35 protein-coding genes and 1 pseudogene (1 of these 36 cut by a window edge) are annotated in these 57,671 nt (G+C 72.6%); 17 read left to right on the forward strand and 19 right to left on the reverse strand.

All coding sequences use genetic code 11. The annotated features are described in order from the left end of the window. Positions 1-376 precede the first annotated feature (376 nt). From ACZ63E_RS17640 to ACZ63E_RS17665, 6 genes are all read left to right on the forward strand, one after another. The gene (locus ACZ63E_RS17640; RefSeq protein WP_465337043.1) at positions 377-3,247 is read left to right on the forward strand and encodes a type 2 lanthipeptide synthetase LanM family protein; all 2,871 of its coding nucleotides are present in this window, start codon (positions 377-379) and stop codon (positions 3,245-3,247) included. Positions 3,248-3,283: 36 nt separating this feature from the next. Then, entirely contained in the window at positions 3,284-3,463 is a 180-nt protein-coding gene (locus ACZ63E_RS17645) for a hypothetical protein (RefSeq protein ID WP_465312587.1), read from the forward strand. Positions 3,464-3,545: 82 nt separating this feature from the next. Beyond that, the gene (locus ACZ63E_RS17650) at positions 3,546-3,722 is read left to right on the forward strand and encodes a hypothetical protein (RefSeq protein WP_465312588.1); all 177 of its coding nucleotides are present in this window, start codon (positions 3,546-3,548) and stop codon (positions 3,720-3,722) included. 64 nt (positions 3,723-3,786) lie between these two features. Beyond that, on the forward strand, positions 3,787-6,678 hold the full coding sequence (locus ACZ63E_RS17655) for a helix-turn-helix transcriptional regulator (RefSeq protein ID WP_465337044.1): 2,892 nt from the start codon (positions 3,787-3,789) through the stop codon (positions 6,676-6,678). A 78-nt stretch (positions 6,679-6,756) separates the two neighbouring features. Further along, positions 6,757-7,080: a hypothetical protein gene (locus ACZ63E_RS17660; protein WP_465337045.1), complete on the forward strand. Its 324-nt coding sequence runs from the start codon at positions 6,757-6,759 to the stop codon at positions 7,078-7,080. 18 nt (positions 7,081-7,098) lie between these two features. Then, a complete protein-coding gene (locus ACZ63E_RS17665) occupies positions 7,099-7,959 on the forward strand; it encodes an alpha/beta hydrolase fold domain-containing protein (RefSeq protein ID WP_465337046.1) in 861 nt (286 codons plus the stop codon). A 50-nt stretch (positions 7,960-8,009) separates the two neighbouring features. Here the strand turns inward: ACZ63E_RS17665 and ACZ63E_RS17670 are convergent, their stop codons facing one another. Continuing rightward, positions 8,010-12,044: a CshA/CshB family fibrillar adhesin-related protein gene (locus ACZ63E_RS17670; protein WP_465337047.1), complete on the reverse strand. Its 4,035-nt coding sequence runs from the start codon at positions 12,042-12,044 to the stop codon at positions 8,010-8,012. A 196-nt stretch (positions 12,045-12,240) separates the two neighbouring features. Here ACZ63E_RS17670 and ACZ63E_RS17675 point away from each other — a divergent pair, with 196 nt between their 5' ends. Then, a complete protein-coding gene (locus ACZ63E_RS17675) occupies positions 12,241-13,965 on the forward strand; it encodes a diguanylate cyclase domain-containing protein (RefSeq protein WP_465337048.1) in 1,725 nt (574 codons plus the stop codon). A 15-nt stretch (positions 13,966-13,980) separates the two neighbouring features. Here ACZ63E_RS17675 and ACZ63E_RS17680 read toward each other — a convergent pair whose 3' ends face one another. The 3 genes from ACZ63E_RS17680 to ACZ63E_RS17690 are packed head-to-tail and all read right to left on the reverse strand — an operon-like array spanning position 13,981 to position 18,359. Continuing rightward, complete coding sequence (locus ACZ63E_RS17680; protein WP_465337050.1) at positions 13,981-14,712, reverse strand: SWIM zinc finger family protein; 732 nt, start codon at positions 14,710-14,712, stop codon at positions 13,981-13,983. Further along, positions 14,705-17,728: a DEAD/DEAH box helicase gene (locus ACZ63E_RS17685; RefSeq protein ID WP_465337051.1), complete on the reverse strand. Its 3,024-nt coding sequence runs from the start codon at positions 17,726-17,728 to the stop codon at positions 14,705-14,707. The genes ACZ63E_RS17680 and ACZ63E_RS17685 overlap by 8 nt, the downstream gene beginning before the upstream one ends. A gap of 55 nt (positions 17,729-17,783) precedes the next feature. After that, positions 17,784-18,359 (reverse strand): CGNR zinc finger domain-containing protein, encoded by a 576-nt coding sequence (locus ACZ63E_RS17690; RefSeq protein WP_465337052.1) that lies wholly within the window; start codon positions 18,357-18,359, stop codon positions 17,784-17,786. Between the two features lie 83 nt (positions 18,360-18,442). Here ACZ63E_RS17690 and ACZ63E_RS17695 point away from each other — a divergent pair, with 83 nt between their 5' ends. After that, positions 18,443-19,594: an epoxide hydrolase family protein gene (locus ACZ63E_RS17695; protein WP_465337054.1), complete on the forward strand. Its 1,152-nt coding sequence runs from the start codon at positions 18,443-18,445 to the stop codon at positions 19,592-19,594. Positions 19,595-19,598: 4 nt separating this feature from the next. On the opposite strand, the gene ACZ63E_RS17700 is transcribed toward ACZ63E_RS17695, so the two are convergent. Together ACZ63E_RS17700 and ACZ63E_RS17705 are read right to left on the reverse strand one after the other, a co-directional pair. Beyond that, entirely contained in the window at positions 19,599-20,804 is a 1,206-nt protein-coding gene (locus tag ACZ63E_RS17700) for an FAD-dependent monooxygenase (protein WP_465337055.1), read from the reverse strand. A gap of 158 nt (positions 20,805-20,962) precedes the next feature. Beyond that, positions 20,963-21,865 (reverse strand): SMP-30/gluconolactonase/LRE family protein, encoded by a 903-nt coding sequence (locus tag ACZ63E_RS17705; RefSeq protein ID WP_465337056.1) that lies wholly within the window; start codon positions 21,863-21,865, stop codon positions 20,963-20,965. Between the two features lie 75 nt (positions 21,866-21,940). On the opposite strand from ACZ63E_RS17705, the pseudogene ACZ63E_RS17710 reads away from it, so the two are divergent. The 7 genes and pseudogenes from ACZ63E_RS17710 to lepB all read left to right on the forward strand — a co-directional run. Beyond that, positions 21,941-22,611: pseudogene (locus ACZ63E_RS17710) on the forward strand (zinc-binding dehydrogenase); the annotation flags it as partial. A gap of 226 nt (positions 22,612-22,837) precedes the next feature. Beyond that, on the forward strand, positions 22,838-26,653 hold the full coding sequence (locus ACZ63E_RS17715) for a PKD domain-containing protein (protein ID WP_465337058.1): 3,816 nt from the start codon (positions 22,838-22,840) through the stop codon (positions 26,651-26,653). Positions 26,654-26,873: 220 nt separating this feature from the next. Beyond that, complete coding sequence (locus ACZ63E_RS17720; RefSeq protein ID WP_465337060.1) at positions 26,874-29,204, forward strand: CapA family protein; 2,331 nt, start codon at positions 26,874-26,876, stop codon at positions 29,202-29,204. A 29-nt stretch (positions 29,205-29,233) separates the two neighbouring features. Continuing rightward, complete coding sequence (locus ACZ63E_RS17725) at positions 29,234-30,157, forward strand: NlpC/P60 family protein (RefSeq protein WP_465337061.1); 924 nt, start codon at positions 29,234-29,236, stop codon at positions 30,155-30,157. A gap of 306 nt (positions 30,158-30,463) precedes the next feature. Continuing rightward, positions 30,464-31,489, forward strand: a complete 1,026-nt coding sequence (locus ACZ63E_RS17730; RefSeq protein WP_465337062.1) for a S1 family peptidase — start codon at positions 30,464-30,466, stop codon at positions 31,487-31,489. Between the two features lie 80 nt (positions 31,490-31,569). Then, positions 31,570-31,899 carry a nuclear transport factor 2 family protein gene (locus tag ACZ63E_RS17735; RefSeq protein WP_465337063.1) on the forward strand — a complete coding sequence of 110 codons (330 nt, stop codon included), beginning with the start codon at positions 31,570-31,572 and terminating at the stop codon, positions 31,897-31,899. A 34-nt stretch (positions 31,900-31,933) separates the two neighbouring features. After that, complete coding sequence (gene lepB, locus ACZ63E_RS17740; protein ID WP_465337064.1) at positions 31,934-32,683, forward strand: signal peptidase I; 750 nt, start codon at positions 31,934-31,936, stop codon at positions 32,681-32,683. A 3-nt stretch (positions 32,684-32,686) separates the two neighbouring features. Here the strand turns inward: lepB and ACZ63E_RS17745 are convergent, their stop codons facing one another. From ACZ63E_RS17745 to ACZ63E_RS17755, 3 genes are all read right to left on the reverse strand, one after another. Continuing rightward, complete coding sequence (locus ACZ63E_RS17745) at positions 32,687-34,540, reverse strand: glycoside hydrolase family 9 protein (protein ID WP_465337065.1); 1,854 nt, start codon at positions 34,538-34,540, stop codon at positions 32,687-32,689. A 209-nt stretch (positions 34,541-34,749) separates the two neighbouring features. Further along, the gene (locus ACZ63E_RS17750) at positions 34,750-39,360 is read right to left on the reverse strand and encodes an RHS repeat-associated core domain-containing protein (RefSeq protein ID WP_465337066.1); all 4,611 of its coding nucleotides are present in this window, start codon (positions 39,358-39,360) and stop codon (positions 34,750-34,752) included. 203 nt (positions 39,361-39,563) lie between these two features. Further along, positions 39,564-40,256 carry a M15 family metallopeptidase gene (locus tag ACZ63E_RS17755; protein WP_465337067.1) on the reverse strand — a complete coding sequence of 231 codons (693 nt, stop codon included), beginning with the start codon at positions 40,254-40,256 and terminating at the stop codon, positions 39,564-39,566. 97 nt (positions 40,257-40,353) lie between these two features. Here ACZ63E_RS17755 and ACZ63E_RS17760 point away from each other — a divergent pair, with 97 nt between their 5' ends. Next, the gene (locus ACZ63E_RS17760) at positions 40,354-41,175 is read left to right on the forward strand and encodes a HEAT repeat domain-containing protein (RefSeq protein WP_465337069.1); all 822 of its coding nucleotides are present in this window, start codon (positions 40,354-40,356) and stop codon (positions 41,173-41,175) included. On the opposite strand, the gene ACZ63E_RS17765 is transcribed toward ACZ63E_RS17760, so the two are convergent. From ACZ63E_RS17765 to ACZ63E_RS17790, 6 genes are all read right to left on the reverse strand, one after another. Further along, positions 41,161-45,492 (reverse strand): Hsp70 family protein, encoded by a 4,332-nt coding sequence (locus tag ACZ63E_RS17765; RefSeq protein ID WP_465337071.1) that lies wholly within the window; start codon positions 45,490-45,492, stop codon positions 41,161-41,163. The genes ACZ63E_RS17760 and ACZ63E_RS17765 overlap by 15 nt on opposite strands. After that, positions 45,489-46,283: an FHA domain-containing protein gene (locus ACZ63E_RS17770; RefSeq protein WP_465337073.1), complete on the reverse strand. Its 795-nt coding sequence runs from the start codon at positions 46,281-46,283 to the stop codon at positions 45,489-45,491. Before ACZ63E_RS17770 ends, ACZ63E_RS17765 begins: the two co-directional genes overlap by 4 nt. 2 nt (positions 46,284-46,285) lie before the next feature. Then, the gene (locus ACZ63E_RS17775; RefSeq protein WP_465337075.1) at positions 46,286-47,473 is read right to left on the reverse strand and encodes a right-handed parallel beta-helix repeat-containing protein; all 1,188 of its coding nucleotides are present in this window, start codon (positions 47,471-47,473) and stop codon (positions 46,286-46,288) included. A 66-nt stretch (positions 47,474-47,539) separates the two neighbouring features. After that, complete coding sequence (locus ACZ63E_RS17780; protein ID WP_465337076.1) at positions 47,540-49,315, reverse strand: serine/threonine-protein kinase; 1,776 nt, start codon at positions 49,313-49,315, stop codon at positions 47,540-47,542. A 42-nt stretch (positions 49,316-49,357) separates the two neighbouring features. Further along, entirely contained in the window at positions 49,358-49,738 is a 381-nt protein-coding gene (locus ACZ63E_RS17785) for a DUF805 domain-containing protein (protein WP_465337078.1), read from the reverse strand. 50 nt (positions 49,739-49,788) lie between these two features. Further along, positions 49,789-50,364 carry a TetR/AcrR family transcriptional regulator gene (locus ACZ63E_RS17790; RefSeq protein ID WP_465337080.1) on the reverse strand — a complete coding sequence of 192 codons (576 nt, stop codon included), beginning with the start codon at positions 50,362-50,364 and terminating at the stop codon, positions 49,789-49,791. 103 nt (positions 50,365-50,467) lie between these two features. Here ACZ63E_RS17790 and ACZ63E_RS17795 point away from each other — a divergent pair, with 103 nt between their 5' ends. Continuing rightward, positions 50,468-51,517 carry an aldo/keto reductase gene (locus ACZ63E_RS17795; protein ID WP_465337082.1) on the forward strand — a complete coding sequence of 350 codons (1,050 nt, stop codon included), beginning with the start codon at positions 50,468-50,470 and terminating at the stop codon, positions 51,515-51,517. Positions 51,518-51,535: 18 nt separating this feature from the next. Here the strand turns inward: ACZ63E_RS17795 and ACZ63E_RS17800 are convergent, their stop codons facing one another. The 4 genes from ACZ63E_RS17800 to ACZ63E_RS17815 form a co-directional block, all read right to left on the reverse strand. Beyond that, the gene (locus ACZ63E_RS17800) at positions 51,536-52,942 is read right to left on the reverse strand and encodes an SMP-30/gluconolactonase/LRE family protein (RefSeq protein WP_465337084.1); all 1,407 of its coding nucleotides are present in this window, start codon (positions 52,940-52,942) and stop codon (positions 51,536-51,538) included. Continuing rightward, positions 52,939-54,717 carry an RICIN domain-containing protein gene (locus ACZ63E_RS17805; protein WP_465337086.1) on the reverse strand — a complete coding sequence of 593 codons (1,779 nt, stop codon included), beginning with the start codon at positions 54,715-54,717 and terminating at the stop codon, positions 52,939-52,941. The genes ACZ63E_RS17800 and ACZ63E_RS17805 overlap by 4 nt, the downstream gene beginning before the upstream one ends. A gap of 221 nt (positions 54,718-54,938) precedes the next feature. Then, complete coding sequence (locus tag ACZ63E_RS17810) at positions 54,939-55,946, reverse strand: right-handed parallel beta-helix repeat-containing protein (RefSeq protein WP_465337087.1); 1,008 nt, start codon at positions 55,944-55,946, stop codon at positions 54,939-54,941. A gap of 13 nt (positions 55,947-55,959) precedes the next feature. Further along, a protein-coding gene (locus ACZ63E_RS17815) for a pectate lyase family protein (protein ID WP_465337089.1) crosses the window boundary here: on the reverse strand, positions 55,960-57,671 show its 3' portion. 184 nt of this gene lie beyond the right edge of the window; the window shows 1,712 of its 1,896 coding nt (coding positions 185-1,896); its start codon lies off the right edge, out of view; it ends in the stop codon at positions 55,960-55,962.

Consider the following 57,671-nt stretch of genomic DNA (forward strand, 5'->3'; position numbering starts at 1 on the left):
GGAGCGGGGGGGGTTTGAGTTCGCTCGTGTTGTCACCTTTCTTTCGCCCTTCGCCGTATATCCCTCCCCCCCCCCCCCCCCCCCTTCTCCCCTCCCCCCCCCCCCCCCCCCCCCCCCCCCCCCCCCCCCCCCCCCGCGGCCGCGGAGTCGGGTGTGCCGGCGCTGCCCCGCATGGGGGATCAGGGCCGCGCAGGCCTTCGCCGGGCCCGGTGCCACCCGCCCGCCGAACGGAGCAGCCACCGCATCCATTCGGCGCAGCCGCGTAGATGGCGACCAGGCGTTTCGCCGCCGACGCCCCCATGCGCCCCCAGGACGCCCCCATGCCGCGCGGGAATGCGGGCGTAGCACCCCCATGTAACCCACGTCACCCGCTGGCATGCTCGATCCCGTGATTCCCCCGCAGCCGAACCCGGCGACCACGACGCTCCCGCCCACCTGGTGGGCGGCGGCGCTGACCGCGCGGGAACGCCGTCCCGGCGCCCCGCTCCCCGAGTGGGCCGCCTTCGCCGAAGCGTCGCTTTCACGTGAAAGCGACGACCTGCAGGCGGAGCTTTCACGTGAAAGCTCCGCGCACTGGCGTACCGCGTTCGCCGCGGTGTTCCACCCCTTCACCGACGCGGCCCGCGCCGCGATCGCCGGTGCCGCAGCGGCTTCGCCCGCCGTCGACGCCGACGCGGTCGCTGACGGGTGCGCCGCCCGGCTGGGTCACCAGCTCGCCGGGCTCGCCGCCCGGACCCTGGTGCTGGAGCTGGGCCGGGCGCGCCGCGCGGAGGACCTGGCGGGGGAAACGCCGGAAGAGCGCTTTGCCGGCTTCGTGCGGCGGACCGGCACGCAGGCGGGGCTCACCGACCTGCTGCACCGCTACCCGGTGCTCGCCCGGCTGGCCGCGCAGACGGCGCTGCACACGATCGCGGCGGTCACCGAGCTGCTCGACCGCTTCACCGCCGACCGCCCCGCCCTGACCGCGTTCCTCGGGTCCGACCCCGGTCTCCTCACCGAGATCAGCGGCGGCACGGGCGACGCCCACCAGCGCGGCCGTTCGGTCCGCGAGCTGCGGTTCGCCGGCGGCGCGCGCGTCATCTACAAGCCCCGTCCGCTCGACCTGCACGCGGCGTTCACCGGCCTGGTGGACTGGCTCAACCCGCGGGTGCCCGGCCTGGAGCTGCGCACCGTCGACGTCCTGGTGCGCCCCGGCTACGGCTGGCTCCGCTTCGTCGAGCACCGGCCGTGCGCCGACCTCACCGAGGTGGACCGGTTCTACCGTCGCCAGGGCGTCCTGCTCGCCCTGCTGCACGCCCTCGACGGCACCGACGTGCACTTCGAGAACATCATCGCCGCCGGCGACCAGCCCGTGTTGATCGACATCGAGACGCTCTTCCAGCCGGTGCTGCCGGCCGAAGAAGCCGAAGCCGACCCCGCGACCGAGCTGCTCGCGCGGTCGGTGCACCGGACCATGCTGCTGCCGCAGATGATCGTCGGCGAGCACGGCGCGGTCGACATCTCCGGCCTCGGCGGCGGCCGCGCGGCGGCCCCGGCGCTGACCCGCGTCGACTGGCTCGACGCCGGCACCGACCGGATGCGGCTGACCCGGGTGCCCGGCGGCGTCGGCACCGGCGTCAACCGGCCCACCCTCGGCGGCGTCGACGTCGAGCCGGCCGAGCACGGCGCCGCGCTGCTGGCCGGGTTCCGCGCGGGCTACGACACGATCGTCGCCGGCGCGGCGGAGTTCACCGCGCTGCTGGACCGCTGCGCCGGCGCGGGGATCCGCGTCCTGGTCCGCCCGACCAGCTTCTACACACGGCTGCTCGACGAGACCACCCACCCGTCACTGCTGGCCGAAGCCGACGAACGCGACGCGGCCTTCGGGCTGCTGGACGACGACAGCACCGACGACGTCCGCCGCGGGCTCGTCGCCGCCGAGCTCACCGACCTGTGGGCGGGCGACGTCCCGATGTTCACCGGCCGGCCCGGGTCCACGGACCTCTGGGACGCCGACGGCAACCGCCTGCCCGGACTGCTCGGCGAAGCGCCGCTGACGACGGTCCGCACGAAGGTCGCCGGGATGACCACGATCGACCGCCGCGACCAGGAGTGGCTGATCTCCGCCGCGCTGGCCACCCGGCCGGCCGCCGAGACCCACGCCGGCACCGGCGTCACCGATACCGTGCTGCCGAGCAAGAGCCCCGAACCCGCGCACCTGCTCTCGGCCGCGTGCGGGGTCGCCGACGCGATCATCGCGCGCGCGTCGTCGGCCGGTGGCCGCGTGAACTGGGTCGGCCTCGAGCTCGTCGACGAAAAGTACTGGACCGTGCTGCCGATGGGCGCCGGGCTCGGTGAGGGGTACACCGGCGTGGCGCTGTTCCTGGCGCAGCTGGCCGAGCTGACCGGCATCGACCGCTACCGCGACCTGGCCGCGAAGGCCGTCTCCGGGCTGCCGTGGCTGGTGTCGGCGCTGGAGGACGACCCGGAGCTCGCCGCCGCGGCCGGTCCCGGCGGGCTGCTCGGGCTCGGCGGCGTCGCCTACGCGGCGGCCCGGCTGTCCCGGCTGCTCGACCGGCCGGAGCTGCTCGAGCTGACCGCCCGCACGGTCGCCGTCATGCCGGCGCCGACCCCCGAGACCTCGCCGCGGTACACCACCGGCCTGGCCGGCGGCCTGGTGGCGCTGCGCTCGGTGGCCACCCAGACCGGATTCGCCGAAGCCACGCTGCTGGCCGACGCCTACGCGGCCGAGCTCGCCGTCCGCTCGCTCGACCCCGACCTCGCCGACCCCGGCTTCGCGCACGGCGCGGCCGGCGTCGACTGGGCGCTGGCCGGGTACCCGCGGGAGACCCCGACCCTGCCGCCCGCCGAGGCCGCCACCGGGCACGGCTGGTGCTCCGGCCTGGCCGGGCAGGTGCTGGCCTACGCCGGGCAGCCCGCGGTGCTCGGCCTCGACGAGCAGGTCGCGGCGCTCGCCGCCCAGGACCCGCTGCGCGACCTGAGCCTCTGCCACGGCGAAACCGGCATCACCGACGTGCTCGGCGTCCTCGCCGAAGCCGGGCACGAGGGTGCGGCCGCCGCGGTCGCCACCCGCACCGGGCAGCTGCTCACCGCCGTCGAGCAGGACGGCGCGCGCTGCGGCACCCCGGACGCCGTCCCGTCCCCCGGCCTGCTGACCGGCCTGGCCGGCATCGGCTACGGCCTGCTGCGCCTCGGCTTCGGCCGCCGTGTCCCGTCCGCCCTGCTCCTGCAACCCCCGACCCGCTGAGCACAACCGTCCCCACTCACGAGGAGAGAACGCACGATGCCCGAACCCACCGCCGAGACCGTCGAAGCCACCATCGGTGCCCTGGCGCTCCCCCGCGCGAACCGCTGCGGGGCCCGCAACCAGGCGCTGGCCGGCGCCCGGCCCCGGTTGTCCGGGATCACCCTGGAGACGCTCGGCGACCCGACCGTCGTCACCAACGGCACCTTCGCCCTCTGACGTCACCTTGAGTGTCGGCTTCGCCGATCAGCCCGTTTTCCGCCCAGCACGACCGAGAACTACCGAGAGTGGAGCCACCCGCATGACCGAGCACGACTTCGCCGCCACGGACAACCCGATCGGCGACTTGACCCTCCCCCGCACCTCCCGCACCGGCGCCCGCAACCACGCGCTGTCCGGCAAGGCGGCACGGGTGAGCCAGAACTCCTTGACCACGATGGACATCACGGTCGTCACGGGCGGTTTCGCCGAACAGTGAGACACCTGGACGTCGGCAATTCGACCTACGTCCGGAGGGCGCGCATCCGGTTATAGTGACCGCGATGGGCATCCGGTCGACGCGTCTCATCGGACGCGACAGGGAGCTCGGCGCACTGTCGGAGGCTCTGGAGAAGGCCCGCACCGACCACGGTGGGGCCTTCTTCCTTGTCGGCGAAGGCGGGATCGGGAAGTCCCGGCTCGCCGCCGACATCGCCTCGCGGGCACTGGCGACCGGGCTCCCGGTGCTACGCGGACGAGCCAGCTCGATCGGCCCGATGGTGCCGTTCCGGCCCTTGGCCGAAGCGCTGCTTTCGCACTTCCGCGGCGGCCTGCCGCCCGCCGCGCCCGAGCTCGACCCGCTCGTGCCGGTGCTCGCCCGGCTCGTGCCCGACTGGTACCGCGGCGACCGGCCGCACGACAACGGCAACCTGCTGGTGCTGGCCGAAGCCGTGTTCCGGCTGCTGTCGGTGGCCGGCCGCGACGGCGGCTGCCTGATCGTGCTGGAGGACCTGCACAACGCCGACGCCGAGACGCTGTTCATCGTCGAGTACCTCGTCGACAACCTGGCCTCCAGCCAGGTCATGCTGATCGGCACCCTGCGCGGCGAGCCGGGCGAGGCGCTGCGGCTGGCGACCGCGGCGGCACAGCGCTCGTCCAGCCACACCTTCGAGCTGGCCCGGCTCGACGCCGAACGCACCCGCGAGTTCGCGGCCGCCTGCCTGGAGACCGAACCGGCCGCCGTCCCCGCCGCGGTCGCGAACCTATTGTGGCAGAACAGCGAGGGCGTGCCGTTCGTCGTCGAGGAGCTGCTGCACGGCATGCTCGGCGACGGCCTGCTCGTCGGCGGGGCGAACGGCTGGCAGGTCGTCGGCGAGCTGCAGGCCCGCGTGCCCGAGGCGCTGATCAGCAGCATCGCCGCCCGCGTCGACGCACTCGGCCCGGACGGCGAGACGCTGCTTTCGGTGGCCGCCGTGCTGGGCCGGCGGTTCCCGCTTTCGGTGGTGCAGGCGGTCACCGACATGGACGACCGCATGCTGCACAACCACATCAGCGCGAGTGTCGCCGCGCACCTGGTCACCACCGACGAGACCACGCCCGGCTGGTACGCCTTCCGGCACCCGCTCACCGCCGAGGCCCTGCTGGCCCGGCTCGTGCCGTCGACGAAGGCGAACCTGGCGCGCCGGGCCGCCGACGCCGTCGAGCTGCTGCACCCCGGCCTGCCGGGCGAGCTGTGCGCGCTGGCCGCGGCGCTGCGGCTGACGGCGATGGACCACCCCGGCGCCGGCCGGCTGTTCGCCGAGGCCGGCCGCCGCGCCCTGGACGGCGGCGCGGCCGACACGGCGGTGACCATGCTGACCCGCGCCGTCGAGCTGCTGGCCACCGCGAGCCCCGACGACCGGGCCGACGCGCTGGAGACCCTGCTGCACGCGCTCGGGCAGACCGGGCAGTTCGACCGGGCCGTCGGGTTCTCCGCCCGCTTCGCCGAGATCGGCCGCCTGGAACGGGCGGTCGACCTGCACATTCAGCTGGCGTGGGCGGCCTACATCGGCGGGCGCCACGACGAGTGCCTCAACCAGATCGAGCAGGCTCGCGCGCCGCTCGGCGGCGAGATCACCGAAGAGCAGAAGGCGGGCCTGGACGCCGTCGAGGCGACGCTCTGGCTGGACATCCCCGGCCCGTCCCACACCGAGCGGGCGCGCAAGCTCGCCGAGCAGGCGTGGGACGTCGCCGAGCGCGCGGGTGTGCCGTTCGTGTCGTGCCAGGCGCTGCAGGTCCTCGGCATGGTGGCGCTGGAGACCGACCTCGCCGAGGCCGAGCGCTTCCTGCAGCTGGCGCGGCGGCTGGCCGAGCAGCACCAGCTGACCCACCTGCGCACCCAGGTGCTGGTCCGCCTGGGCGGGCACCGGATGCTGGCCGAGGGCGACGTCCGCACGTTCGACCTGGCCCGCGCGGAAGCCCAGCGCACCGGCGCGATCACGCTGACCTGCGCCGTCGACGCGAGCCGCGCGGTGCACGCGGCGATGCGCGGCGAGTTCGCGCAGGCCGACACGATCCTCGAGGAGAACCTCGCGGTGCTCGGCCGGCTCGGCTTGGTCGCGTTGCTGCAGTACACGCACATGACCCGCGCGATGGTGGCCGCGCACCAGGCGGACCGCCCGCGGATGGAACGCGCGCTCGAGGACTTCCGCGAGGCGGGCGGCGCGAGCGCGCAGGAGCTCGTGCTGAGCGTCGGGCTGGCGCAGGTGTTCTGCTCCCTGCTCGAAGAGGACGCCGAACGGGCCCGCCGCGAGCTGGACCAGGTCCTGGCACTGGAGGAACGGCAGCCGAGCCGGTTCCACCTGGCCGGCCAGCACGGCCTGCGGCTGCTGGTCGAAGCGCTCGACGGGACCGAGCCGGACCCGGCCCGGCCCCCGGCGGCGGTGAGCGGGATGCGCTGGAACCGCCAGTTCGTCCTACTGGGTGACGCGGTCCGTCACGGCCGCGCGGGCGCGCCGGAGCTGGCCGACGCCGCCGTGGCCGAGGCGATCGAGGCGGCCGCGCCGTTCCCGATGAGCCGCCACCTGGGCCTGCGCATGGTGGCCGAGTCCGCGTCGGCCGACGGCTGGGGCGACCCGGTGACCTGGCTCAAGGAGGCCGAGGAGTACTTCCACCAGGCCGAGGTGAGCGCGGTGGCGAGCGCGTGCCGCGGCCTGCTGCGCAAGATCGGCGCCCCGGTGGGCCAGCGCCGCACCGGCTCCGAGCGCCTCCCGGCCATCCTCCGGACCGTGGGTGTGACGGTCCGCGAGTACGAGGTGCTGCAGCTGCTGGCGGACAACATGGGCAACAAGGACATCGCCCGCCGGCTCCACATCTCCCCGCGCACGGTGGAAAAGCACGTGGCGAGCCTGCTGGCGAAGGCGAACCTGCAGAACCGGGGCGAGCTGACGGAGTACGCCCGCAACACACCCCACTGACGCCGGGCGGGAAGGGGCACCCATCCGGCCGCCGTCCCGCTCCGAACCACCGGGACGACCGACACAAAGGGCTGCCCGATGGACGACCTGGAAGACCTCGCCCGCACCAGGGCCTGGTTGACGCGGTTCCTCGCCGAGCACGCGCCCCACGCGCCGCGGCACCGGGTCGTGGACGTCGTCATGGTGCTGGACGAGCTCCTCTCCCAGGCCCTCGCCGATGGCGGCGCGGCGGAGGACGTCGCGCTGACCCTGCAGCCGGGAAGCGTCCGGCTCGAAGTGACCGATCCCCGGCCCTCCCCGCACGACCACGTCCTGCCCGTGCTGTCCTTCGCCTGCTCGCGCTGGGGTCGCCGGGCACGCTCCCGCGGCACGACGGTCTGGGCCGAGATACCGCTGACCTGAGGAGGCGGAACCCGCGTCATGAAGCTCCGGGACCGGATCACGGCGATGGTGATGCACGGCTCGGCGCGGTGGACCGTGCGCTACGGCGAGGGGCTGCGCTTCGCCGGCAGTGAGCTGCCCGGCCCCGCGGTCGTCCGCGTCCGGACCCGGCACGGGCCGGTCCGGGTCCACGTCTACCGGCCGCCGGGCGCGGTCCGCGGCGGCGCGTACGTGCACTTCCACGGCGGAGCCTGGCTGATGCGGCACCCGGCGATGGACGACTGGTGGTGCCGCTACGTCGCCGCCGAGGCCCGGGTGACGGTGTACAACGTCGACTTCCGGTGCGGCCCCTACGTCGCGTTCCCGGTGGCGCAGCACCAGTGTTCCGACGTCGCCACCTGGGTGGCCACCGGCGACGCGGCCGCCGAGCGGGTGGTGGTGGGCGGCTTCTCCTCCGGCGGCGGGCTCGCCGCCGCGGTCTGCCTGCAGGCCCGGGACGCGGGAACGTGGCGGCCGGTGCTGCAGGTGCTCGGGGTGCCCGCGCTGGACCTGGCGGCCGACCCCGCCCCGGCGGCGGCCGGGATGATCTCGCCCGGCCTGCGCGAGCTGGTCCGCCGGGTCTACTTCCCCGACCCGGCGACCCGGTCGCACCCGTACGCGTCACCGTTGCTGGCGCCCGACCTGACCGGACTGCCGAGGGCCGTGGTCCTCACCGCCGAGCACGACGTCCTGCGCGAGGACGGCGAACGGTACGCGGCCCGGCTGCGCGCGGCGGGCGTCGACGTCGTGCACGACCGGACGCCCGGTGTGGACCACTACTTCCTCACCGAGGACCCGGTCCGGGCGCGCACCACGATGGCGCTGGTGGCCGCCGAGATCCGCCGGGCCGTCTCGGCGTGACGCGGTGGCCCGCACCGGCCTCTGGCGAACCACCGCCCACAGCGGCCGGCTCACGCGGACCGGCGCCGGACGGCCGCGCACAGCGCCACTCCGACCAGGAGCAGCACGCTCGACTCGGCGAGCAGCCTGCCGACGTCCACGCCGGTTTCGGCCAGCTGGGGCGGACGGCCGGGCGTCGGCCGCGCGGCGACGACCGGAACCTCGGCGACCGCGGGCCCGGCGGCGACCGGCGATCCGCCGGGTCCGGCGCCGGTCGCCGTGGCGACGTTGCGCACCCGGCCGGCGGCCACGTCCGCGGCGGTGACCGCGTGCGCCGGCACCGTGCACGTCATCGCCTGCCCCGGCGCCAGCGCGGACGCCGGGCAGGTCACGGTGCCCGCGGCGGGGTCGTCGACCCGGATCTCTCCGACACTGACCGCACCGGTGTTGGTGACCGTGACGGTCCACTCGATCCGGTCGCCGGCGCCGATCGAGCCGTCGCCGTCCACGTCGACCGGGTGGGCCGCCTTGGTGATCGCGAGCGCCGCGGCGGCGGTGACCCGCACGGTCGCGCTCGCGGGCGCCGAGTCCACCGGTGGCCCGCCCGCCGGCGGAGTTCCCGACACGACGGCGGTGTTGCCGATCCGCCCGGAGTCCACATCGGACTGGGTGACGCGGTAGGCCGCGGTGCACGTCACATGGTGACCCGGCGCGAGCGAACCGGCCGGGCACACCGGAGCCGGTGGCTCCCCGCTGCCGGTGAAGCGCGTTTCGCGCACCGACAGCGCGGTGAGCGTGACGTTGCCGGTGTTGGTGACCACGAACGAATAGGTGACCTCCTGCCCGGCGGCGGAAACCGTTCCCGGCGAGACCGTCTTCGCCAGGGTGAGCGCGGCGTCCGGCGGGGCCGGCACCACGACCGTCGACGGATCCGAGACCGGCGGCTCGCCCTGGGGCGGGGTACCGGTGGCGACGGCTGTGTTGACCACCTTCCCGGCGTCCACATCGGACTGCGTGAGCACGTAGGTGGCGGTGCAGACCACCTGCTCCCGCGGCGCCAGCGTGGCCACCGTCGAGCCGCCGCCCGGACACGACGGCTCGGGCAGCCGGCCAGTGCCCGAGAACGCCGTCTCGCGCACCGTCACCGCGGTCAGCGTCCGGTTGCCGGTGTTGGTGACCACGAAGGAGTAGGTGACCGTCTGCCCGGCACGGAAGTGCCCGCCGTCGGCCGGGTCCGCCGACTTGACCAGCGACAGCCCCGGGTTCCCGGGCACGGTCACCTTCGCCCGCGACGGCCCGGAGGTGACCGGCTCACCGCCGGGACCGGCGCCGGTCGCCTCGGCGGTGTTGGTCACGGCCCCGGCGTCGGCGTCCGCCTGGGTCAGGGTGTAGGTGGCGGTGCAGGTCTGCGCCTGCCCCGGCGCCAACGTCCGCGCCGGGCACTCGACGACCGGCGCCGGGCCGGTGCCGCTGAACGCCGTTTCGCGCACGGACACGGCGGTCAGCGTGCGGTTGCCGGTGTTGGTCACGGCGAAGCGGTAGGTCACGGTCTCCCCCGCGCCGCCCACGCTCGCCGGTTCGACGGACTTGACCAGCGAGAGCGCGGCGCCCCCACCGGCGGTGACGACCGCCGTCGCCGGTGGAGTGGTCACCTTCGGCAGGTTCGCGGGCGGGGTGCCCTCCGCGGTCGCGCTGTTGGTGATCCGGCCCGCGTCGAGGTCGGCCTGGGTCACGGCGTAGTCCGCCGTGCAGGTGACGACCTGGCCGGGAACCAGCGTCCCGCTCCCGGCGGGACAGTCGAGGGCCGACAGCCGCCCGCTGCCGCTGAACGCGCCCTCGGTGATCGCCACCCCCGTCAGCGTCACGGTGCCGGTGTTCTTCATCGCGAACGAGTACCGGACCCGCTCCCCCACGGCCGTGACGGTGGCCGGGTCGGCGGACTTCGCCAGGGTCAGCGCGGCCGAGCGGGTGGTGGTCACCTTCGCCGACGACGGCGCCGACGTGGTCGGTTCCGTCGCGCGAGGCGCCGTGCCGTGCGCGACGGCGGTGTTCTCGACCGCGCCCGCGTCGATGTCGGCCTGCGTGACCGGGTAGGTCGCACGGCACGTCTGCGCGGCGCCGGGGGCGAGCACGGTGTCCGGACAGGTGATGACGGGCGCCGGCCCGGAGCCGGTGAAGCGGGTCTCCGCGACCCCGACGTCACGCACCGTCACGTCACCGGTGTTGGTGACCACGAACGTGTAGGCGACGGACTGACCGGCGTGGTCCACGGTCGTCGGATCCGCGGTCTTGACCAGGGTGATCGCCGGGTGCGCGGGCGTCGGGACCGAGACGCTCGACGGGTTCGACGTCGTCGGGTCCGGCGAGCCGGGCTGCTTGCCGTGCGCGGTGGCGGTGTTGTCCAGCCGGCCGGAATCGACGTCGGCCTGGGTCAGCACGTAGGTGGTGGTGCAGGTCGTGCTCGCGCCGGGGGCGAGCGTGGCGACCGGGCACGTCGCGGCGGGCAGGACACCGCTGCCGGAGAACGCGGTCTCGGCGACGCCGATCTCGGTCAGCGGCACGTTCCCGGTGTTGGTGACCCGGAAGGAGTAGGTGATCGGCCGGCCGGCCGTGTAGGCGTCGGGGTTGTCGGGTGAAGCCGACTTCTTCAGCGTCAGGGCCGGGGCCGCCTTCTCGGTCGGCGTGCGGGTCGACGACGGGTCCGACGTCACGCGCGTCGTGCCGCCCGGCGGGAGCGCCGAGGCCGTGGCGGTGTTGACCGCCGCTCCGGCGTTCTCGTCGGCCGGGGTGATGACGTACGGGGTCCGCGCGGTGCAGGTCTGCGACTCCCCCGGCGCGAGGCTCGGCCGGGGGCAGGTGACCGGTCCGGCCTTGGCGTCGGTCACGGTGATGTCGTGCAGCGCCAGCGCGCCGGTGTTGGTGACGGTGAAGGTGTACGCGACGGTGTCGCCCGCGTCGGTGATCCCGTTGCCGTTCACGTCGACCGGCACGGCGGCGTGCTTTTCGAGCTTCAGCGTCGCGGGTTTCGCCGTGTTCGTGACCGTGCAGGACACGAAGTCGCCGATGTCGACGTGCACCCGCGCCGAGCCGCCGGCGTCGCCGTCGGGCAGCTCCGCGTCCGGTTTTCCGTTGCGGGTGCAGGACCACGCTCTGTCGTAATTGGACTCCAGGCCCGAGGTCGCCGTCTCACGCAGGGTGTAGTCACCACCCCGGGCGCCGGCCAGCACGGTGACCTCGCCGGTGCTCGCCGAGGTGCCGCCGCCGGTGTCGGCGGCGCTGAGCACGCTCCCACCCGGCGCCGCGACCGAAACCGCGAAGGAGTCGCCGGGGAAGCCCCGCACGACCTTCTTCGTCAGCTGCAGGCTGGAGACCAGCACGCCGAACCCGACCGCCTGCCGGCCACCGCCCACCATGCGCTGGCTGAACGACGTGGGGTCGTCGGCGGAGATGATCGCGGTGCCCGTCTTGTTCGCGCCCGTCCGCCCGGCGCACCGCACCGTCCGGGTGCCGACGCCGGTGTACCCACCGCCGCAGGCGTTCCCGATCCCGGGGTCGGACCCGGTCGCGGTCAGCGATTCCAGCGGCGAGGACGAGGTCCACTCGATCGACTCGCCGGCGTCGGTCGACTCGGCGTCGGCGCCCACCAGCCCGTACCCCCGCACCACGGCCCCGGCGCTGTCGGTGGCCACGATGTCGCTCAGCGCGGCGACGGTCGTCGTGCCGAAGGCCGTCTGGTAGAGCGCCGGGCGACCCGGCACTCCGGTGTAGTGCCCGGAGTTGCCCAGGTAGGCCGCCGAGTACGTCGGCAGCGGGTTCGCGGCGACCGGACCGCCGGACACCTTGAGCGTGACCGCGAGCCGGTAACCCCCGGGCAGCGCGAAGGTCAGCCGCTGGCCCGCCGCGGAGCCGGCCGCCGCGGCGTCGTACCCGGAGAGGTCGAACCAGCACAGCGTCCGCGCGTAGGTGCCGGTGCCCGCCGAGGCGAACCCGCAGCCTTCGGTCGCCGCGGTGGCGCGGGCGACCGGTCCGAAGGCGGCCACGCACAGCGCGAGCAGCGTCGCCACCACCAGGAGCGCCGGCCCCTTCCGCCCCGACACGCGACTCATCGACCGGCACCTCCGCCTCGGCTGCTGTTCCGGCCATCGTGCGCGAAAGGCCGGGAAACAGCTGACGGAAAGATGATCATTCAATCGATCGTGGCGGCCGAGACGGATGCGTCCGTTCGGGGGACTTCACATTCGACGCCGGACCGTGGTGATATTTTCCGGTTCGAAGTGCCGCACCCGCCGAAAGGAAACCACTGTGCCGGAGCCCGACCCGGCACCGGACGCCGAGGAGATCGGGAACCGGCTCGCCGTCGCCGATGAACGGTTCGCGCTGTTCTACCAGCATTGCCCGATCGGCGTTGTGCTCGCCGCGCCCGACGGGGTGGTCGGAGCCGCCAACCCGGCATTTCTGCGGCTGCTCCGAATCGACGAGGAAACCGAACTGGTCGGCACCCGGGTCGAGGACCTGGGAGCCGGTGAGCACGACCGATCCACGCTGGCGAAGGCGATCGCGGACAGCGAAGTGGTGGCCGGCGAGGTCGTGATCCGGTCCGGGGCGGACGTCACCCGGCTCGTCCGGCTGACCGTCACGACCCTGCCGGGCAACCGCGGCCGCTACCCGATCCTCATGGTCGAGGACGTCGACGAGCTGCGTCAGCTGCAGGAGACGTTCCAGCACCAAGGCCTGCACGATCCGCTGACCGGCCTGCCGAACGCGGCTCACTTCCGCGCGCGGCTGGAGGCGCTGTGCGCCGGGGAAGACCCGATCACCCTGTTCTACGTGGACATCGACGGGTTCAAGGTCGTCGACGACGCGCTCGGCCCCGAGGTCGCGGACCTCGTGCTGCGCGGCGCGGCGGGCACCCTGCGCACGGTGTTCGTAAGCCGGGGAACGTTCATCGCGCGGCTGTTCGGCGACAGCTTCGCCGTCGTGATGCCCGGCGAGCCGGACCGGGCCGCCCTCGCCGAGCTGGCCGAGCAGGCGATCCGCGAACTGGCCAAACCGGTTTACGCGGCCGACATCGGCATCGGCGTGAGCGCCAGCCTCGGCATCGCCACCGCCGGTGCGGGCAGCGCTGCCCACGAGAAGCTGATGCGCTCGGCCCAGATCGCCCTGCACCAGGCGAAGTCGCTGGGCAAGGCGCGCTGGGTGCTGTTCGACCCCGAGACCGGGGACGCCGACCGTGAGCGTTACCGGCTGGCGGCCGCCATCGCCGGGGCGATCGAGCTCGGCGAGATCACCGTGGCCTACCAGCCGCACGTCGTCCTGCCCGACGCGCACATCGTGACGTCGCTCAACGCCGCACTGGTGTGGAACCACCCGGCCCGCGGCCGGCTCCGGTCGGCGGAGTTCCTCCCGCTCGCGGAGCTGACCGGGATGTCGGTGCCGCTGGGCCGGCACCTGCTGGCGCAGGCGCTGCGGACCAAAGCGGAGTGGCAGCTGCGTTTCGGCGACGGCGCGCCGGTCGTCTGCCTCACCCTGCCGCGCCGGATGGCCATCGACGCCGACCTGGTCGGCATCGTGCGCGCGGAGCTGGCCGAGAACGGCTTGGAGCCGCGGCACCTGATGCTGTGCGCGGAGGCGGAGTCCCTCGTCGACCCCCGGGGCGACCTGCTCGACTCCCTCGGCCGGCTCGCCCGGCTCGGGGTGATCTTCGTCGTCACCATCACCGGCCTGCCGGACCTGGAGCTGCTGGCGGCCCACGAGGTCCCGGCGCCGGGCGTGATGCTGACCGGGCCGGTTGTCGAAGCCGTCGCGGCCGAAGACGCGCCGGCCTGGACCCGCCGCAACGTCCGCCAGCTCGTCGAGCGGGCGGAGGAGCTGGGCATCAAGGTCGGGGCGTACGGCGTGGCGTCGCAGGAGCAGGCGGAGCTGCTCTACGGCCTGGGAGTCGTCGTGGCGGCGGGGAGCTACCAGCCCGAGTACCTGACCCGCACCGAGGCGGAGGTCTGGGCGGGCCGGACCTTTCCGATGGGCTGACCGCCGTCGCGGAGGTCAGCTGCCGGGCTCTCCGGCGAGCGCCTCGTACACCGGCCGGAGCAGCTCGGTGACGTCTTCGCCGCCCGCCGTGACCGCGAACGGCGGGGCCTGGTCCAGGAGCGCGTCGGACGGCGTCCGCGGCACGTGCAGCGGCGCCGCGCCGCCCAGGCCCGGGGCCGGACCGCAGTCGAAGAAGGTGTCCATGACCTCGGTCAGGGCCGGCGACCGGTCGTCCGGGTCGAGCGGCTCGGCGGAGATGAGCCGGTTCTTCAGCTCCTCCAGCAGCGTTTCGCGGTCCCGGCCGCGCAGCGCGAGAAGAGTGAACGGATCCTCGCCCACCCGCGCCACGAGCGCCGAGAACACGGCGTTCAGGTGGCCGCACGGCACCTCGGCGTCGGGGCAGGTGCAGTCGAGCGACACCTCCCGCGCCGAAGACGGGAACAACGGCAGCCGGACCGCTTTGAAGGTCTGTTCGACCTCCTGGGGCAGCTCGCCCCTGAGCAGCTGGACCGTGACCGACGCTTTTGCCGCCAGGGCATGGGTGATCGCCGCCCAGTCCGCCTTGCCGAACGCCGTCAGGCCGATGCGGACCCGGTAAGGGACGCCGTCCGCCACTTCGGCGTCGACGCGCCCGGCGCCGGCCGCCAAGGACACGACGCGCCCGCGGCCGGGCGCCGGGAGGAGGACGCCGAGCGCGGTCAACGCCCGGATGAACCGGGTCGCCCACCACGGGAGTGGCTCAGTCATCGATCGCCTCCTCCCCCAGGGTGAACGTCTCGCGCAGCGCGTCGGTGGACAGTTCGGTGAGCCAGCTTTCGCCCTCGCCGACGACCATTCCGGCGAGCGCGCGTTTTTTCGTGATCAGGGTGTCGATGCGCTCCTCGATCGTGCCCGGGCAGACGAACTTCCGGACCTGGACGGTCCGTCCCTGCCCGATCCGGAACGCCCGGTCGGTGGCCTGGTTCTCCACGGCCGGGTTCCACCAGCGGTCCAGGTGCAAAACCTGACCGGCGGCGGTCAGCGTGAGCCCGGAGCCGCCCGCTTTGAGCGAGAGCAACAGGATCCGCGGTCCGTCGCCGGACTGGAAGCGTTCGACGATCGTGTCTCGCGCCCCTTTGGCCAAGCCGCCGTGGAGAAACGCGACTTCGGCGCCGAGCCGGTCCGACAAATGGGGCACCAGCAGGTGCCCGAACTCCGTGTACTGCGTGAAGCACAGGACCCGATCACCCGACGCCAGGATTTCGGCCAGGATCTCTTCGAGACGGCTGACCTTGCCGGACCGCTGCCCGATCGGGGAACCGTCGTGCAGCAGGTGCGCGGGGTGGTTGCAGACCTGCTTGAGTTTGGTGATCGCGGCGAGGACGTTGCCGCGGCGTTTGATGCCGTGGCTGTCTTCGATCTTCTTCATCATTTCGTCGACGATCGCGCTGTACAGCGTGCCCTGTTCGCGGGTGAGCCGGTATTCCTGCCGGATTTCGATCTTTTCCGGGAGCTCGGGGACGATTGCGGGGTCCGTCTTCACCCGGCGCAGCAGGTACGGCTGCGTGAGCCGGCGCAGCTCGGCGGCCACGGCGGTGTCGCCGCCGCGTTCGATCGGGGCCGCGAACCGTTGCCGGAACTCGAACCTGGTGCCGAGCAGCCCCGGGTTGAGCAGGTCCAACACGGACCAGAGGTCCGCCAGCCGGTTCTCCACCGGGGTGCCGGTCAGCGCGAGCCGGTGCCCGGCGGGGAACCGCCGGACCGCCTTGGCCGTCGCGGTGTCGGCGTTCTTGATCGCGTGCGCTTCATCGAGCACCAGACGCCGCCAAGCGAACGTCTCGAGCTCGTCGGCGTCACGGGCGGCGGTGGGGTAGGTCGTGACGACGAGGTCCGCCGCGGCGACCTGCTCGGCGAGCGCGTCCCCGTGGGCGCGTTCGCTGCCGTGGTGGGCGAGGACACGCAAGCCGGGGGCGAAGTTCGCCGCCTCCCGCTGCCACATGCCGACCAGCGACATCGGGCACAGCACCAGCGTCGGCCCGCGATCGTCTCCGGCACGCTCGATCGCCTCGAGCGCCAGCGTCTGAACGGTCTTGCCGAGGCCCATGTCGTCGGCCAGGCACGCACCGAGCCCCAGCTCCGCCATGAACACCAGCCAGGCGACGCCCCGCTGCTGGTAAGGGCGCAGCGTGGCGCGGAACGACGGCGGCAGCTCGACCGGCCGCAGGCGCTGGTGGACCCGGTCGGCCAGGATGTCGCCGACCCAGCCGTCGGCGCTGACGTAGACGACCGGCAGCGGCGCCGCCGACCCGAGGTGGACGAGCTCCAGCAGCTCGGCCGCGGTGGGACGAAGGCTCTGCCGGTGCGGGTCGCGGCGCAGGTATTCGAGACCGGCGCGCAGGCGATCGGCGTCGACGCTGATCCACCGGCCCCGCAGCCGCACCAGCGGCGACTTCGCGGCGACGAGCCGGGCCAGCTCTTCCTCGCCGATCTCGTCGTCGCCGACCGCGATCGACCAGCGGAACGCGCCCAGCTCGTCGCGGCCCACCCGGCTGCGGGCCAGGACCTGCTCGGACGGCGTGCTGTGGACGGAGAGCCGCAGCCCGAGCCGGCGCCGGCCGTCCCAGGTGGCCGGCAACTGCACTTCGAAACCGGCCTCGACCAGCCGCGTCGCGCCCTCGGTCAGGAACTGTTCGGCTTCCTCGACGCTCAGGTCGTACTCGGACGGCTGCGTGCGGCGCAGGGCCGGCGCCAGCATCGGCTCCACCAGCGCGGCCCGGCCCAGTTCGGCGACGAACAGCCCTTTCGGGTCCCGGACCAGCCCGGTCGCCTCGCCCGACCAGATCTGCCCGGCCGACAGCAGCAGGCTGGCATCGGCGGTGGCCCGCAGGAGGAACTGCAGCTGCCACTTGGTGCTGTCGCCGGTCTGGTCGTCGGGGTCGTCCGCGTCCTGCTGCCGCAGGGTGCCGACCTCGGCCAGCCGGAAGCACGCCCGGCCGTCGACGACGTCGGTGTCGGCGACCTCGTCCCACTTCGCGACGGCGTCGGCCAGCACGCGGAGCTCGTCCAGCGGCAGCTCGACGCGGGCAGCGCCGCCCTGCAAGGCGGATAGCCAAGCCCCGGCCGGGCCCCGGCTCGTGTGCAGGTCGACGGGCGGATCCGCGCGTCCCAGCCGGTCCCGGACCGCCGTGTCGACCAGCGTGTGGAGGGCATCGGTGACCAGCGCACGCGGCGAGCCCCCGGTGAGCGGCGCCACCTGCTCGGCCCGCCCGACCGGCGGCATGGCCGCGACCAGGGCGTCGAACGCGACGAAGTCGACACCCTGCAGCACCGGGCGCCACCGCGCCTCGGCCGCGTCACCCTGGCGGACCAGCGTGGGCAGCACCCGCCCGCGCCGCACGAGATCCGCGGCCAGGCGGGCCACCGCCCGCAGGTAGGTGACCGAGGCGCCGTAGGTGGCCGAGTCGTCGAGGTCGTCCAGCTCGGCCGCGTCCACGACCAGCGCGGGCACCGACCACGGCCGCAGCACCGGCGCCGGGCCACGCCGCTTGCCGCCCGCCGTCGCCTCGGCGGAGGCGAGCGGCCGGTTCGCCCGCGACGGCAGCAGCAGGGTCGCCGAAGTGGGCTTGCCGGGGTGCAGGGCGGTCAGGTTCGCGCTGGAGACGGCGAACGGATGCGGCAGCGCGATGTGCGCCGACCGGCTCGACGTCCCGGCCGGGCCCCGGTCGTGTTCCGCCCAGAGCAGCAGACCCCGGCCCGGGGACCACAGAGCGTGCACCAAGGGCAAGGTCAGGCGCTCCTTCGTCCGGTCCGGGTTCCCCCCGATCGTCGCACGGGGCGGCTCACTCGGGTGACTTGGCGTTCTTGCGCTGGTTGGCGGTGAAGCGGGCTTTCTTCTGCCGGTTCCCGCACGTGTTCATGTCGCACCACCGGCGGGTGCGGCTCTGGCTGGTGTCGAAGAACGCGGCCCGGCAGGTCGGTGACGCGCACAGGGCCAGCTTCCCGTCCCGTTCGCCCGAGACGATGCTGATCGCGTCCGCGGCGATCACGCCGAGGGCGTCCTCCACACAGGACGCCGAGCTGAGCCGCCAGCGCCGCTCGCCTTCGGGCGTCAGGATCGCCGCGGCGCGGCCCTGCACGCTGCGGTCGTTGACGACCTGCACGGCGGACGCGGGAAGCGGGTCCTGGGTCGCGGCCGCGGTCGCGACGGCGTGCACCGCCTCCCGCAGCTCCCGGGCGAGGGCGAACTGGGCGTCGGTGCAGGAGTCCACCGCGAGACCGCTCACCGCCAGCCAGTCGACCAGCCGCTGCGGCACGGGAATGCGCTCGACGGCGTCGCCACACCGCTCCGTCAACGTCGCCGTGAAGCTGGTCGCCAGCACGCTGCCGAGGCGAAAGTCGGGGAACCCACCACGCATGGAACCACCTTAGCCGGTTGCGTCACGCCGTGTCGGCCTGCTAGAACCGTCTAAGCCGGTTCACCGATGGCCGAGGAGGTCTCATGCCCAGCAACGTCGAAGTTTTCGCAGCCCACACCCCCGAAGCCGACCTCGAGGATCTGCGCGCACGGCTGGCCGCCGCGCGGCTGCCGGAAGCCGAGACGGTCCGCGGCCCCGGCCGGTGGGACCAGGGCGTCCCGCTCGCCGACCTCGCCGAGGTCGTGGACTACTGGCGCACCGGGTACGACTGGCGCTCGTTCGAAGAGCGTCTCGACCGGATCGGCCAGTTCCGCACGACGATCGACGGCCTGGGAATCCACTTCCTGCACCGCCGGTCGCCGCGGGCGGACGCCACTCCCCTGCTCATGACGCACGGCTGGCCGGGCAGTGTCGCCGAGTTCGTCGACGTCGTGGAGGACCTGGCGGATCCGCGAGACGCCGGCGCGCCCGCGTTCCACGTCGTGGCGCCGTCGCTCCCCGGCTTCGGCTACAGCGACAAGCCGGCCACCACCGGGTGGGGAACCGAAAAGATCGCGGCCGCCTGGGTGGAGCTGATGCGGCGGCTCGGCTACGACCGGTTCGCGGCCCACGGCGGTGACTGGGGCGGCAACATCACCACCGTGCTCGGCGGCCGGTTCCCGGACCACGTCCTCGGCATCCACACCACGTTCGCGGAAGGACCGCCCGGGCTGAGCACGGACGGGCTGACCGCGACCGAGCGCCGGTGGACCGAGGAGACGCACGACTTCTGGCACCACCGTGCGGCCTACGCGAAGCAGCAGGCGACCCGGCCGCAGACCATCGGCTACTCGCTCGTCGACTCACCGGTCGGGCTGCTCGCCTGGATCCTCGACAAGTTCGCCGAGTGGTCCGACACCCGGGACAGCCCGTTCGAGACGATCTCCCGGGACCGCGTCCTCGACGACGTCACCCTCTACTGGCTGACGCGGACCGGCGCGTCGGCGGCCCGCATCTACTACGAAAGCCACAACTCGCTCGACCCCGAGCTCCGCGTCGACGTCCCGGCGGCGATCACCGTGTACCCCCGCGACATCGAGAAGTACCCGCGCCCCTGGGCGCGGGAACGGTACCGGCAGATCGTCCGGTGGCGGGCACCCGAAGCCGGCGGGCACTTCCCGTCGCTGGAAGTTCCCGGGTACTTCGTCGACGACCTGCGAGAAGGCCTCGCGGCCGTGCTGGCCGCCCAGCGGTGAACCGCTACGAGGTGACCCGCGCCCCGGAGTCCGGCACATCGGCGTAGTCGGGCAGCTCGACGCCGTTGATCGCGCGTTCGGCGAGCGCCATCATCGCCTCCATGTCGGGTTCCGCGGCCGGCTCGGCCGCCGGGTCCGAACCGGGGGCACCGCGCATGGCCGCGTGCAGCCGCCCGATCTCCTGGTTGGCTTCGACGAACGGGCGCATCCGCGCCTCGAACGCGGCGAACGCGGGCTCGGGGTCCCACCCGGCGGCGGCCAGCTCGCCGGCCAGCAGGTAGGCGCCGACCAGGGCCAGGCCGGTGCCCTGCCCGGACAGCGGCGACGAGCTGAACGCCGCGTCCCCGAACAGGCCCACCCGGCCGCTCGACCAGCGGTCCATCAGCACCTGGGCGACCTGGTCGAGGTAGAAGTCCGGGGTGTCGTCCAGGTGCTCGAGGATGCGCGGGGTCAGCCAGCCGAGGCCGGCCACCCGCTCGCGCAGCAGAGTCTTCTGGCCCTCGATGTCGCGGTAGTCGACGGCGAAGTCGGGTGAGACGAACGAGAACATGGCCATCGCCCGCGTCGCGTCGCCGATGGGCCGCAGCATGGCGGAGCGCCCGGGCTCCTGGTGCTCGAGCAGCCAGCGGTCCAGCCCGAACTCGTTGGGCACGCTGTAGAAGGCCAGCACGTGCCCGAGGTGGCGGACGAACTGCTCGTGCGGCCCGAAGACCATCGCCCGCAGCGCCGAGTGCAGGCCGTCCGCGCCGAACACGAGGTCGAAGCGGCGCCGGTCGCCGCTCGCGAAGACCACGTCGACGCCGTCCGCGTCCTGGGTGAGCTCGGTGATCCGGTCGCCGAAGACGTACTCGACACCGTCGCGGGTGTCGTCGTAGAGGACCTGGGACAGGTCGCCGCGCAGGATCTCGATTTCGGAGATGTAGCCGTCGCCGCCGTCGTCCTCGGCGCTGAAGGTCTCCAGCACGTTCCCGTCCGCGTCGACGTTGTGCGCGCCGGCGGTTTCGGTCCGGGCCGCGCGGATCGGCGCGTCCAGGCCCATCCGCCGGATGACCTCCCTGGTCACGCCGCGCGCGTCCACCGCCTGCCCGCCGGGACGCAGCTCGGGCGCCCGCTCCACCACGGTCACCTCGGCCCCGCGCCGGCGCAGCCAGTGGGCCAACGCGGGCCCCGCGATGCTCGCGCCCGCCACCAACACCTTGACTTCGCTCACTGCGCCCCCAGGTCACCCGGTCCGGATCTCGGTCGGATTCTAGGATGACTTCCCCGGTTCAGGGGGTCGCCGCGTCGAGAAACCGCTCCAATTCGGACCGGACGCCGGGCCCGCACGGCTGTCCGGAGTGGACCGTGAGGTGCCGCCGCTCGGTCGGTTCAGGGCAGGCCAGTGTGCGGGACCTCGACGTCGACCGCGAGCAGCTGGGCCTCCCGGACCGGACGGCGTTCGTGCTCCGGAAAGGACGGTGCCGCGCAGAGGAACAGCTTGCGGCCGTCGTCACCGCCGAGCATGCAGGCGAAAACCCCGGTGCCGGCGTTGATCTCGTCGAGGATCCGGCCGCCCTCCTCGACCCGGAGGACTCGGTTGTGGACGGCGTCGGCGACCCAGATCGCGCCCTCGGCGTCGGCGCAGATGCCGTCGGGGGCCACTTCGAGCTGCTGCACCGCTTCCTCGACGTTGTCGGTCCGCGGAGTCTCGCCGAACTGCGCCCAGACGCGGCGCCCGATCAGCTCGCCGTCCTCGCCGATGTCGAAGGCGGTCAGCCGGCCGGCGAAGGTCTCGGCGACGACCAGCACCCCGCCGGGCAGGATCACCATGCCGTTGGGGAACCCGAGGTCTTCGGCGGCGACACTGACGCTTCCGTCGGCGTCGACGCGGGTCAGCGTGGTGTAGCGCAAGGGTGCGCCGCCCATCAGGTCGAAGCCGAAGTTGCCGACCCAGGCGCGGCCCCGGTCGTCGACGACCATGTCGTTGAGCGCGCCGGTCACCACACCCGAGAGGTCGGCGTGCTCGTCCAGCCGGCCCGACGCGTCACGCACGAGGAGGCGGTGGTCCCGCATCGACACGATGAGCAGACGCCCGTCGGGCAGGAAGCCGAGGCCCGACGGCTGTCCGGGGACTTCCGCGATGACCTCGGTGCCACCGGCGCTGTCGACCGCGACGACCTTTTCGGTGTAGAAGTCCGAAACCCACAACCGGCCGTCGTGCCATCTCGGGCACTCGAGGTAGGAGAAGCCTCCGACCACCACGGCCGGCTGCCTGGTCGCGGGCTGTCCCATCGCGACCCTCCTCACGTCCTCGTCGACAGGTTCGCAGGGTTCCCGGGAGAGCGTACTTCGAGTGCCTCCAGCACCGCCGGCGAGTTCCCGCTGCTCGGCACCCCGCCGTTCGTCCTCGGCTGGGACATCAGCGGGGTGGTCGAGGACGCGCCGCGGACGTGGCGGTTCCGGCCCCGCGACGAGGTTTTCGGGATGCCGTTGTTCCCGCGGGTGGCGAACGCGTACGCCGAAGTCGTCGCGGCTCCGGCGTTGCACCTGGCCCGCAAGCCGGCGTCGCTCTCGCACTCCGAGGCGGCGGCGCTGCCGATCGCCGGGCTGACGGCCTGGCAGGGCCTCGTCGACCTCGGCGGCGTGACCGAGGTCGACCGCGTCCTGGTCCACGGCGGCGGTGGCGGGGTCGGCCACGTCGCGATCCAGATCGCGAAAGCGCTGGGCGCGTACGTGATCACGACCGCCGGGCCGGGCAAACGGGAGTTCGTCGAGAGTCTCGGCGCGGACGACGTGGTCGAGCGGTCGCTCGGGGTGCTCCGGCCGGGCGGGCACCTGGTGACGGCGGTCGCCGAGGAGGAGACCGAGCTGGCCGCCGAGTTCGAGGCAGCCGGGAAGCGCTTCAGCGGCATCGCGGTCGACCCGGACCCGGTCGCCCTGCGCGGTCTCGCCGACCTGGCCGCGCAGGGCCGGTTGCGGGTCCACGTGCAGGAGACGACGGCGGTCACCTCCAGGGCAAGCTCGTCCTCACCGTCTGATCCGGAATCGGCCGGGAAACAGCGTGCACTCAATGCATTTCTATACCGAGGAAACCCATGTCTGTGTAGCTCTTCCGGTTGCTGAAGCGGCCAGACCGGTGAACTAGTCATCGCCTGCTTTCCGTGACCATTTCACAGCGTGACTCACTGAATCAGCCCAGTAACCGCCTGTCTCTTTCACGCGATTTTCACACTGCATCATCCCCAGTGAAAGAGTGGAAAACACATGAAACCCAGACTATGGGCGGCCGCCGGGCTGACGGGAATCGCGGGTTTGCTCGCGAGCACCGTTCCGGCGAACGCCGTTGACGGAAACCTCCCGGGCGGGACGAGCATCTCGGTGGACGTCACCGGGCCCGCCGAAAACACCGTTCTCCCGCCCGGCCCGGCGACGGTCACCGGAACGGCGGCGATCGGGACCGGCGTCGCGGTCAAGGACACCGCGCTGACCTACGTGCTGGACGTCTCCGGCAGCACGGCGTCGAGCTGCTCGACCACCACTGTGCTCGGCTGCGAAATCATCGCGGGCAAGAACCTCAACACCAATGCCGCGGGCCCGAACACGGTCGTCGGGCACGTCGGCGCCGCCGTGTTCGGCTCGAACGCGGCCGCCGCGGACGTCGGTCCCGCCGCCGGTGAGCAGCTGCTCACCGGCCCGGCCACCGACGCCAACACCAACGGCACCCGGGACGTCGACGAGGTGCTGAACTCGGCGGCCATCGGCGGTGTCGGGCAGTTCACCCCGAAGAGCGTCGGCACCGGCACGAACTACATCGCGGGCATCGGCTCCGCGACCACCGTCACCAACGCCCAGACCGAAGCCCGCAAGATCGTGGTGTTCATGTCGGACGGCGTCGCCACCGGCGACGTGCGGCCGGCCGCGGGCGCGGTCCCGGCGGACGTCACCTACTACACCTTCGCCGTGGGCGCGGGTTCGAGCTGTGCCGGCACCAGCTACAACGCCAGCCTGCAGGCGATCGCCGACCTCACCCACGGCACCTGCACCGAGGTGCCCGACCCGGCGAACCTGCCCAACGTGGTGCCCGGCCTGATCAGCGCGAAGCTGACCGGCCTGACCCTGAAGGTCGACGGCGGCGGCGCGATCCCGGTCACCAACGTGACACCGGGCCTGCCGCAGACCGGCCCCGCGTCGGTGAACTTCACCGTCGCCACCCCGGCGCTCGGCGCGGGACGGCACGAGCTGTGCGTCACCGCGGCCGGCACCGACGGCGGCGGCGCGGGCGCGGTCACCGACTGCACCCACGTGGTCATCAACGGACCGCCGGTGGTCTCCGCGGGCGGCCCGTACACCGGCAACGAGGGCTCGGCCGTGCCGATCACGGGCACCGCGACCGACCCGGACACCCCCGGCGTCGCCACGACCTGGACCATCGCGCCGTCCTCCGGCGTCGACCCGGGCACCGTGTGCGCCTTCGGCAACGCGAACGCGCTGTCCACCACGGTGACCTGCAACGACGACGGCGTCTTCACCCTGACGCTGACGGCGGACGACGGCGTCAACCCGCCGGTCGTGAAGACGACTACGGTGACAGTGGCCAACGTCGCCCCGGCCGTCACGATCACCGCGCCGGCCGATGGCGCCAAGGTGAGCCCCGGGACCCCGGTCGCGGTCACCGCGCCGTTCTCGGACGCGGGCGCCCACGACACGCACACCTGCGCCGTCGACTTCGGTGACGGCGGCCCGCCGGTGCCCGGCACGATCACCGGCGCCACCTGCCAGGCGAGCCACAGCTACCCGGCTTCGGGCACCCGCACCATCACCGCGCGGGTCACCGACGACGACGGCGCTACCGGCACGGCCGTGACCCACGTAGTGGTCAACGCCGCGCCGGTGGTCACCGCGGGCGGCCCGTACTCCGGCCAGGAGGGCACCGCGGTCGAGATCGCGGGCACCGTCACCGACCCCGACGGGCCGAGCCTGACGACGCACTGGACGATCGCGCCCGACTCGGGCGTCGATCCGGGCGCGGCCTGCACGCTCGGCAACGCCGACGCGCTGTCCACCACCGTCACCTGCGACGACGACGGCGTCTGGACGCTCACCCTGACGGCGTCCGACGGCATCGCCGCGCCGGTCGTCAAGACGACGACGCTCACGCTGAGCAACGTCGCCCCGCACGTGACGATCTCCGCGCCGGCGGACAACACGGTCTTCGCCCACAACGCTCCGGTGGGCGTCACCGCGCCGTTCACGGACGTCTCGACGCACGACACGCACACCTGCACGGTGGACTACGCCGACGGCAGCCCGATCGTCACCGGCACGGTCGCGCAGGGCCCGGGTTCGGGCACCTGCACCGCTTCGCACGGCTACCCGGTTTCCGGCACGTACAACGTGCTGGTGAAGGTCACCGACGATGATGGCGGTTCCGCGACCGCCGTGGCCAAGATCATCGTCAACGACCCGCCCGTGGTGGTGCCCGGCGGTCCGTACACCGGCAACGAAGGCGCCGCTGTGGCGATCAGCGGGACGATCGTCGATCCCGACGGCCCGCCGTCCACGACGCACTGGAGCATCACGCCACAGTCCGGAGTGGACAGTGGGACGGCGTGCGTCTTCGGCAACGCCGACGCGCTCGCCACCACCGTGACGTGTGACGACGACGGCGTCTTCACGCTCACCCTGAGCGGGAACGACGGCCTGCACCCGGCGGTCCTCCAGACGACCACGCTCACGTTGGGCAACGTCGCGCCGGTCGTGGGCATCACCGCGCCCACGACCGACAAGGTGTTCGGGCACGACGCTCCGGTGGCCGTCACCGCGCCGTTCACTGACGCGGGCAAGCACGACACGCACACCTGCACAGTGGACTACGCGGACGGCAGCCCGGTTGTCACCGGCACGATCGCGCAGGGCGCCTGCACGGCGTCGCACGCGTACACCGTCTCGGGGACGTACACGATCACGGTCAAGGTGACCGACGACGACGGCGGCGTGGGCACCGCGACCGTGCGGATCATCGTCAACGACCCGCCGGTCGTCGGCACCGGCGGTCCGTACACCGGGAACGAGGGCAGCGCGGTGGCGCTCACCGGCGTGGTCACCGACCCCGACGGCCCGCCGTCCACGACGCACTGGAGCGTCGCCCCACAGTCCGGAGTGGACAGTGGGACGACGTGCGCGTTCGGCAACCCGGCCGCGCTGACGACAACGGTCACCTGTGACGACGACGGGGTCTTCACGCTCACCCTGAGCGCGAACGACGGCCTCCACCCGGACGTCGTCAAGACCACAACGCTCACCTTGGCCAACGTCGCGCCGGTCGTGACGATCACCGCGCCGGCCGACGGGGCGAACGTCACCCGGGGCACGCCGGTGACCTTCACGGCGCCGTTCACCGACGCCGGGAAGCACGACACGCACACCTGCACGGTCGACTTCGGTGACGGCAGCCCCGTCGCCGCGGGGACGGTCGCGCAGGGCGCGGGTTCGGGCACCTGCACCGCGTCGCACGCCTACACCGGCATCGGCGCGCACCCGGTCACGGTGAAGGTCACCGATGACGACGGCGGGATCGGGACGGCCACGGTCAAGGTCGTCACGTTCGTCAACGCGGAGGCGTGGGCGCTCAGCGCGTCCGGGCTGGTCACCGTCGCGAAGACACCGCTGGCCGGCTGCCCGCCGAGCTCGGACAAGACCACGGCGTCGGTGAACGTGCTCGGCCTCGCGAGCGTGGACGCGCTGCACGCGCAGTGCTCGCTGGACGTGAACACCGGGCGCACCAACGCTTCGGCGACGGTGTCCGGGGCCAGCCTGCTCGGCGGGCTGATCAGCGTCACGGACGTCGAGACGAGCTGCGTCGCGAACGAGCAGGGCCTGTCCGGCTCGTCGCGGGTCGGCAAGATCAACGGCCAGATCATCGGCACCGCGCCGATCACCATCGGGATCCCCGGGGTGGCCACGGTCTACGCCAACCAGACGGTCGTGGGTCCGAACGGCCAGCTCGCGCAGTACTCGGTCCGCGTGGTGACGCTGCTGGGCCAGGAGATCATCCTGTCCGGGTGCCGCATGGGCTTCTGACGCAAGCCTGAGCCCGGACCTGCCGGCGGGACACCCCCGCCGGCAGGTCCGGGGTTTTGTTCGTAAAGTTCTTTAACTAACTCGGCCCGAGAGCTGGACAAGCATCTCGTGAATGAGTTACAACAGAGGCATCGAGTGCTCGCCTGCCGCAGCGCACTGGACTCAGTGGAGTTGTCCCCTCATCAACGTCGAGCGGGTGGAGCGCAGCGGTGGGAATCACGTGAAGACGTTTGGCGCCTTCTTATTGGCTGTGGTCGTTTCGGCGGCCGTCCTGTACTTGAGCTTCGAGGACACGGGCCAGTCCAGCACTCCCGACGCTCCGACCGCGACAGTCTCCGTCACCGACGAGGCCGGTGCGCCGGTCGCGGCCACCGTCGCCGCCGACGGCGCTACCGGACGGGCTTCGAGTACGGGTCTCGCCCGGGTGCCACTCGGCAGCGGCCCCGCGCTCGCCGTGGTGTCCGCCCCCGGGTTCCTCGCCGAACCCGTCCCGCTCGGACTGGCGGACGTCGGCCGCACCGTGCCCGTGCGGCTGCTGTCCGACCACGGCGGAAAGCGCTTCGCCGTGCACTCCGCGGGTGACGTCATGTTCGGCCGCCGTTACCAGGACGCCCCCGGCACCCCGCTGATCCCCGGCGCCGACGCCGCCCGGGGCGCGGCGGACGTCGTCGCGGCCGTGGCGCCCGCGTTCCGGCTCGGCGACCTGCGCACGGTCAACCTGGAGACGGTCGTCAGCGCCGCCCCGCCGGAAGCTTCGTACCCGGGCAAGCGGTTCATCCTCCAGTCACCGCCCGCCACGACCGAAGGGCTCAAACGGCTCGGCGTCGACGTCCCGTCGCTGGCCAACAACCACACCCGCGACCTGCAGGACACCGGGGTGGCCGACACCACGAAGACCCTGACCTCGGCGGGTTTCCCGATCGTCGGGCTCGCCGACGGCGACCGGCCGCAACCGGCGTACCACACGCAGGTGCGCGGCACGGACGTGACGATGCTGTCCTACACCAGTGTGGACGGCAGCTTCGTCAACAACAGCTATCCTCACGCCGGTGCCGACGCCGAGGCCTGGCAGCACGAGCTCCGCCACTGGCGGTTCGGCTCGCGGGTGCCCGACGCCGCCCGGACCATCGGCGACGCCTGGCGCCTGTACCAAAAACTCGAGCCGAAGCTGACGGCGGCCGAATCCGGTCCGATGTGGACTTCGCTCACCCGCGTCTACCCCGAGCTGCAGGACTGGGTGGCCGGACGCGGGCACAGCGGCCCGGCGCCCTGGGACCCGGCGACGTCCCCCGGCGAGATCACCGCCGCGAAACGCGGGCTCACGATCGTCCAGCTGCACTCCGGGTTCCAGTTCCAGACCGCCTCGGCGAAACCGGCGCGGGACATGGCCCGCGCCGCGATCGACGCGGGCGCGGACATCGTCATCTGCCACCACCCGCACGTCCTGCAGGGAATGGAGTGGTACAAGGGGCACCTGATCGCCTACAGCATGGGCAACTTCGTCTTCGACCAGGACTTCCTCGCCACCTTCTCCAGCGCTTTCCTGCGCACGGTCTGGGAAGGCAGCCAGCTCGTCGAAGCGCGGCTCGTGCCGGTCGAGATCGACGGCTACCGGCCCGCGGTCGCCACCGGCGCCGCGGCCCGGCGCACGGTGAACGGCGTCTGGGCCGCCGGCCTGCGGGACGCGCAGACCCAGCGCGCGAAGGACCGGAGCGTCGTGACCACGCCGATGACACGGGACGCGGACTCCCGCCCGGCGCAGTTCCGGTTCGACCACGGCACCGCGCGGATCACCGCCGACCCGCCCCCCGAACAGCGGGTCGCGGTCACGGTTCCGGCGCACGGCGACGCGTCCGTCCCGGGCGGCGGGCTCGTGCGCCCGGACCCCGGCGGACCGCCGGGCCTGGCGGTCGGGCGCGACCTGTTCGGCTGGGGGCACTTCGAAGACAACACCGCCGACGGGGTCGCGAGCGGGGCGACGCACTGGCCCGCGAGCGCCGGGCCGGTCGTCGGGGCTGGCGCCCTCGGCGCGACCGGCTACCTGCGGGCCGGCGGCCGGCCGGCGCACCCGGTCGCGCGGGTCACCCTGCCCCGGCACCGGGAGCAGGCGCCGGACGGCGCCCCGCTGGACCCCGAGCCCACCTACGGCGTCCGCGCCCGGGTGCGGATGCCGGCCGGGACCACGGCGTTGCTGCGGGTCGCGGCCTACCACTTCGACGACAGCGATCCGACCGAAGCCCCGGACTCCCGGCTCCTGCGCACGGTGGACCGCACCTTCGCGGTTCCGGCCGACGGCGCCTGGCACGAGATCTCCGCCGACCTCTCCCCCGCCGACCTCGACCGCGACGGCGTCCAGGCGAACATGGCCCTGCTCTATGCCGGGGCGGGCCCCGGAACCGGGCTCGTCGACGTCGACGACCTGGAGCTCGTCGAATGGCGGGCGGTCGCCGGGCTGCCGCCCGAATGGGCTCCCTACGACTACGTCCGCAACCCGGGTGACACTCCCGCGAACGCCGTCTTCAGTGGACTGAAAGCCGAGCCGCAACCATGAAACCCTTGCTGTCACTGACCGTCGCCGCGATGACCATCCTGATCGGACTGCCGGCTCAGGCGGCTCCGCCCGCGTACCACTACGAGCGTGCCGCGGACCCGGCACGCACCCTCGTCGTGAACAGCGCCGGCGACACCGTCGCGACCCTGACCGACGGCGCCCGGACGGCCGTCTTCCGCGGCCCCGCCCGGACGTTCGCCGAGCCGGCGGCCACCACCGCCACCGTGTCCACTCAGGACCGGGTCCGCCTCGCGCCGCGGGCCTGGCACCTCGGCGGGGAAACCGACGGCGAGCTGGGCGCGTGGCTCGCGAACACCCTGGCGGGCAGCCTGCCCGACGACGGTCCCGACGTCCTCGACCTCGCGATGCAGTACCGCCGGGACACCCCGGACCTGGTCACCGGCGCCGGGGTCCGCTATGCCGGCCGCGCCTTCTTCGGGCCGATGGTCGGCGGCAAGCGGGTCACCGGCTCGGACTTCGTCGACTACCTCGGGGTGCCCTGGACCTACGACGACGGTGTGGTGCAGGAGCCGGACCCCGTGCACAAGGACGCCTTGGACTGCAGCGGGTTCCTGAGGATGGTGTTCGGCTACCGGGCCGGCTACCCGCTCGGGCGGGAGCCGGCGCCCGGGCGTCTGCCCCGGCAGGTCGGGGACATCGCGACCGCCGGGCCGGGCACGGTCGTCGTCCCCGACACCGGCGCCGCGCCGCCGGCGGCCGAGCTCGCCCGGCTGCTGCCCGGCGACCTGCTGCTGTTCGACCTGGACCCCGAAGACGGCCCGGTGCTCGACCACTCCGGCATCTACCTCGGCCTGGATTCGGCCGGGCAGCCGCGGTTCGTCTCCAGCCGCAAGTTCCACAACGGCCCGACGATGGGCGACACCAACGGCGCGTCGGTGCTCACCGGGACCGGGGTGTTCGCCCGCGTCTTCCGGCTGGCCCGGCGGCTCTGACCGCGGTCGTCACCAACGGCCCACGCGTGATCGCCGGGCTGGCCTCGAGCGGGAACCCGTGCTGCGGCAGGCCAAGCGGCTCACCCCGAGCGTGACCCGGCGCGGGCCTGGCCGACTTTCGTCGGACGTTTCCGTGCGGTTTTTACCCACCATGTCCTGTTTGGGGGATTTACCACTGACCGTTCGGTGGGAAACAAACCTTCGTCGGTGGTGCGGCCCTCGCGGAAGCTGGATCGTCTCGCGGTGTCCCACCGTGGCACTCCCCTCTCGCCAGTCTTCTCCCCCAAGACGTCCCGGAGGATTTTGATGACTTCCCGGAAGAAACTCGCCGGCTTCACCGCGTTCGCCTCGGCCGCGCTGGCGTGCGCGCTGTGCGTGCCGGCCGCCCACGCCGCGCCGCTGTCGGCCGAAGCCGCGTTCACGCTCGCGCAGAGCAACGCCATGGCGCAGGCCGACCAGGTGACCGACGCGCTGGGCGCCGCGTCGGGCGGTTACTACCTCGACAACGGCAAGGCGATCGTCAACGTGACGACCGACGCCGACGCCAAGAAGGTCGAAGCGGCCGGGCTCACCGCCAAGAAGGTCGCGCACACCTTCGCCGCCCTGACCGGCGTCAAGGAGGCCCTGGACAACGTCCGCAACGTGCCGCAGACCGCCTGGGGCATCGACACTTCCACCAACCAGGTCGTGGTGACCATCTTCTCGGCCGCCACGAAGGCCACCGCGGACAAGGTCACCACCGCCGCGAAGCAGTACGGCGACAGCGCCCGCGTCGAGTACCAGACGGGCAAGCTGGAGCTGTACATCGCCGACGGCGACGCGATCCAGAACAGCCAGGGCCGGTGCTCGCTCGGCTTCAACGTCAAGCGCGGCAGCACCCCGTACCTGCTGACCGCCGGGCACTGCACCAACCTCGGCGGCACCTGGAGCGGCGGCGACGTCAGCGGCGCCCGGGTCGTCGAAAGCGACTGCCCGGGCGCGGACTCCGGTCTGCTGACCCGCCCGAACGGCACCGGCCCCGGCCGCATCAACACCGGCCAGGCCATCACCAGCGCGGCCGCGCCGAAGGTCGGCGAGCGCATCTCGAAGCAGGGCTCGACCACCGGCGGCGGCACCGGCCAGGTGACGTCGGTCGACCAGTCGGTCAACTTCGACGTCGGGGTCCTCAACCACGAGTTCGGCACCACCGCCCACACCGACCACGGTGACTCCGGCGGCCCGGCGTACGACGGCTCCAAGGGTCTCGGCACCCTGTCCGGCGGGAACACCACGGTCAGCTACTTCTACCCGCTGACCCGGGAGCTCTCCGCCTACGGCCTCACCCTGGCCTGACGCGCCACCCGTGGCGCCGCTCCCGGTGGGGGCGGCGCCACGGTTCGCGCGCACCCGCGGATCGGGGAAGGATGGGCGACATGACCGACACCGCCGTGCCGCCCGCCGTCCAGCGGATGATCGACGCCACCAACCGCGGGGACGACGCCGCGTTCGTCGACACCTTCGGCGAGGACGCCTACCTCAACGACTGGGGCCGCGAGTTCCGCGGGAAGGACGGCGCCGCGAGCTGGAACTCCACCGACAACATCGGTGTCGGCGCGCAGTTCGAGCTCCGCGGCGTCCGCCCGGGTGCGGCCGAGGGTGACTACCTGGTCGACCTCACCGTGACCAGCCGGCGGTTCAACGGCGACGGGACGTTCGAGATCCGGATCAGCGACGGCCTGATCACTCGCCTGGTCATCAGCTGAGGCGACCCGGCACCATGATCAGTAGCCTGGTGCCGTGGCCGACTCCGATTCTCCCGACCCCGCCGCCGATGCACCTGGAGAGCACGGGGACCACCCGGCCCCGGCCGGGCGGCGCCGCGCGCGCAAGAAGCGGCCGTTCTGGCAGGAGCTGCCGATCCTGCTCGTGGTCGCGCTGGTGCTGACCATCCTCATCCAGCAGTTCGTCGCCAAGGTCTTCCTGATCCCGTCGGAGTCGATGGAGACCACGTTGCACGGCTGCACCGGCTGCTTCGGCGACCGGGTGCTGGTCGACCGCGTCACCTACGACTTCACCGGCCCCTCCCTCGGCGACGTCATCGTGTTCCGGGGCCCGCAGTCGTGGACCGAGAACGAGATCGCCCCGCCGGAACCGGCGAACTTCGTCACCAAGGCGCTGCGCGAAGCCGGGTCGCTGGTCGGCTTCGCCCCGCCGGACGAGCGCGACTTCGTCAAGCGGGTTATCGCCGTCGGCGGGCAGACCGTGCAGTGCTGTGATCCCCAGGGCCACGTCCTGGTGGACGGCAAGCCGCTCGACGAGCCGTACGTCCGCCCGCTCCCCGCCGACAGCCCAGGGCAGACGTTCGGCCCGGTCACCGTCCCCGCGGGCCGGCTCTGGGTGATGGGCGACAACCGCGGGAACTCGTGCGATTCGCGCTGCCAAGGTGGTGGCGGTGTCAACGGCACCGTGCCCGTCTCGGACGTCATCGGCAAGGTGCGCCTGATCGTGCTGCCGCCGTCGCGCTGGAACACCGTGACCGCGCGCTGATCCTCAGCCGGCCGCGGTCAGGCTGAGGGCGAGCGTGCCGGTCGCGGTGTAGTCGTCAGCCGGCTCGTTGGTCGCCCACGTCAGGATGTTGTCCAGGTAGCGCGACGTCGTCGAGTCGTACGTCTTGTACGACGGGTCGCTGCAGTCCCGGTAGCCGTCGGGCAGCGGGTCGATCGTGTCGAACTGGCCGGCGCCGGTCGGGCCGTTGGCCACGCCGCCGACCGCGACCGTGCCGGAGCCGGTGAGGCTGCCCGCGAGGTTGGCGACCTGGTTGTGCACGCACTTCGGCCAGGTGCTGCCTTCGCCGATCATCATCGAGATGCCCCACGCGTTCGAGCCCAGGAGGTACCCGCGTTGCTGGGTGGCGAAGGCGTCGTAGTCGTGCTTGCCGGTCAGCCGGCCGTACAGCAGCGCCGTGGTCAGCAGGCCGAACGCGTGGGTGGCGCCGTCGCCCTGCGAAACCGGGACGCCGGTGCGGAACGGGCTCTTGGCCGCCTGCGCCGTGCCGCCGGCCAGCTGGCGGGCCAGGTCGGCGGTCAGCTGGGCCTCGGTCACGGCCAGTTTCGGCGTCCCCGCCTGCCGCAGCAGGCCGACCAGGTCGGCGTGGGCGAGGGCACTGACGTCGTAGAGGTTGAGCGAGTCCTGGTCACCACTGGCGAGGTAGGACTTGGCGTATTTCCCGGCATCGGTCGCCCAGCCGGCGGCGCGGCTGTCGCCGAGTGCCTTGGCCGCCAGGGACAGTTCGGTCGCGCCCAGCTCCAGGTCGTCGAGGTACGACGACTCCGGGTAGTACCCGTGCGGGAAGACCGAGACGATGCTGCCGCCGCCGGTGTTGGCGCGCGCGTAGATCGCCGCCGCCGTCGTCAGGTACTGCGTGGCCTTCGCCCGGTCCGTGGCCGCCAGGTTCTGGGCCGCCATTGCGAACGTCGCGGCGACGCGCCCGGCCAGGTTCGGGCTGATCTTCGCGCCGGGCTTGTTCGCCGCGAACACCGGACGGTACTTGATGAAGTAGTCCGGGTCGCCGGCCTTGACGTCGAGCGCGTCGTCGGCTTCCGGCAGCCGCCACACTTCGTGGTCGCCGACAAAACCGTCCTTCGCGCTGCCGACGCCGATACCGACCTGCGCGTAGAGGACACCGTGTTCGGCGTCCCACATCTTGTCGAGGTAGTCGAGGCCGAACCGCGCCTCCGCGGCGAGCGACGCGCTCGGGTGGGACCGCTGGGACAGCAGCAGGTTGGCCACCGTGTAGGAGGTGGTCGCGGTGAACTTCAGGAAGTCACCCGCGTCGAACCAGCCGCCCGAGACGTCGACGGTGGCGCCCGTCTTCGTCAGCTTGCCCGTGATGGTCTCGTCGTCGAACTTCGGCACGTCGTAGACCGCGGCCGTCCGGTCGGTGAGGTGGCTCGCCTTGCGGTTCATGGGGCCGGGGACGACGTCCGAGCCGTCCCGCTGCAGCTGGAAGAACTTCACCGTGTCCTCGACGAGCGGGGCGAAAAGGGCGCTCGCGGTGTCGACCTTGAAGCTCGGCGAGACAGTGTCCCCCACCTTGATCCGGTAGGTGCCGGCTGTCCGGACCGCGGAGAGGTCGATCGGGTAGACGGCCGGGTAGGCCGCGCTCCACTTCCCGGTGCCGGCGCCGACCTTGCCGGTCAGCACCGACCGGCCCACGGGGTCGATGACGGTGAACGCGGCCCCAGCGTTCGCCGTGGTGCCCATCAGGTAGGCGGCCTTGGTTTCGCCGGTCGAGTAGCCGACCTGGTCCACCCGGATCCGCGGGGTGGTCGCCGCCGCGGCGGGTGGGCAGCTCACTGACACGACCGCGGCCAGCACCGCGACCGCCGCTGTTCCGAGACGCATGGGTCCTCCGGGGCAAGGGCGGCGGCCGATGGTTAGGAAAGTTTCCTAACCATGTCGGAAAGTACCGCCCCACCGGAGCACCGGTCAACGGCCCGGACCGATTCCTTTCCGGCCCGACCGGGTCTGCGCGACTGCTCGGCGATGCTGATGGGACGGCACCGACCCGGGCCTGGTGTCCCTGCGCTACCGGCCGCGGCGGACCTGACCGGCTACTTCTGCCACTGGCCCGGCTTGGGCACGCCCGGCAGCGCCGTGGTGTTCGTCCAGCTGGTCTGCGGGTTGGCCAGGCCACCACCAGGCTGCTTCCACAGCTGGAGGTTGATCGGGCGGCCGCTCTCCATCGCCGCGGCGAAGGAGTGGTGGCCGTCGCCGGCGAGCTTGAGCTGGTTGGAGCCCGGCGGGTAGTAGACCTTGACGTCCAGGGGCGTGTCCATCAGCCCGTCCTGCTTCCACTTCGCGATCTTGTCGTCGATCACGCCCTGGAAGACGTGCTCCTGCATCGGGGTCACACCGCCGTAGTTGCTGCCGCTGATCTTCTGCGGCTCCGGCTTGAACGTGTACTCCCCCTGGAGCTTGCTCGGCGCGCCCGGGCCGGGCTGGTGGAAGTCCGCCTTGCCCGGCGGCGGTGTCGGCGCCGGGTTGCCCGCGGTGCCCGGCGCGCCACCCGAGTCCGGCTTCGGGTTCGACGGCCCGGGGGTGTCCGGCTCCGGCGCGGCCGGCGTGTCGGGCTTCGGTTTCGGCTTGGGTGGCACGATGGGCTTGCCGTTCGGCCCGAGCTCCGGTTTCGGTTTCGGCTTGGGCGGCACGATCGGCTTGCCGTTCGGCCCCAGCTCCGGCTTCGGCTTCGGTTTCGGCTTGGGCGGCACGATGGGCCTGCCGTTCGGCCCGAGCTCCGGTTTCGGCTTGGGGGCGCTGCCGCCCGTGTTGCCGGCGTCGTGCCCGCCCCTCGGGGTCTGCGGAGCACCGCCGCCCGCGGACTGCGAGCTGGTGGAACAGTTCATCAGGCCCAGCGCGTCGAACTCCGCGTACGGGTCGGGCACGTAGGCGTACGGGTCCGGCCCCGGTTCGAGGCCCAGCGGGTCCTGGCTCAGGTACCGCGCCGTCGCCGGGTCGTAGTAGCGGAAGACGTTGTAGTGCAGGCCCGTCTCGGCGTCGGCGTACTGGCCGGGGAAGCGCAGCGGTGTCGGCGCCGCCGTCAGCTCGCGGCCGTGCGCGGTGCGGCGGCTGGTCCACACCAGCCCGCCGCGCTCGTCGAGCAGGTCGGTCGGGGTGCCGACGGCGTCGGTGACGAACGTGCGCACCCGCGTGCCCTGTGCGTCCCGCTCTCGCTGGGCGACCGGCGTCACCGTGCCGGGCAGGTGGTCCCACGTCACGACCCGGCCGGGGCCGGCCTCCTCGACGAGCGTCGTGCCGTCCCAGGTGTAGATCGTGGTGGCGGTGCTGCCGTCGGCGCCGTGGCGGGTCTTGCCGATGCGGCGGCCGAGCGGGTCGTAGTGGTAGCGCCACACCGTGCCGTCCGGCGTGGCCGCGGCCGTGAGGCGGTCGCCGGACCACGTGAACCTCAGCGCGCCTTGGGCGACCCGCCGCCCATAGCCGTCCTCGGTGACCGCGAGGTCCGCGGGCGGCAGCAACGTGCCGGCGGGGTCGTAGCGGTACTCCTCACGACCGTGCGCCGCGGTGACGCCGACGACGCGCCCGGCGACGTCCCGGGTCACCGTCGTCGCGCCGGTGACGTCGTCGCGCAGCGCCGACAGCGTCCCGTTCGCCTGGTAGCCGAACGACCGCCGCTGCACCGGGACGCTCCCGGCGACGACGGATTGGCCGAGCAGCTCCCCGTTGCCGCCGAAGGTCTGGCCGAGCTGGGCCGCCCCGTCGTGGCGGCTGACCACGCGCGACGCGGTGTCGTGGCGGTAGACGATCGCCTGCCCGCCCGCGAGCAGCCCGACCGGCCGGTCGAGGTCGTCGAAGAACCAGGTGCTCTCGGCGCCGCCCGGGGTGCGGCGGTGGAGGTAGCCCGACTCGTCGTATTCGAACGTCACGCTGCGGCCGTCGACGGTCTCGCGGACGACGCGGCCCAGCGCGTCCCGCTCGAACTCCACAGTGGACTCGCCGTTCGCGGCGTGCGCCAGGTGGCCGACGGGGTCGTACCGGTAGGTGGTGGTGCGGTCCGGCGCGCGCACCTCGACGAGGTTGCCGATGAGGTCGTGCCGGTACGTCGTCACCAGCCCCGCGGGATCGGTGGCGCGGACCAGCTGCCCGGCCGCGTCGTAGGCGTAGGTGCGGGTGCGCCCGGCGAAGTCCGTCTGGGCCCGCAGGCGGCCCAGCTCGTCGTAGCGGTAGTGCCAGGTGCGGCCCTGCGGGTTGGTCACCGAGGTCAGGCGCAGCTCGGTGTCGTAGCCGTAGACCGTCCGCGCGCCCGAGGGCTCGACCAGGGCGGTGAGCACGTCGAACGGGCCGTACTCGCGGCGGGTGACCCGGCCGAGCTCGTCGACGTGCTCGGTCTCGTTGCCTTCCCCGTCGTAGCGCCAGAAAGCCCGCTCCTGCCGCGGCCCGACCCGCCCGGCCCGGCGGCCTTCGACGGTCCAGCTCAGCGCGACCGCCCCGGCCGCCGTCGGCCGGCCGAACTGGTCGGGCGCCACCCCTTCGGGAGCGGGCGGCTCGTCGTCGCCGCCCAGCGAGATCGACGTGGCGACGCCCACCGGGGTGGTGCGCGGGTCGGGCGTGGTGTCCTCGTACCGGCGGCGCCAGCTGTTCTCTCCACTGTGGACGGTGATCGTGGCGCCCTCGAGCAGCACCACCGAGCCGTCGGGGCGGTGCACCTCGGCCGGCACGCCGTCCTCGTCGTAGCCGTAGCGCGTGGTGCGGCCGAGCGGATCGGTGCGGGAAAGCAGCCGGTCGTAGCGGTCCCAGTCGGAGAGGGTCACACCGCCGATCGGATCGACCTCGCGCACGACCTGGCGCGCGTCGTTGAGGTGGAACTCCGTGACGTGCCCGAGCGAGTCGGTGTGGCGGGTGACGCGGTCGCCGTAGGTGAAGGTGCCGCTGAGGAAACCGCCGTCGCCGGTGGTGCGGACGCACCGGCCCAGGTGGTCGTAGGTGTAGGCGTAGTGGACGTCGTTGCGGTCCCGCCACGCCGTCAGCCGGCCGGCCTCGTCGTACTCGAACCGCTGCGCCTGCCCGGAGGAGTTCGTCACCGCGGCCAGGTGGCCCTGCGGCGAGTAGTCGAAGCGCAGCGCCGTGACGTCCGGCAGGCCTTCGCCGAGGACGACCAGCTCGGTGACGCGGCCACGCTGGGTCCGCAGCGCGACGCGGACGCCGTCCTCGCGGCGCAGCAGCGTGGGAGTGCCGAAGTCGTCGTAGAAGACCTCGACGCGCTGCTCCCCCTCGAACGCGCGCAGCGGCACCACGCGCCCGGCGCCGGAGAACTCCAGCACCGCGTCGTCGGTGGTCAGGGTGTATGTGTCGCCGTTCCGGGTCAGCGGCCAGCGCGCGCCTTCCAGCGGCAGCTGCTCACCGTGGGGGTAGACGAGGATCATGCCCGTGGGCGAGAAGTAGCAGACGTGCTCGTCGTCCACCTCGAGCCGCTGGTCCACAGTGGACGACCAGGAGACGCCGAACCAGTGGCCCGCCCGGTAAGTGGACACGTGCGTGCGCGCCAGCACGAGCGAACCGAGCTCGAGGTCACGCTGCTCGAGGATCACCTCGCCGCTCGCGACGTCGACGGGGTCGTCCTTGCAGACGCGGTTGTCGGGGCCGGGGGCGGTGTCACGCGGGTTGTCCGGCTTGTTCGACGACGGCGTGGTGCCGTTGCCCTTGCCGCCGGGCGAGCCGTTCGAGCCGTTGCCGTGGCCGCCGCCGGAGCCGCCGGGCGTGGGGTCGCCGTTGCCGCCCGAGCCGGACGGCGACGTGGTGTCGTTCTTGGGTGGCGGACCGTCGTTCTTCGGCGGGTTCCCGTGCGCGCCGGAGGTGGTGGTGCCGTCGCCGTTCCCGCCCTTGGGCTTGGGTTCCGGCGCCTTCGGTGTGCCGTCGATCTTCGGGGCCTTGGGCGGCGGGGCCGCCTTGCCGCCGGTCTTGAGGCCCTTCAACGCCTTCGCGGCGTCGTCGAAGAGCGAGCCGGCCTTCTTCAGCAGCGGGATGAGCGCCTTGAGCGCCTTGACGAGCCGGGTGACGAGGTCGGCGATCTTGGACGCCGTCTTGGCGACCGCCGCGACCACCTGCGGGACGACCCAGGTCAGGCCGATGCCGAGGGTGAACACGACCTGCAGCGCCCAGCTGATCAGGTGCCCGACCAGCTCGGCGATGATGTCGCGCACCAGCGACCGGACCGCGCCGACGACCTCGCCCGCGGTCTTCACCCCGCTGGACGCGCCCTCGCAGCCCTTTTGCGCGCTTTCCAGCAGGGTGACGGTGTCCTGCGAGCGCTGCCGGTAGGCGTCGGCCGCCGGGCCCGTCCACGACTGCAGGTCGGCCTTGACCATGTCCCCGAGGTCGGTGCCGACGCTCTGCAGCTCACCGGCGATGTTCTTCCAGGTCTGCGACTGCGCCGCGATCTCGTCGGCGTTGCCGGTGAGGCCGTTGAGCGCCTCCTTCAGCGGGCCGACGTGCTCGATCAGCCACCCCACCCCGGCGGCGAGGATCGCGCCGAAGGGGTCCATGGCCATCGAGAGGGCGTCGAGCGCCGTGCCGACCGCGCCCATCGCGACCGACGCCCAGTCGCCGCTCTCGATGGCGGACTTCAGGTCGTTCGCCGTCTCCAGCAGGGAGATCCCGGAGTACGCCTTCGTCGAGTCCTGCGTCGGCGCGACCAGCGGGTTGCTCATGGGAAGGGACCATCCTCGTCGCAGAGACAGTCACGGGCTCACCGTGACCGGCCCGAGATCGTTTCCCAAGCTACCAATCCCCCGGGGCCGGCCGCCGGGACCTCCGGCCCGGTTGCCCGATCGCACACCCACGATGTCCTTTTGGACGCTTCCCCACCGCCCCGCGGCAGGGTTCCGGCAAGCTGTCCCGGCGTCCCCGAGGGTCAGGGCTTCTCGAAGTGCTGGTAGTCGATCGGGGTGTCCCAGGACCCGCCCCAGGTCCAGCCGCGGGTGGTGAACGCCCGCTCGGTCGCGTCACCGGCGTGGATCATGCCCGGTGCGTGCTGCGTGCGGTCGACGTACGGCGCGCCGTTGGGCGGGTAGACCGCGCCGCTGCCGGAGATGTACGGGTTCTGCACGGTGTTGATGTCGATCGCGCGGCCGTAGGAGTGGTTGGACCAGGCGGTGCCCCCGGTGATCGCCCGGCAGTTGAACGCCGACGTGTTGTTCGCCGCCATCGAGGCGTCGTCGTCGGAGTTGTACTTCTCCACAGTCTCCATCCGCTCGATGGGGAACCGGCCGAAGTACAGGTCGGCGAAGGTGTACGCGACCTCGACAGCGCGGTCGGCGTTGACGACCAGCTCACCCTGGTGCGCCGCGCCGTCGAAGCCGAAGTAGGTCAGGCTCACCAGCCGCAGCTGGTCGGGCCCGACCGGGCAGCCCTCGTGCCAGCTGGACGCGAGCCGCTGCGCGGTGACCGGCTTGATGACGGCGATGAAGGGACGGAGCCCGCTGTCGGCCGGCGCGGCGAGCTCCACGGTCTGGCCCGGTGTGGCGGCCGGCGCCTGGGTGGCGCCGGCCAGCACCACGGACAGTGTGAGAGTGACAACGGCAAATATCCTGGTTCTGAGTTTCATGCCGCCACCACGCTTCGACCCGATGCCCGGCTGAGGCGGAGTCGGATTGATCACAGCCGGGCAACCTCGAGCTCACCGGCCGAACCGAGGAGGACCGATGCCGTGGTGGCGCCGGAAGAACGACGTCGGGGTCCCGGTGCCGGAGCTGACCGCCCGGCTGGGCAGCCCGGACGCGCCGGTGCGTGTCGACGCCGCCCGCGCGCTGCGGCGACACCCGGATCCACGTGCGGTGGACCCGCTGTTCGACGCGCTGCGGCGCGGGCCGTCCGAGAAGGCGGCCGGGGTGATGATCGAGGCACTGAGCAGAATCGGCGGCGACGAAGTCGTGGCGCGGCTGTCGATGCTGGCGCTCGACGCGGCGTGGTGGGCTCCCCTGCCGGCGGACCTCCACGACGACGACCTCCCGGTGATCCCCGCGGTCCACTGGGTGGTCAAGGCGCTGCTCGAGGCGGGCGGCCCGGAGCCCGCGCTGCACGCGCTGTCCCGCGCCCTGCGGGACCCGCGGCCCGAAGTCCGGCGCAGCGCCGCGCTCGGAATCCGTGACATCAGCGGCGGCGACCTGCTCGGCTGGGACGAGCTCGGCTGGGAGCGGCTCGGCTTCTCGAGCCGGGACGAAGGGACGGCGGAGCAGAACCAGGTCGTGGACCTGCTGTGCACCGCCTTGGCCGAGGACGACGACTGGCTCGTCCGGTTCCACGCCGTGCACGCGTTGCTCGTCCTCCGCGACCCTCGCGCGGTCACCACCCTGATCACCTGCCTCGCCGAGGACGACCACGGCCAGGTGCGGTACTGGGCCGCCAAGGCGCTCGGCCGCGTGGGCGACCGCCAGGCCGTCGAACCGCTGCGCCGCGCGCTGCTTTCGGACCCGGAAAACGCCTTGGCGATCAAGGAAGGCCTCAGCTCGCTACGGTCGGCCTGAGCTCCCTCCCGCTTCAGTCAGCAGCGGGTGGACGGCGGTGACGCCGAGCACCACCGCCCCGCCGGGCTCGGCGGACACCACCACGCCGACGACGTCGCCGAGCTCGTCCAGCACCGGTCCGCCGACATCGGCGGGCGACACGCGCAGTCCGACGTGGAACAGCCGCGCTCCGGCCGCCACGCTGAATCGGTCGACCAGGCCGGTGCCGCCGTCGGCCGTCCGCAGCGGGTCGCCGAGGCGCACGAGCGCGGGGTAGCCCAGGGGCGGCGGGTCGGCGTCGACCGGCTCGGCCAGCCGGAGCACGGCCACCTCGTGCTCCGGTGCATCGGGCCGGTGGATCCGGGTCACGGCCCGGGCGCCCTGCCCGGTGGTCACGACGGTTTCGGCGGTGAGGCCCGGCCCGGCGGTGACGACGAGCCGGTCCGAGACCAGGAACCCGGCGCGCGACTCCACGCCGACCTCGACGCGGACGAGCGCGGAGCTCACCGCGCCGGACCCGGCCGGGCGGAACTTCCGGTACCCGTCGGCGTCCCCGGTTTCGGCGAGGCAGCGGGCGTACCGGCGGCGGTCGTCGGCCGACACCGGCGGTGTGTCGAGCGCGGCCAGCGCCTGCCGGTAGTCCCCGGCCTCGTAACAGGCGCGGAACCGGCGCAGCGGGTCGGGCTCGGCCAGGGCCAGCCGCACCAGGACCGCGTTCCACCGGGCGATCCTGGCCGCCACGTCGCGCAGCGCGGTCAGCCGCGCGGTCAGCTCACCGGTGAGCCGGGCGGTCTCGGCGAAGTCGGCTTCGAGCTCACCACCGGATCGGTCGACGTGGTTCAGCGCGGCGACGGCAGCCTCGCGCACCGCCTCCCGCGAGTGCCGCAGGTCCAGGTCGGTCTGGCCGGCCTGGCTGAACATCTCGACCAGCAGCGCGGTGTCGGCGTCGGCGCCCGCCGCGGGCACGTGCGTGGCCTGGCGGTGGCGGAACTCCTGCCACGCCGCCTCCGTGTCGTCGTCCATTGTGGACGCCGCCAGCTCCCGCAGCCGGTCGCGGCGGTCGGCGAGGTCCTGCCGGCGCTGCTCGACCTCCCGCTGCCGGTCGTAGCTGCGGGTCAGCTCGGCGACCTCCCGCGGTGAAAGCAGGGTGGTGTCGGTGATCCGGATCGAGCCGGCCTGCCCGGTGGCGCGGTCCCGCGCGGTCACCGAAAGCACGCAGCTGGCGTCGATCTCGAAGGTGACGTCGATCTGCGGCACGCCCTTCTCGGCGGGTGCGATGCCGGCCAGCTCGAACTGGCCGATCTTCGACTCCGCGTCGAGGCCGCCGTTGAAGATCTCGATGCGCACCGAGGACTGGTTGTCGTGGTGCGTGGAGAAGACGTCCGAGCGCGTGGCCGGGATGGTCGTGTGGCGCGGCACGAGCTCGGACAGGCTTTCGCGGTCGTGCTCGTCGTGCACGCGGATCCCGAGCGAGAGCGGAGTGACGTCGAGCAGCACGATGTCGTCGAGCGAGCCGTCGCGCATCGCGCCGAGGAGCGCGGCGCCGCCGGCCACCGCGGTCCGCGGGTCGGACACCACGGTGCGGGTCAGCCCGAACGCCCGTTCCACGGTTTCCCGCACCAGCGGCGAAAACATCGGGCGGCCGATCAGCACGAGGTGTTCGGGGCGGGTGGTGGCCGCGGCGCTGAACGCGGCGCAGACCTCGTGCAGGTGCTCGAGCTGCCCGGCCAAGATCGTGGCCAGCTCGGCGCGGGTCAGCTCCAGGGCGACGGCGCCGGCGCCGAGGCCGCGCAGCTCGCACTCCGCGTGCTCCCGCGCGGACAGCTCGATCTTCAGGCTCTCCGCGGCGATCGCCAGGCGCCGCCGGGCCGCACCGCCCGCCGGCACCGTGATCCCGCGCCGGTCCAGCCGGTCCGCCAGCGCCTCGGTGAGCACCGCGTCGAAGTCCTGGCCGCCGAACTGGCTGTCCCCGCCCACTTCCTGCACGTCGTAGACGTTCTCGCCGACGTCGAGCAGGCTCAGGTCGAGGGTGCCCGCGCCGAGGTCGACGACGGCGATCGCGCCGTCGAGCCGCCGTTCGCGCGCGGCGGTGATGCACGCGGCCGTCGGCTCGTGGATCAGCCGGACGAGGTCGACGCCGGCGATGCGGCAGGCCGCCCGCGTGGCCGCCTTCTGGTTGTTGGTGAAGTACGCCGGGATCGTGACGACCGCCCGCGGCCGCTCCAGCCGCAGGTCGTGGTTCCGCTCGGTCCAGGACAGCCAGTCCTCCCGGACCACGCCGAGCTCATCCGCGGCCAGGTCGGCGACGCGCTCGCGCACCCGGTCGGCCAGGAAGGCCTCCACCAGGCCCCGGGCGTGCCGGACGAGCCGGGCGGCGACCTCCTCCGGGCGGAAGGTGCGGTCGCGGACCTTGAAGACCGTGCCCCGGCCCATCTTGCGCTTGGCGGCGTCGATGTGGCCGACCAGCCACGGCACGAGCGTCTCCTCGCCGTGCAGCCCGACCAGCTCGTTGCCGTCGCGGTCCAAGCTCACCGTCGAGGCGAAGTGCACCTCGCCCTTCCACGGGCAGAACACCGGCTGCCGCGTCTCGGTGTCGTAGACGGCCGAGGCGCAGGTCGTGGTGCCGAGGTCGAACCCCCAGATGCCGCTGTAGCGCGCTTCGACGTCCGCGCGAGCCTGGGCGACCCAGGCCTGGGCGCGTTCTTCGAACCGGACCCGCTCCCGCGTGACGAGCGCGTCGGTGACCCGCGCGGTGAGCTCCGCGGGCACCAGGCCGTCGTGGACGAGCTCACGGAGCACCCCCGCGGCCCGGGTCCCGGCGCCGCGGGCCTCGACCACGGTGAGGCAGCGCCGCACGAGCTCACCGTGGTCACCGGTCTTGCGCAGGCACTCGGCCAGCCGGAGGTCGTCGGCGGCGTCGTCGCCGAGCCGGCGGACAAGACAGTCCGCGGCCGCGGCGAACGAGCCGGCCGCCATGTACAGCGGGACCGCCCGCTCCAGCTGCCCGATCCGGTCGTACAGCGCGGCCGCGCCGGCGGTGTCGCCCCCGGCTTCGCACGCCTCGGCCCGGGCGGCGAGCGCGTCCGGGGTGTCGTCGTCGCGGAGCACGCGGACCGCCTCGCCGAACCGGCCCGCGCGCAGGAACAGCTGGTGGGCGCGGAAGAACTCACCGCCGTCCTCGGCCCGAGCGGCCGCCAGGGCGTGCTCCCCCGCCGCCTCTTCGACCCGGCTCCACGCGCGGAGCGTGTCCCGCCGGTCGGCCCCACCGCGCAGCAGCTCGCCGAAGTGCCGTCGGGTGACGCCGAGGAGCGTGGTGAGCAGGCCGGCCAGCTCAGGCTGCCGTGCGGCGGGCTCGCCGCGGTCGAGAACCCGTCGCAGCTGCCGGGCGGCCTCGGTGAAGTCCTCCCCCTCGATCAACCGGTGGATCCCGGCCACGAAGCGGTCCACGAGCCGCTCGCCCTGCCCGGCCGGGCAGGTCACGAGGGCCTCGGCGAACCGGCCGAGCTCCTCGTGGCACCGGCTCACCCCGTCGGCCCGGCCGGCTTCTTCGAAGGCGGGCAACGCTTCCGCGTACCGGCCGGCCTCGGCCAGCAGGTCGCCCAGCCGCCCGGCCAGCGCCGTGACGACCGCGCCGTCACCTCGTTCGCGGGCGAGGGCCAGTCCGGCTGTCACGTCGTCGGGCTCGGCGCTGGCGAGGCAGGCGTCCAGCGCCCGCTGTTGCTGCTCCGGCGTTCCGGCCAGCCGGACGGCGGCCGAGCCCTGCCCGCGCAGGACCCGGACCTCGAACAGCTCGGGCACCAGCTCTTCGGGCAGGTGCGCGAAGAACAGGCGCCACATCTGCTCGTCGCGCGCGAAGTCTTCGGGCGGGTAACCGCGCAGGACGCGGGTCACGACGTCGAGGTCGAGCACCCCCGCCGCCCGCCACCGGTCGAGGGTGCGCACGATCGACGCGGCGTCGTCGAGGAGCTCGGCCAGCCTGTCCCGGGCGCGCAGCTGTGGCGCCGGCAGCCGCAGCCGCGTCGCCACCTCGAACACGACCGTCGCCGCGGGCCGGTCCGCTCCGGTGAGCCAGGGTTCGTCGGCCGAGGTCAACGGGTAGTGCTCGGCCGGGATCCGGGCGTCGTAGCGCCGGAAGAGCTCCTCGGCTTGAACGGTGTCCACGCGCAAAGCCAGCCGCAGGGCGTCTCCGTAGGCGCGGGCCGCCCGCTCGGACGGCGGACCGGAAGGGCCGGGAAAAGCCGCTTCGAGGCGGGCCGTGGCGCGCGCCAGCCGCTTCGCCGCACCGCCGCCGAGCAGGTCGCGAAAGGTGCCGGGACCGGAAATCCGGGCCTCCCTCATCCGGGGAACGGCGCGGGCGGTTCGGGCAGCTCGAGCCATTCCAGGTCCATCGGCACCAGTGTGGTCGAAAGCACGAGCTCACGCAGCAGGTTCACGGTCAGCGTCAGCCCTACGGGCTCACCCACCTCCTCGCGCCGCAGGCCGTGCACCCCGGCGTCGGAAAGCCGTTGCCGGACCCGGGAAACGAGGTGCTCGACCCGCTTGGCCGTCCAGTTCTCGCGCGGCTGCCGCTCGGCGAGCTCGGCGGCGGCCTGCTGCCGGGACAGCGGCAGCGGCTGGGGGTCGTACCCGAGGTACCGCTGCCCGAGCACGGCCAGCACAAGGTGCTCCTCGGGCGAGAGCCGCCAGCGTTTCGGCGGCGCCGTCGGGTGGGTCGGACGGCGCGTGGTGACGCCGGCTTCGCCGTCGGAGACGAGCAGCTCCAGCACGTGCTCGCGGGTGCCGCGCAGGAACAGCGCGGTGTACCCCTCGGCCAGCGGCAGCGGTTCGCTGTCGCGGTGCAGCAGAACGCTGTCGGACAGCCGGATCGGCGAGCGGCCGGTGTTGCTCAGCCACCAGCGGTCCCGCTCGCGCACGAGCTGCCCGTGGACCCGGCTGATCCGCACGTCCTCCTCCCCGACGCAGACGTCGACCTCGAGCCGGTTGCGCCCGAAGGTGACCCGGCTCCCGGGGGACGGCGGCACCGCGACCCCGCCGGTCACGGTGAGCGCGCTCAACGTGCCCGGCACGGTGTCGGCGACGCCGTGGCGGAGGCTGCGCTGGCGGTACGGGTCGAGTCGTCCGGTGGCCACGGCTACCTCCGCTCGTAGGCGCCGATGTCGAAACCCGCGCCGGCCGGGCGGGCGACACCGTCGAGGTCGGTCGCGGGGGCGTGCACCGGGCTGCCGGCGTCGATCGCGGGCGAGCCGGCGGTCAGGTGGTAGTCGCCGCGGGCGGGGTCGGCGAACCCCGGGTCCCCGGCGAAGTTGTGGTCGGCGATGAACGGGCCGGCGCCGACCGGGCCGTCCCCGAACACGTTGTTGCGCAGGATGTTCGTCCCGGCGAACCGGTCGGCGTCGACCAGCACCGAGCCGCGGGTGTTGCCGGCGAAGGTGTTGTTGACGATCTCGACGTCCCGCATGGTCCCGGTCGACTCCACCCAGAGGCTCAGCCCGGCCTGCGCGTTTCCGGTGGACAGGTTGTCGAAGACCCGGACCTTCGAAAGCAGCCGGGTTTCCGAGTAGTCCTCGACGGCGAGCCCGATCCCGGCCTTGGTGGCCTCGCGCGTGCCGCCGACGAGGTTGGCGTAGACGTCCACCGACGACGACGAGTCGACGTAGATGTCGGGACCCCGGTTGCCGGTGACGACGTTGTGGTGGATCTTCACGCGGGCCGCGTCGTCGTACTTGACGTCGATGCCTTCTTCGCCGTTCTCGTGCACGCGGCAGCCGGACACCTCGACGTCCGACGAGCCGGACGCGATGCTCAGCGCCTCGTGGTCGGCGGCGGTGCCGCGGGCGTTGGTGCCGTGGATGTCGCAGCCGGTGATCCGCACCCGCCGGGAGCCGACCAGCACGAGCCCGCCGTCGCGGGAGCCGTCGACGCCGAAGCGGGTGAACACGAGGTCGTGGGCGCCGTCGGCGTACACGCCGAAGCCGGTCGAGCCGGCCACCGTGATGTCGGTGAACTCCAGCCGGCCGTGCCCGCCCAGGGCCAGGCCGCCGCCCCCGGTCAGCACCGCCTTGCCGCCGACGCCGGTGAACCGGATCGGCCGGCCCGGGGCGCCGTCGTGGCGGACGGTCAGCCCACCCGGGTAGCTCCCGGCCTCGATCGCGACCGTGTCCCCCGGGCGGGCCGCGTCGGCCGCCGCCTGGACGGTGGTGTACTCCGCGTGCGGGCCGACGTGCCGCGTCCGCGGCGCCGGTCCGGCAGACCCCTCGACTGTCGGCCCGGCCACGCTCGTCACCAGGAGCGCCACGCCGGCCAGCACCCGCATCACCATTTCCCGTCCCGCCTCTCCCCCGGCCGCACTCTTTCTAGCCGAGGCCGCCCGGGACCGGTCCCCGGCTCACGGCAGCCGCCGGACGAGGTCCTCCGCCAGCGAGCGCGTGGGCGCGCACAACGCGTTCCCGTCCGCCGCCGCGGCGTCCTGGACGGACACGACGACGACCTCCTCCCGCTGCGGGGCGGTGCCGCGCAGCACGGGCAGCACCGGGGTGTAGAGGCGGTGCACGACCTCGACGGCGCACTCCGGCTTCCCGCCCGGCACCGGCGCCACGACGGCGTTGCGGTTGCCGACGCGGATCCGGTCGCCGGGCACGTCCGAGTCGGCCTCGATCGGCCATTCCCGGCTGTATTCCACGGAGATCGTGCGCGGGTCGTGCTCCCAGGTGCAGCCCCAGCCGCCGAACTCGCGGTCCGGCGCCTTGGCCTGGCCCAGCGCGTTCGACGTCTCGGAGACGTCGAGCAGGCCGCAGGCGTCGACGCGGGCCAGCGACCACTCCGGGAACGGCCGCTCGCGCACCGGCAGGGGCCCGTTGGCGAGCTTGGCCAGCACGCCGGACAGCACCGCCTCCGAGAAGGCGCACAGCGGCGCGTCCGGGGCGCGGTCGGTCGGGTGCGAGGTGACGACGATCCGGTTGGCGTCGGCCAGCGAGATGGCGCGTTCACAGGCGCCGTCGCGGATCTCGGGCCGTTCGATGTCGCCGACCCGGCCGGGCACCGGCGGCCGGGTCGGGTACCGCTCCGGGCCGGTCAGCGAGAGCACGGTCTGCACCTGACCGGTCTTGTCGGCGAGGGTGGTCGTGACGACGCAGGTGCCGAAGTCGAGCACCTCGGGGTCGACGAACGGCTCCCCGAACGGCGCGAGCGAGTCGGTCGAGATCGCCGCGCACGGGTCTGTCTTCCCCGGGTCGGCGCCGAGGGTGTTCGGCCCGGCCGCGACCGGGGTCGCCGACGGCGGCCGCGTCAGGAAGAACCCGGTCACCAGCGCGGCGACCACCACTACCGCGGCCCCGGCGAGCAGCCGCCGGCGCAGACGCCGTCGCGGCTTGCGGGGTGCGGGCGCGTCCGCGGTGAGCAGCGCGACCGCCTCGGCGGCGGCGGGCCGGTCGGCCGGGTGCCGGGCCATCAGTGCGGCGAGCACCGGCGCGAGCCGCCCGGCGCGTTCGGCGGGCGCGGGCCGGCCGCCCGCGGCACGCCGCATCTGCGCGAACGGGCCGTCCTCGCCCGTGCCCCACGGCGACCGGCCTTCGATGGCGGCGTAGAGGGTGGCGCCGAGGGAGAAGACGTCCGAGGCGGGCCCGGCCTCACCGCCGTCGGCCACCTCCGGCGCGACGTACCCGAGCGTGCCGGTGAGCTGGGCGCCGCCGGTGCGGGTGACCTCGGTCCAGCGGGCGATGCCCAGGTCGGTCAGCTTGGCGACGTCGTCCGCGGTCACCAGGACGTTGCCCGGCTTGACGTCGCGGTGGACGATGCCACGCGAGTGCATGTCGGCGAGCGCCGCGGCGAGCTGCGTGCCGATCCGCCGGACCCGCTCCTCGGGCAGCGGCCCGTCGTCGTCGACGAGCTCCTCGAGGCTCCGCGCGGCCAGGTATTCGGTCACCAGCCACCGGCCGTCGCCGTCGAGAACGGTGTCGAACACCGTGACGACGTTCGAGTGCAGCAGCCCGGCCCCGATCCGCGCCTCGCGCCGGATCTGGCCGGCATCCTCGCCCAGCGACCGCTTGAGCGTCACCGACCGGCCGAGCTCGAGATCGACCGCTCGCCAGACCACGCCCATGCCACCCCGGCCGAGCTCCTCTTCCAGCCGGTAACGGCCGGCCACGACTCGCCCCTTGCCCACGCGGGCAGTGTACGAAAGCCGTGTCGGCTCGCTGACCCCGCGTCACCGGGGCGCCGGCCCGTACCGGTTCTCCCCCGGCCGGCCCCGCTCGCCCCAGAAGATCAGCAGGACGAGCCAGCCGATGCAGGAGACGATGCCGAGGCACCACCAGCCGCGACGCCCGGTGTCGTGCAGCCGCCGCACGCCCGCGCTGACGAAGGGCACGATCCACGGCACGTAGAGCACGGTGCCTGCGACGTGGACCCACTCCTCTTCGCCGGCGGCCTCCGCCACCCCGACGGCCAGGAACATCAGGGCGTAGGCGAGGAAGAAGTACCAGAACTCGGGGCGCGAGGCGCGGCCCTGGAACCGGAAGCTCAGCCGCACCGCCCGCACCACAGCGGCTCCGAAGCCGATCCGGCCGCACGCACCCTCCAGCTGCATGCGCCGAGCATGGGACGGGTGGCCGGGGACCCGTCCCGACCACCCTGGGCTCAGACCGGGCGGGGCGGGGACGCCAGGCCGGAGAAGACAGCGGCGATCAAACGCCTCCCCTGCGCCGCGCCTTCCTCGGTGTTCGCCACGCGCCACAGGAAGCTCATCAGCATGATGATGTCCGCCGGGTCGTGGCCGGGGGCGATCGTGCCCTCGGTGACACACGCGTCGACCAGCTTCGTCACCGCCGCGGTGGCCGGCACCCAGGTCGCGTCGATCACCTCCTGGGCCACCGCGCTGTGCAGGGCGTCGCCGAGGCCGTGCTTGATGCGGATGTAGCCGGAGAGCGTTTCGAACCACTCGATGAACGCGGCCTTCGCGGACGACCGGCGCTTCAGCATCTCGTCGGCGGCGAGCGTCAGGCGTTCGATGTCGTGCTGGTACGCCGCGAGGATCAGGTCTTCCCGGGTCGGGAAGTGCCGGTAGAGCGTGCCGGCGCCGACACCGGCGCGCTTCGCGACCTCGCTCAGCGGCACGAGCGGGTTCTGCGCGAACAGCTCGTGCGCGGCCTCGATGATCGCGACGCGGTTGCGCGCCGCGGCCCGGCGCTGCGTGCCGTAGGTCCCGTCGGTCATCCCCGGATCATGCCTCATCTTTGACACGCGGAGAATCCTCCGCTAGTTTCGAGGTTACTCGCGGAGGATCCTCCGCGAGTTCCCCTCTCGCAGAAGGCACCCCATGCGCTACGTGAAGCTCGGCACCACCGGTCTCGACGTCTCGCCCGTCGCGATCGGCGCGATGACCTACGGCGAGCCCGACCGCGGCCACCCCGTCTGGTCGCTGGGCGAAGAACAGGCCCGGCCGCTCGTCAAGCACGCGCTCGAGGCCGGCATCAACTTCTTCGACACCGCGAACATGTACTCGAACGGGTCCAGCGAGGAGATCCTCGGCCGCGCGCTGAACGACTTCGCCGACCGCGACGACGTCGTGATCGCCACCAAGCTGCGCCACCCGATGCGGCCCGGCCCCAACGGCCGCGGCCTGTCGCGCAAGGCCGTCATGACCGAGGTCGACCACTCGCTGCGGCGGCTCGGCACCGACTACATCGACCTCTACCAGGTGCACCGCAACGACCACGCGACTCCGCTGGAGGAGACGCTCGAGGCGCTCAGCGATCTCGTGAAGGCGGGCAAGGTGCGCTACCTCGGCGCGTCCTCGATGCCCGCGTGGGAGTTTTCGAAGGCGCTGCACCTGCAGAAGCACCACGGCTGGGCGCGGTTCGTGTCCATGCAGGACCACTACAACCTGCTGCACCGCGAGGAAGAGCGCGAGATGATCCCGCTGTGCCTGGACGAGGGGGTCGGCACGATCATCTGGAGCCCGCTGGCCCGCGGCCGCCTCGCCCGGGCCTGGGACGACGCGAAGGCGACCGAACGCTCCGCGACCGACGGCGCGTTCGCCGACCTGCTCTACTCCCCCGCCGAAGAGGCCTCGAACAAGGCGATCGTGGACGCCGTCGGGCAGGTCGCCGACGCCCACGGCGTGAGCCGCGCGCAGATCGCCCTGGCGTGGCTGCGCCACCAGCCGGTGGTCACCGCCCCGCTGGTCGGCGCCGGTTCGGTGCGGCAGATCGACGACGCGGTGGCGTCGCTGGACGTCGTGCTCACCGACGACGAGGTGCGCTCGCTCATCGCGCCGTACACCCCCCGGTACGACTGGCAGGGCGTCTCCGACGAAGCCGAGCTCGACGCGATCCGGGCCCGCGTGCCCGGCATGGCCTTGAAGTGACCACGCCGGGCCGCGAACTCAGTACGGCCAGCCGGGCACGTTCAGCCGGACGCTGTACAGCCCGAAGTTCCCGCTGTCCCCACCGCCGGACGGCGTGCCCGAAGTGATGAACAGCGTCTTCCCGTCCGGCCCGCCGAACGCGGCGTTCGTCGCGTTGCGGCCCGCCGAAATCGTGCCGAGCGCCTGTCCGGACGGCGAAAACACGTGGACCACGCCGTCCCCGTACGTCACCTGGTAGACGTTGCCCGCGCAGTCGATCGTGCCACCGTCGGTGCCCGCCACCGCCGCGAAGTCACTCCGGGCGCCGGTGCTCCCGTCGGCGTTGACCGGGTACCGGTAGATCTTGCCGGTGGCGTTCCCGCCCACGTACAGCGTCTTGCCGTCCGGGGACAGCTCGATGCCGTTGGGCTCGCGGATGGTGTCGTCGATCAGCGAGACGACGCCGTCGCGCACCCGGAACACGCTGGTCCGGCCCGCCATCCCGTCCGGGCGATCCGCGCGCTGGAAGTCCGGGTCGGTGAAGTAGACCGTGCCGTCCGGGCCTTCGGTGACGTCGTTCGGGGAGTTGAACGCCCGGCCCTGGTAGTTCGCGGCGAGCGTGGTCCGCTGCCCGCCGGCCAGGTCGTACCGGGAGACGCTGCGGTTGTCGTGCGTCGCCGCGATGAGCGACTTCCCGTCACGGCTCAGCGCCAGCCCGTTGCTGCCGGCGTTGGGCACCACCGTGGTGAACGCGCCCGTCGCCGGGGTGTAGCGCAGGATGTCCGACGGCTGGACGTTCTGCGCCCCCGCGCCGTCGTGCATGTTGGTCAGCAGCAGGGTCTGGCTCGCCTTGTCCCAGGTCGGTCCCTCCAGGAAGTTGAAGCCGTCCTGGATCTTGGTGGCGGTCAGGGGGGACGAAGGCAGTGGTGAGCCGAACGGGCCTGACGGGCAAAGGCCGTCGGGCGGTGGTGTCGTGGTGCTCCCGGGCAGCGTCCACGCCTGGTTCGCGCCGCCGGTGCACGCCCAGGTCTGCAGCCGGGTGCCGTCCGCGCTGGACACACCGGTGGCGTCCAGGCACTTCCCGGACGCGGTGTTGACCAGGGCGCCGGTGCGGGCGGTCCAGCGTTGCGCGCCGGTGCCGTTGCAGTCGTAGACCTGCACCGCGGCGCCGTCGGCCACCGAGCCGCCGGCGACGTCGAGGCACTTGCCCGACGCGGCGACCACCGTGCCGTCGGCGGTCACGGTCCACCGCTGGGCCGTGCCGCCGGTGCACGACCACAGCTGGACCCGGGTGCCGTTGGCGCTGCCGGGGACGTCGAGGCACTTGCCGCCGATGCCGGTGATGGCGCCGGTGCCCGCCGCCGTGGCCGGGACGGCGACGACCGTCACCCCGGCCACGGCGAGGGCGGCCGCCGCGGCGAGCCGGCGTCCGAAGCAGACGTTCACGCCGGGACCGTCCACCGCTGGTTCGGCCCGCCCGTGCAGGTCCAGAGCTGCACCTGCGTGCCGTTGGCCGTGCCGCCGCCGGTCACGTCGAGGCACTTCCCGCTGCCGGCGTTGACCAGGGAGCCGTTCGCGCCGGTCGTCCAGCGCTGGTTGGCGCCGCCGAAGCAGTCCCACAGCTGCACCGCCGTGCCGTCCGCGGTGCCGCTCCCGGTGACGTCGAGGCACTTGCCGAGGCCGCGGACCGTGCCGTCGGTCGCGAGGGTCCACTGCTGGTTCGGGCCCGAGGTGCAGTCCCACAGCTGCGGCCGGTTCCCGTTGGTGGTCGAGCCGCCGGTGACGTCGAGGCACTTGCCCAGCGCCGAGACCGCGCCGGTGCGGCCGGTGGGCGGCGGCGTGGTGCCGCCGGTGCCGGGCCACGTGAACGTCGCCATCGCGCCGCCGGCCAGCTGGTAGCCGAACGACTGGCCGCCGTAGGACACCTGGAAGTTCTGCGTGCCGCCGCTGTTGAGCGCGACGAGCACGATGGTGCCGTCCGGGTTGCGGAACGCGACGTTCTGGACGCCGCCGTCGCCGTAGCCGGTCGAGTCGATCCGCACCGCGCCGGGCTGGACGAACTTGCTGAGGTGCCCGAGGACGTAGTACTCGGCGTTGTAGGTCACGTTCGACCCGTTGGTCGTGACGACGCCCGTGCAGTTGGTGCAGCTGCCGATCACCGGTCCGTGGTTGTTGTCAAGGGCCATGTTCCACGTCGTGACGGTCTTCGCCCAGTTGCGGGTGGCGCCGATCGCGAGGTTGATCCCCTGCCACCGCAGGGAGTCCGCGAAGGTGTTGCCCGACTCCGTGCCGGAGCACTCGGTGAAGAAGATGTCCTTGTTCGGCTGGGCGTTGTGCACGACGGACTGTCCACTCGGGTTCCCGCCGTAGCAGTGCCAGGCCGAACCGGCGACGTTGTTCCCGGCGCCGTTGTTGACCTGCTGCGCGTAGCTCGTGTCGTCCCAGTTGTGGTCGTACCCCAGGATCTTGGCGTTCTGCCCGGCGGAGCGCAGCTTCGGCGCGAGGGTGTTGATGACGTTCACCTGCTGACCCGAGGACATCGGCATGCCCGGGTAGCCCGGCGGCGAGAACTTGGGCTCGTTCTGCACGCTCAGGTAGTCGATCGGGGCGCCCGCGGCGCCGTAGGCCTGGGCGAACTTGACCAGGTAGTCGGCGTAGGCGCCGACCTGGCTGTCGTTGAGGTTGCCGCCGATCAGGTTGTTGTTGTTCTTCATCCACGCCGGCGCGCTCCACGGCGTGGCCATGATGGACAGTTTCGGGTTCAGCGCCTTGGCCTGCTTGACCAGCGGCAGGATGTAGGCGTTGTCGTGGGCGACGGAGAACCGCGTCAGGCCGGGGTCGGCGGCGCCGTCGTCGTAGGTGTAGAAGCTGCGGGAGAAGTCGGTCGCGCCGATCGGCTGGCGCAGGAAGCTGAGGCCGACCCCGCTGCCGGGGTTGAACAGCGCGTTCATGATCTCGTCGCGCCGCGGGGAGTTGTTGACGTTCCACGCGGCCGCGTCGGTGAAGGAGGCGCCGAAACCGACCATCGACTGGTAGGTGGAGTTCGGGTTCACGGTGATCACCGGCCCACTGCCACCGCTGCCGAAGGTCACGCTTCCCTGCTGCCGCAACAGGTTTCCGCGGTCGGGGGTGGTGAGCCACACGTTCGCCGACGTCGCCGCCGACGCCGGGCCGGCCGGGACGGCGAGCGTGGCCGCGGCGACCACCGTCACCACGGTCATCCCACGCCACCGTTTTTTGTTTCTGGACAGCAGAAGCATGCCACTCCTCACGAGTGCGGAGACAGTGGCGGCTGTCGGACAGTCCGGGGCTACCCCTCGGTGATCGAGGCTTTCGAGGTGCGATTGATGGTAAATACCTATTATTTTCGGTGTCAAGAGCCCTGTCCCGATGATCGGGAACCGCGGCGGTGACTCCGGGTGAGCCACCGCCGCGGGCCTGCTCAGCTCCCCGGCGTCACCGGGGTCTTCGACACCCCCTTGCCGCCGGTCGCGGTGTTGGAGGCGCCGATCACGTTCGGCGACTTCTGCGAGACGCAGCTGCTCTGGTTCGTCGAGTTGATCCCGTATCCCTGGGCGTTGGTCAGCGTGAACGTGTTCTTCGTGAACGTGTTCCCGCAGCCGGTCTTGCCCCAGACGTTGTGCGTCTGGAACCCGTCGAGGTACGGGTGGGTCACCTTGTTGCCGGTGATCGTGTACTTGTCACCCTTGACGTCGATGGTGGAGTCGCCGGAGTTCTGGTTCTTCTCCCCGGTGCCGTCCAGGGTGTTGCCCGAGATCACGCCGTCGTGCGTGCCCTCCTTGATGTCGATGCCCTCGGCCGCCACGTTCGGGCCGATCTTGTTGTCCAGCACCTGCCCGTAGTTGCTGGCGTCGGGATCCTTGCCGCCGTTCGCGCCGTAACACTCCCAGTTGCTGTTGGCCGAGCCGAGGTAGACGCCTTCGCCGTACCCCGGCTCTTCCTTGCCGGTGTTGTAAACGGTCGAATTCTTGATGACGCCGTACGCGCTGCTCTTGCGGAAGTGCACACCTTCGTACCCGATGTCGTGCACGCTCACGCCGTCGATCGTGACGTGGGACGCGCCGTCGAGCACGATGCCCTTCTTCGAATCCTTGACCGTGAACCCCTTGAGGTTCCAGTAACTCGCGCCCTGCAGCCACAGGCCGTAGCCGGTCTGGCCGGACGGGCAGTCGGTGTCACCGGGGTTGAACAGCGGGTCGTGCAGCACGGCCTTCGCACTACCGGTCAGGGTGATCGGCGCGGCCGCCGTGCCGGGCTTGGTCGCCACGAACGCGCCGCTGTAGTCGCCGTCGGCCAGCACGATCGTGTCACCCGCCTTCGCCGCGGACAACGCAGAAGAGAGCTGCGCCGCCGTCGAGACGTTGATCGTCGTCGCCGCCGGGTGGACCAGCTGGCCCACCAAGGACAACGCCGCGAGGGTCTTGATCATCGGTCCGCTCCTTTCAGCCCACGTTCTTCAGGAACAACGACTTCGCGGTGCTGGTCTTCGTGTCGTCGACACCGTGGCCGTTCGTGTAGTCCTTCTGCTCGTTGTGCGCCCAGTCCGCGATCGGCTTGCCACCGACGTCCAGGTGGTGGAACTTGGTGCCGTCCCAGCCGAACTGGTAGATCTTCGTGTGGTCCGGGTAGTACGGCGTGTAGGCCGCGCCGGCGGTGACCTGCTTGGTCATGGTGTTGTTGAAGAAGACGTTGCGCGGCCCGGACGAACCGGACCACTTGACCGCCTTCTGCCCGGTCGACCAGTAGATCGGGAACCACGTCGAGTCGTCCGGGGCGTCCCCGCCTTCGTCACCGCAGTGCGCCGTGCAGTTGCCCGAGCGGTGGGCGAAGGAGACCTTGTTGGTGTTCAGCTCGAACAGGTTGTTGCGCTCGTACCCGCCGTGGATGTTGAAGTCGGAGTCGATGTCGTTGCCGATCACGACGTTGCCCGAGGCCGACCACTGGAACGTGAAGTGCCGCAGGTCGCGGGTGGTGTTGCCGGCGTAGAGCGAGTCCCAGACGCGGGAGCCGCGGAAGTAGCCGTTGCCGCCCTTGCCCTTGTTCCACGAGCCGTCGAGCTCGTTGTTCACGATCTGGAGGTTCTTGGCCTCCTCGGTGACGATCGGGTGCGACCCGGTCATCGTCGCGTGCGTGTTGCGGACCCAGGAGTTGGCGGCCCACTTGAACACGATGCCCTGCATGGCCAGCGAGGGCGCGAGGTTGCCGTAGTTGTCCTTGGCCTGGGCCTCGGTGACCCCCGGCGGGGCGACCTGGCCATAGGTGAAGTCCTCGAAGCCGACCCCGACGATCGGGTCCACGATGGGCGACGCCTTGGACGCGTACGTCGCGCCGTCGATCGGAGCGGAACCGTCCGAAGTGGAGTCGACGGGGACGTCGTACTCGAGCGGCTTGTCGATGGACACCGTGTGGTTCTTGGTGTCGATCGCGGTGATGGTGAACCACTGCTGGCGCATGTGGAGGTTCTGCAGCGGCCAGGTCGTGGGCACCGCGTTCATCGACTGGTAGAACTTCATCGAGTTGGCGGCCCGGATGTTGATGAACCCGCCGACCTTCATGTTCGTGGTCTTGGCGCTGGTGGCCAGGTACACGGTCTTGTCACCGGCGCGCGCCGCGAAACCCTTGTCACCCGGCTTTTCGCGCAGCTTCGCACCCGCCTTCCAGTGCACGTTGACCGTGCCCTCGAAGATGTCCTTCCGGTTGGCCGGCGCGGACTTGTACTGGCTGGCGTAGCTCGGGTCCACCCCGCGCGACTGGACGCGGAACAGGCCGCGGCCCGGCCACAGCCAGCCGCCGGAGCCGTCCTCGTAGTTCATCTCGTGCTGGTCCCACTGGTCGCCGTCGGGCGTGACGACGTCGTACTCGGTGTTCTTGTCCGGGGCGTAGACGAACTTCGTCTTGTCCATGCCGGCGCCGCGCAGGATCAGGTAGCTCGCGTCGACGTGGATCTCGTGGGTGACGTTGAGCGTGCCGGCCGGGAAGGTGATCAGGCTCAGCTTGGTGTAGCTCGCCGACGGTGTGCACGACGAGTGGATCTTGTCGATGGCCGACTGGATGCCGGCGGTGTCGTCGACCCCGTCGTCCGGCTTGACCTTGTAGGTGCTCGCGAGCTGGGCCGCGGTGATCGTGCAGCTCGCGCTCGGGTTGACCGCGCTCG

It is taken from the genome of Amycolatopsis sp. NPDC104819 (assembly GCF_055583145.1).

Excerpts from the sequence above, each read along its gene's own strand:
- ACZ63E_RS17640 (WP_465337043.1), top strand. The coding sequence starts at position 377 with ATGCTCGATCCCGTGATTCCCCCGCAGCCGAACCCGGCGACCACGACG.
- ACZ63E_RS17645 (WP_465312587.1), top strand. The coding sequence starts at position 3,284 with ATGCCCGAACCCACCGCCGAGACCGTCGAAGCCACCATCGGTGCCCTG.
- ACZ63E_RS17650 (WP_465312588.1), top strand. The coding sequence starts at position 3,546 with ATGACCGAGCACGACTTCGCCGCCACGGACAACCCGATCGGCGACTTG.
- ACZ63E_RS17655 (WP_465337044.1), top strand. The coding sequence starts at position 3,787 with ATGGGCATCCGGTCGACGCGTCTCATCGGACGCGACAGGGAGCTCGGC.
- ACZ63E_RS17660 (WP_465337045.1), top strand. The coding sequence starts at position 6,757 with ATGGACGACCTGGAAGACCTCGCCCGCACCAGGGCCTGGTTGACGCGG.
- ACZ63E_RS17665 (WP_465337046.1), top strand. The coding sequence starts at position 7,099 with ATGAAGCTCCGGGACCGGATCACGGCGATGGTGATGCACGGCTCGGCG.
- ACZ63E_RS17670 (WP_465337047.1), bottom strand. The coding sequence starts at position 12,044 with ATGAGTCGCGTGTCGGGGCGGAAGGGGCCGGCGCTCCTGGTGGTGGCG.
- ACZ63E_RS17680 (WP_465337050.1), bottom strand. The coding sequence starts at position 14,712 with ATGACTGAGCCACTCCCGTGGTGGGCGACCCGGTTCATCCGGGCGTTG.
- ACZ63E_RS17690 (WP_465337052.1), bottom strand. The coding sequence starts at position 18,359 with ATGCGTGGTGGGTTCCCCGACTTTCGCCTCGGCAGCGTGCTGGCGACC.
- ACZ63E_RS17695 (WP_465337054.1), top strand. The coding sequence starts at position 18,443 with ATGCCCAGCAACGTCGAAGTTTTCGCAGCCCACACCCCCGAAGCCGAC.
- ACZ63E_RS17705 (WP_465337056.1), bottom strand. The coding sequence starts at position 21,865 with ATGGGACAGCCCGCGACCAGGCAGCCGGCCGTGGTGGTCGGAGGCTTC.
- ACZ63E_RS17715 (WP_465337058.1), top strand. The coding sequence starts at position 22,838 with ATGAAACCCAGACTATGGGCGGCCGCCGGGCTGACGGGAATCGCGGGT.
- ACZ63E_RS17725 (WP_465337061.1), top strand. The coding sequence starts at position 29,234 with ATGACCATCCTGATCGGACTGCCGGCTCAGGCGGCTCCGCCCGCGTAC.
- ACZ63E_RS17730 (WP_465337062.1), top strand. The coding sequence starts at position 30,464 with ATGACTTCCCGGAAGAAACTCGCCGGCTTCACCGCGTTCGCCTCGGCC.
- ACZ63E_RS17735 (WP_465337063.1), top strand. The coding sequence starts at position 31,570 with ATGACCGACACCGCCGTGCCGCCCGCCGTCCAGCGGATGATCGACGCC.
- ACZ63E_RS17745 (WP_465337065.1), bottom strand. The coding sequence starts at position 34,540 with ATGCGTCTCGGAACAGCGGCGGTCGCGGTGCTGGCCGCGGTCGTGTCA.
- ACZ63E_RS17750 (WP_465337066.1), bottom strand. The coding sequence starts at position 39,360 with ATGAGCAACCCGCTGGTCGCGCCGACGCAGGACTCGACGAAGGCGTAC.
- ACZ63E_RS17755 (WP_465337067.1), bottom strand. The coding sequence starts at position 40,256 with ATGAAACTCAGAACCAGGATATTTGCCGTTGTCACTCTCACACTGTCC.
- ACZ63E_RS17760 (WP_465337069.1), top strand. The coding sequence starts at position 40,354 with ATGCCGTGGTGGCGCCGGAAGAACGACGTCGGGGTCCCGGTGCCGGAG.
- ACZ63E_RS17765 (WP_465337071.1), bottom strand. The coding sequence starts at position 45,492 with ATGAGGGAGGCCCGGATTTCCGGTCCCGGCACCTTTCGCGACCTGCTC.
- ACZ63E_RS17775 (WP_465337075.1), bottom strand. The coding sequence starts at position 47,473 with ATGGTGATGCGGGTGCTGGCCGGCGTGGCGCTCCTGGTGACGAGCGTG.
- ACZ63E_RS17785 (WP_465337078.1), bottom strand. The coding sequence starts at position 49,738 with ATGCAGCTGGAGGGTGCGTGCGGCCGGATCGGCTTCGGAGCCGCTGTG.
- ACZ63E_RS17790 (WP_465337080.1), bottom strand. The coding sequence starts at position 50,364 with ATGACCGACGGGACCTACGGCACGCAGCGCCGGGCCGCGGCGCGCAAC.
- ACZ63E_RS17795 (WP_465337082.1), top strand. The coding sequence starts at position 50,468 with ATGCGCTACGTGAAGCTCGGCACCACCGGTCTCGACGTCTCGCCCGTC.
- ACZ63E_RS17805 (WP_465337086.1), bottom strand. The coding sequence starts at position 54,717 with ATGACCGTGGTGACGGTGGTCGCCGCGGCCACGCTCGCCGTCCCGGCC.
- ACZ63E_RS17810 (WP_465337087.1), bottom strand. The coding sequence starts at position 55,946 with ATGATCAAGACCCTCGCGGCGTTGTCCTTGGTGGGCCAGCTGGTCCAC.